Source organism: Rathayibacter sp. VKM Ac-2927 (genome assembly GCF_022815525.1).
GTDB classification, from domain to species: Bacteria; Actinomycetota; Actinomycetes; order Actinomycetales; family Microbacteriaceae; genus Rathayibacter; species Rathayibacter festucae.
In genome coordinates this window covers 1-56,101 of the sequence record NZ_JALGRT010000009.1, presented here as the reverse complement: position 1 = coordinate 56,101, position 56,101 = coordinate 1, and the positions used below count along the sequence as shown (strand labels likewise).

Below are 56,101 nucleotides of genomic sequence, written 5' to 3'. Positions count from 1 at the left end.
CTCGTGGCCGAAGGCGCCGAGCTGCTGCAGCGCGCGCTGGCGCATCCCGCACGGCTCGGAGTAGGCGACGAGCGGGATCGGCGCGTCCTCCGGCGGCTGCCAGCCGGGTGCCGAGTACCAGTCGAGCGGCAGCGTCGCGACCTGGCGGCCCGGCAGGTCGCCGCCCACGCCGAGGATGACGGCGAGATCGACGACGCCGCGGGCCACCGCCTCCGCCAGGTGGGTGGAGCGGTCGAGTGTGAAGGTGAGCGGGCGGTCGTCGAAGGCGCGGTGCAGCGTCTCGAGGAGGCGCGGCAGCAGCTGCTCCGCGGCCGGCTCGGTCAGGCCGAGGGCGAGCGGGTTCTCGCTCGCCGCGTCGAGCAGCTCCAGCGCGTCGTCGTGCACGGCCAGGATCCGGCGGGCCTGCACCAGGAGGCGCTCGCCGGCCGGCGTGAAGCGGGCCCGGCGCCCGACCTTCTCGATGAAGGTGCGCTCGAGCCGCCGCTCGAGCGTGCGGACGTGCTGCGAGACCGTCGGCTGGCTGATGTGCAGGGCGACGGCCGCCCGGCCGAACCCACCGCAGTCGGCGATCGCCACGAGCGTGCGCAGGTGGACGATGTCGAGCGTCTCGGGCATCCTTCGACGCTACGCACGCGCCCGACCCGGGGCGACCGACGGCGCAACACGCGGACATCTCCCCTGCGCAGGGGAACGGCCGAGGTCTCCGCTGCTGCGGAGCGCCCCGGCCGTCTCCGTGCGAACGCCTCTCGGATCAGGCGCCGGAGATGCCCACGTACCCGTTCGGCTGCCAGTCCCAGAGCGCCCGGCCGTCGGCGCTGCGGACCACGAGGTTGCCGTCGTTCTGCATCGTCAGCACCGATCCCGGATTGCCGCCGGTCCCGGAGGACCACAGCGCTCGGCCCGAGGCGCTGTAGACGACCGCGTTGCCGTCGTTCTGCATCACGAAGCGGTTGCCCGCGCCGGAGGTCCCCGTGCTCCACAGGGCGACGTCGCCGGAGGGACTGCCGTAGTACACGACGACGTTGCCGTCGCTCTGCAGCACCGTGCGGACGTCCCCGCCTCGCGAGCGGAGGAACTGGCCGACGGAGAGCTGCGCGCCGGGCACCAGCGAGTCGCGGTACGCCGGGCTTCCGCCGTCGCTCGACCAGAGAGCGCGGAACGAGCTCGAGTAGAGCACCAGGTTGCCGTCGTTCTGGAGCACCAGCTGGGCGCCGTTGAAGCCGGACGTGCCGGTGAACCACACCGCCGCTCCGCCCTGATAGCTGACGAGGTCGCCCGCCTCGAGGGCGAGCCGCGTGCCGCCGCTCGTCCCGGCACTCCAGCGGACCCCGCTCTGCCCGATGACGACGAGGTTGCCGTCGTTCTGGTAGACGGCGCGGTAGCGGCCGTCGGCGGAGGCGAGCGCCTGACCGCGGTCGAGCTGCCGACCCTCGACGAGGGTGGTCTCGCCGCGGCTCGCCCAGAGCGGTGCCGCCGTGGCGGAGTAGGAGACGAGGTTGCCGTCGGCCTGGATCGCGAGGAACGACGGCTCCCCGCGGCCGTTGCTGCCGCTGGCCCACAGCGCCGCGCCCTGCGCGGAGTAGATCACGATGTTGCCGTCGCGCTGGAGCGTGAGCGAGTTGCCGGCACCCGAGGTGCCACTGACCCAGAACGCCCCACCGTTCGGGTCGTAGACGACCGCGTTGCCGTCGGTCTGCATCACGAAGCGGAAGACGCCCTGGCTGCCGAGGTTCGACCGGAGCTCCTCACCGGCCTTCAGCGTCGCTCCGACGGCGAGCCGATCGCCGGTCGCGACGGCCGCGGCGGCGGTCTCGGCGTGCAGCGCCGGCGGAGCTGCGAGCGCGGGACCGGCGACGGCGCCGCAGGTCAGGGTGGTGGCGAGGACGACGGCCGCGAGGCGGCCTCGAGTGGACAGGATCATGTGGTTCCCCCGGTGAATCGATCGCCCGCGGCAGTGCGGGCCCGCTCATCCTGGCAGTCGCGCACGACGGCCCGCCGACGGCGTTCTCACGATCCGATCACGGCCGCACGACGAGGCGGCCCCTCCCCCGGCCCGCCCTGTCGGACGGTCGTGGAAGGGGCCGCGCGACTCGGCGGATCAGTGCGCGAGCACCGGCTCCGCGGACGCCCCGGACGAGACCGCCAGGCCCGCCGAGCGGCGGCGGAACAGCAGCACCGAGAGCACCGCGCCGAGGGCGAAGAAGCCCGCGCCCCAGCCGTAGGCGACCGCGTAGCTCTGCACCGCCGCCTCCGCCGCGGTGGTCGCCGTGGTCGGGGTGTGCGTGAGGAGGTAGTCGGTGACCGCCGTCGCCGCGAGCGTGTTCAGCAGCGCGGTGCCGATCGAGCCGCCGACCTGCTGGCTGGTGTTGACCATCGCCGAGGCGACGCCGGCGAAGCGCATGTCGACTCCGCGGGTGGCGGTCTGCATCGAGCCGGGCATGATCGAGCCCATCGCGAAGCCGAGCACCATCAGCGCCGGCAGCACGTCGGCTCCGTAGCCGCTGTCGAGGTCGAGGCGGGTGAGCAGCAGCATGCCGACCACGCCGAGCAGCATGCCGAAGGTCACCATGATCTTCGGTCCGAAGCGCGGCAGCAGCAGGTTGGTCGAGAGCTGCGCGGCGAGCACGAGCATCCCGATCATCGGCAGGAACGACAGCCCGGTCTGGATCGGCGAGTAGCCGAGCGAGACCTGCAGGTAGTAGGTGACGAAGAGGAAGATCCCGAACATCCCCGCGCCGGCGATCAGCACCGAGAGGTACGCGGCGCCGCGGTCGCGGTCCAGCACGATCTGCAGCGGCAGCAGCGGGTGCTCGGTGCTGCGCTGGCGGAGCACGAAGCCGACGAGGAGCACGACGGCCGCGGCGAGCGGCACCCAGGTCATCGGCGAGTCCCAGCCGTCGGTCTCCGCGTTGGCGAAGCCGAAGACCAGGCCGAAGAGGGCGGCCGAGACGAGGATCGTCCCGGGCACGTCGAGCCGCGGGCGCGGGCCGACCCGGTCGATGGTCGGCACGAAGACGATCGCGCCGATGACCGCGACGACCGCGATCACGACGTTGATGTAGAGGTTCCAGCGCCAGTCGAAGCTCTCGGTCAGCACGCCGCCGAGGAGGAGGCCGACCGCGCCGCCGGCGCCGGCGATCGCGCCGAAGACGCCGAACGCGCGGGCGCGCTCCTTCGGGACGGTGAAGGTGGTGGTGAGCACGGCGAGGGCGGTCGGCGCGAGGAGGGCGCCGAACACGCCCTGCAGGGCGCGGGCCGCGATGAGCAGCTCGAAGTTGGGGGCGGCTCCGCCGAGCGCGGAGGCGATCGCGAAGCCGATCAGGCCGATGACGAAGGTGCGCTTGCGGCCGATCAGGTCGGAGAGGCGCCCGCCGAGCAGCAGGAGGCTGCCGAAGGCGAGCGAGTAGGCGGTGACGACCCACTGGCGGTCGCCGTCCGAGAAGCCGAGGTCGGCCTGGGCGGCGGGGAGGGCGATGTTCACGACAGTGGAGTCGAGCACGACCATGAGCTGGGCGAGCCCGACGGCGACGAGCGTCCACCAGCGGCGGGAGGACGGGGCCGGAACCGCGGGGGCGGCGGAGTCCGGCAGTGATGTGGTCTGCGACATGGAGGAGACCATATACGAGACTCGCTAGTTTCGGAACTGCGGAGTTCTTCAATTAGCATGGTGTTCACACGGGCCGTCTCGCGCGGCCCTCCCGAACCGATTGGAGAAGCCGCGATGACGCCGCCCACTCCCTCCGCCGCCACGGCCTGCGATGCTCCCGCGCGCCCCGGCCGCCGCCGCGACCCCAACCGCGACGGCGAGATCCTCACCGCCGCCCTCGACGTGCTCGCCGAGACCGGCTACGACGGCATGACGATCGACATGGTCGCCGCCCGCGCGAAGGCCGGCAAGGCCACGCTCTACCGCCGCTGGGAGTCGAAGGCCGAGCTCGTGCTCGAGGCCGTCGCCTGCCTGAAGGGCGCCGACCTCGACCAGGACGCGCTCCCCGACACCGGCACCCTGCGCGGCGACCTGGTCGCCCTGATCCGCCCGCGCGCGATCGAGGACGCCGAGCGCAAGCTCCGGATCATGTCGGGCGTCGTCGCGATGATCTCCAAGGCCCCCGAGCTCGCCGACGCCGTCCGCCAGGCCATCGTCGAGCCGCGCGCCCGCGCCAACCGGACGCTGCTGCGCCGCGCCATCGACCGCGGCGAGATCCCGGCCGACGTCGACGTCGACATGCTCGCCGTCCTGACCCCGTCGATGGTCTCCTACCGCGTGCTCCTGATGCGCGAGCCCGTCGACCGCGACTACCTCATCTCCCTCGTCGACAACGTGCTCCTCCCCGCGGTCGGCCTGCGCGCCGGAGCCCCCGCCGCCTGACCGCCCACGCCAGGCCTCGATCATGCTGATCGAGCAGCCCGCCCAGCGGTCGTATCGAGATCCACCTCTGCCAGAAGCCGAGTCTGCAGACCCATCCGGCTGACGACGCCGGGTCTCGATACGCCCCTCCGGGGCTACTCGACCATCAAGTCTGGGCGCTCTCGCATCCGCTCCTCGTCGCCGAGCCGCGAAGCGGCCTCCCCGCTCGGTCCGCCCGCGAGCCACTCGCCCCAGTGGAGTCCGGGTCGAGTGGACTCGAGACGGGGTCCGGCAGAGATACAGGGCACGATGCGGGTCCACTCGGGAACGCCGACGGTTCCGAATGGACGCGAACCAGGGGCTACCCAGCGCTCGAAGCCCAGTGCGAGTCCGTTCGAGGATCAACCCCGATCGCGACACGACGAGCGAAGGCCCGCCTCCGATGGTCAGGAGACGGGCCTTCCAACTTCTTGACGAACTACTCGCAGGCGACGAGGTCTCCGTCGCGGTCGAGACCAGCGACGTCTCCGTAGTACGGGTAGTAGGTGTTGAACCACGCCTGTGCTGCTGCCTGCGACGAGAAGTCGTCGCAGTTGACGGCATTGCCCGGATTACCGGGCTGGCTCGGTCCGGGCGCGGGCGCCGGTCCCGGCTGCGGCGCCGGCGCCGGCGCCGGCTGGTTGCTCTGCCAGAGCGCGCGGCCGTCGGTCGAGTAGATGACCAGGTTGCCGTCGTTCTGCATGACCATGCGCGCACCACCGTTGCCCGAGGTGCCCGACTGCCAGACGGCACGGCTCCCCGAGTAGATGACGGCGTTGCCGTCGCCCTGCATGACGAGGCGGTTGCCCGCTCCGCTCGTGCCGGCGCTCCAGCGGGGTCCGCCGTTGCTGTAGACGACGAAGTTGCCGTCGCCCTGCATGATCGCCTCGCTGCTGCCGTTCGTGGAGCGGAGGAGACGACCCGAGCCGAGCTCGTTGCCCGAGTTCAGCGTGTCGCTGATGACGGGCGCGGGCGGCGCCGGCGGCGTGTAGCTCGACCACACGGCGCGGTTGCCCGAGTAGATCACCAGGTTGCCGTCGTTCTGCATCACCATGCGCGCGCCGGGGTTGCCCGAGGTGCCCGACTGCCACCGCACAGCGCCGCCGGCCGAGTAGACGACCGCGTTGCCGTCGGTCTGCATCGCGAGGCGGTTGCCGCTGCCGGACGTGCCGGTGGAGAAGCGGACCTCGCCACCGCGGTAGACGACGAAGTTGCCGTCGCCCTGCATCGCGGCGCGCGAGCCGCCGTCGCTCGAGACGAGCTGCTGGCCGGAGCGGATCTCGCCGCCGCCGTTCAGCACGTCGCGGATCACGGGGGCCGGCGGCGCGGGCGGGGTGTAGCTCGACCACAGGGCACGGCCCGAGGCTGCGTAGATGACGAGGTTGCCGTCGTTCTGGATGACCATGCGCGCACCCGGGTTGCCCCCGGTGCCCGACTGCCAGCGCACTCCGCCGCCGGCGGAGTAGACGACCGCGTTGCCGTCGCCCTGCATCGCGAGGCGGTTGCCCGCGCCCGAGGTGCCGGCGCTCCAGCGTGCTGAGCCGCCGCTGTAGACGACGAAGTTGCCGTCGCCCTGCATGACCGCGCGCGAGCGCGAGTCGGTCGAGGTGATCTGCTGGTCGGCACGCAGCTCGGCGCCACCGCGGAGGGTGTCACCGATGACGGCGGGCGGAGCGGCCTGGTAGGAGGTCGCCCAGGCGGGGGTGCCGTTGGTGCGGTAGACGACGAGGTTGCCGTCGTTCTGCATCACCAGGAACGCGCCGGGGTTGCCGCCGGTGGCCGACTGCCAGAGCGCGCGGTTCGCCGTCGTGTAGACGACGAGGTTGCCGTCGGCCTGCATCGTGATGCGGTTGCCGGTGCCGGACGTGCCGGTGCTGAAGGTCGAGCGGCCCGCGGCGTCGTAGACGACCGCGTTGCCGTCGGTCTGCATCACGAAGCGGAACTGGCCGTTGCGCGAGACGATCCGCTGACCGGCGGTGAGCGTCGAGTCGGAGGCGAGGCGGTCGGTCGCCGCGGCCGGGGGCTGCGTCGGAGTGGGGGTCGGCGTCGGCGTCCGCGTCGGGCGCGGGGTCGAGGTCGGAGTGGCGGTGGGCGTCACCGTGGGAGTGGCGGTGGGCGTGACGGTCGGAGTGGCCGTCGGAGTCGGCGTCGCGGTGGGCGTCGGCTCGGGCGTCGCGGTCGGCGTCGTCGTCGGCTCCGGAGTCGGCTCCTGCGTCGGCGTCGGCTCCTGCGTCGGAGTCGGCTCCTGCGTCGGGGTGGGCGTCGGAGTCGGAGTGTCCGTCGGGTCCGCCACCGAGGACGAGAGCGCGGACGCGGTCGGAGCGAGCGCGGCGGCACCTCCCGCCGCAAGGAGGCACGCGAGCGTGAGTGCTGCGAGGCGGCGGGCGGGGGGCTGTGGCATGAAGCGCCTTTCACAGTGCGGATGCAGAGGAGGCCCGCGCGTCATCGAGCGGGCCAGGCGGAGCTTCTCACGCGCCCTCCCCGCCCGTCCATCCTTTTGGGTAGAACTACCCAACAGATGTCGTGCGGCCGGGCGCGTCACGAGGACCCCCGCGAGTCTCCTAAAATCGGAGCCATGTCGAAGGTCTTGAACAGTCTGCCCGTGGGCGAGCGCGTCGGAATCGCATTCTCGGGAGGGCTCGACACATCGGTCGCAGTCGCCTGGATGCGCGAGAAGGGCGCGGTGCCCTGCACCTACACCGCCGACATCGGCCAGGCCGACGAGCCCGACATCGACAGCGTGCCCGCGCGCGCCGCGCAGTACGGCGCCGAGATCTCGCGTCTCGTCGACGCGAAGAGCGCCCTCGTCGAGGAGGGGCTCGTCGCGCTGCAGTGCGGCGCCTTCCACATCCGCTCCGGCGGCAAGACCTACTTCAACACCACCCCCCTGGGCCGCGCCGTCACCGGTACCCTGCTGGTCCGCGCGATGCGCGAGGACGGCGTCGACATCTGGGGCGACGGCTCCACCTACAAGGGCAACGACATCGAGCGGTTCTACCGCTACGGCCTGCTGGCCAACCCGCGCCTGCGCATCTACAAGCCCTGGCTCGACGTGCAGTTCGTCAACGAACTCGGCGGCCGCACCGAGATGTCGGAGTGGCTCGTCGCCCGAGGCTTCCCGTACCGCGACGCCACCGAGAAGGCGTACAGCACCGACGCGAACATCTGGGGCGCCACCCACGAGGCCAAGCGCCTCGAGGAGCTCTCCAGCGGCATGGAGCTGGTCGAGCCGATCATGGGCGTCGCCGCCTGGCGCGAGGACGTCGAGATCGCCGCCGAGACGGTCAGCGTCCGCTTCGAGGCCGGCCGCCCGGTCGCGCTCAACGGCGTCGAGTACTCCGACCCGGTCGCCCTCGTCCTCGAGGCCAACGCGATCGGCGGCCGCCACGGCCTGGGCAACTCCGACCAGATCGAGAACCGCATCATCGAGGCCAAGAGCCGCGGCATCTACGAGGCGCCCGGCATGGCGCTGCTGCACCTGACCTACGAGCGCCTGCTCAACGCGATCCACAACGAGGACACGATCGCGCAGTACCACTCCGAGGGCCGCCGCCTCGGCCGCCTGATGTACGAGGGCCGCTGGCTCGACCCGCAGTCGCTGATGCTGCGCGAGTCCATCCAGCGCTGGGTCGGCTCCGCCGTCTCCGGCGAGGTCACCGTGCGCCTGCGCCGCGGCGACGACTACACGATCCTCGACACCACCGGCCCCGCGCTGAGCTACCACCCCGACAAGCTCTCGATGGAGCGCGTCGGCGACGCCGCCTTCGGCCCCGAGGACCGCATCGGTCAGCTGACCATGCGCAACCTCGACATCGCGGACTCCCGCTCGCGCCTCGAGCAGTACGCCGCCGCGGGCCTGGTCGGCGGCTCGACCGCCGAGCTGGTCGGCCACCTCGAGATCGGCGAGTCCGAGGCGATCACCGAGGGCAACGGCTCCGCCGCCGCCGACGCCCTCGGCCGCGCCACCGACCTCGCCTCCGAGGGCGCCGCCTTCGACGCCGGCACCGACTGACGCACCACCCCTGAGGGCCGGCGGAGACTCCTCCGCCGGCCCTTCTCGGTACCCGCAGCCCATGCCCCACCTCCGGCACGCGAAACCAACCCGGGCACGCTGAAACCCCCGGATTCCGCGAGCCGGACACGCTTCCACGAGCCGAACCCACCGCCCCGCCACCTCCGGCACGCGAGCTCACCCCCGGCACGCCGAAACCCCCGGATTCCCCGAGCCGACCCCCGATCCACGAGCCGAAGGTCTCCGCCCGCCACCTCCGGCACGCAGAACACCCCTCGGCACGTCGAATCGGCCCGTCCCCGCGAGCCGAACGCGGCCCCACGAGCCGAACGTCCGCCCGCGCCGCCCCGGCCCTGACATCCGCTCTCCCCGAGCCCGCCGTGCCGCCACCTCCTCCGTCCGGAGGGGTGGTCGCGGTGCCTCGTCGCGGCTCCTGGCTCGGGTCTGGCGGGCGCGCCGCAGGCTCGCGGGAAGGAGCCGCGACGAGGCACCGCGTCCGCCCCGGCCGCGCCGAGCGCGACGTCGCGAAGCGACGAGCACGCCAGCAGTCAGCACCCGGGGCCGTCAGTCCCCCCGCACCAGCCCCAGCGCCGCCTCCGCCGTCGCCACCGACTGCCCCGGATCGACCCGCGCCAGCACCAGCGCCGTCACCAGCAGCGACACCAGCACCCCCGCCTGCCGCGCCCGCCACTCGGCGGGCTCCCCCGGCCACCGCGCCGCCGCCCCCGCGAGCATCGCCCGCTGCAGCTCCGCCCGGTACTCCGCGATCACCTCGCGCACCGCGTCGTCGCGCGCGATCGGCGCCCCCGCCGCATTGAGGAGGAGGCAGCCGCTCTGCGCCGACACGGTTCGCGGATCGGCGAGCGCGTCCCGCAGCCCCGAGAAGTAGTCCTCGAGGGCCGTCGGCGACACCTCGTCGCGCGTCAGCGGTTCCAGCCTCGGCCGCACGATCTCGTCGAGGTAGCTCTGCACCGCCGCGTCGAAGAGCCCGCGCTTGCTGCCGAACGCGTGGTACAGGCTGGAGCGGCCGAGTCCGGTCGCCGCTTCGAGCTCGGGCAGCGACGCCTCCTCGAAGCCGCGGTCCCAGAAGACGGCGCGCGCCGACCGGACGACCTGGTCGGTGTCGAAGCTCTGCGTGCGTCCCACGGCGACTCCCTCTGCTGACTGCCGGAAAGAACCGGACTGTTGTGAACCGGTCGTTCCAGTATAGAGTGAGGCCGTTCGGTAGTGAACCGAGCGATACACAATCAGGAGGTCCCGTCGTGATCGTCATCGGACTCGTTCTCGCCGCCCTCGCGGCGCTGCTGCACGTCTACATCTTCGTGCTCGAGTCGCTGCTCTGGACGACCCCGCGCGCCCGCTCCACCTTCGGCACCACCGCCGGAGAGGCCGAGTCGACGAAGGAGCTCGCCTTCAACCAGGGCTTCTACAACCTGTTCCTCGCGATCGTGACGATCCTTGGCGTGATCGTGCTCGCCTCGGGAGCCACGGCCGTCGGCGCCGCCTTCGTCTTCACCGGCACCGGATCGATGGTCGCCGCAGCCCTCGTGCTGCTGCTCTCCTCCCCCGGCAAGCGGCGCGCGGCGCTCACGCAGATGGCGCCCGGACTGCTCGCGGTCCTCGCGCTCGGCATCGGCCTCGCCGCCTCCTGATCCCCACCCCCACGACCCCTCGGAAGGCTCCATGACCACCGTCACCAGCACCCAGATCCAGCTCGTCCGCCGCCCCGTCGGCTGGCCCGTCGCCGAGGACTTCCGCACCGCGCAGGTCGAGTACGACGAGCCCGCGGCCGGCGAGATCCGCGTCGAGAACGCCTTCCTCTCCGTCGACCCCTACATGCGCGGCCGGATGAACGACGTCAAGAGCTACACCCCGCCGTACGCACTCGGCGAGACGATGACCGGCGGCGCGATCGGCCGCGTCACCGTGTCGAGCGACCCGGACTTCCCGGTCGGCGCCGTCGTGCTGCACCAGCTCGGCTGGCGCGACATCGTGCAGGCCGCGACCTCGGCCTTCCGCGTCGTCCCCGAGATCCCCGGCGCCCCGCTGTCGCTGCGACTCGGCGTCCTCGGCATGACCGGCCTCACCGCCTTCGTCGGCCTCACCACCATCGCGGGGCTGAAGGAGGGCGACACCGTCTTCGTCTCCGGCGCCGCGGGAGCCGTCGGCTCGGCCGCCGGCCAGATCGCGCGACTGCTCGGCGCGAAGCGCGTCATCGGCTCCGCCGGCTCGGCCGAGAAGGTCGCGCTGCTCACGGAGAAGTACGGCTACGACGCCGCGTTCGACTATCACGCCGGTCCCGTCCGCGAGCAGCTCGCCGCGGCGGCGCCCGAGGGCATCGACGTCTACTTCGACAACGTCGGCGGCGACCACCTCGAGGCGGCGCTCGACGCCTTCAACGACGGCGGACGCGCCGCACTCTGCGGTGCGATCGCCGGCTACAACAGCACCGAGAAGCCGGCCGGCCCCGACAACATGGCCAACGTCATCACCCGTGCGCTCACGCTGCGCGGCTTCACGCTCGCGGCGTACCTCGACCACGCCCCGGAGTTCAACCGCCTGATGGGCGGCTGGTTCCAGGAGGGGAGCATCGCCTACGACGAGACCGTCGTCGACGGCATCGACCACGCGGTCGACGCCTTCCTCTCGATGATGCGCGGCGGCAACACCGGCAAGATGATCGTCCGCCTCTAGGACCTTCCCTGCTGGTCGAGGAGGTGCGCAGCGCCCCCTTACATGCTGGTCGAGTAGCCGCGCAGAGGCGTATCGAGACCCGCCCACCGGACGACGACGGATCTCGATGCGCCCTCTGCGAGGGCTGCTCGATCACCATGAGATTGCACGCGTCGCAGACGCGCTCCTCTTTTCTGCTGGTCGAGTAGCCGCGCAGCGGCGTATCGAGACCCGCCCACCGGACGACGGCGGATCTCGATGCGCCCTCTGCGAGGGCTACTCGATCACCATGCAGTGCCCCCGTCCGCCGGTCAGCGCTTGACGGCGTCGATCTTCAGCATCTTGGCGATGACGGAGTCGAGCTCCGAGTCGTCGAAGATCTTCTTCCAGTCGTCCTTGATGAGCGCCTCGCGGCCGTAGCCCATGGCGATGTGGCACGCCTCGGAGAACGGGTTCGAGCCGCGCAGGCCATTGGTCAGCGCGATCCAGGTGTGGCCGTAGAGCATCGCGCGGGCCGCCTCGTAGGGAACGCCGACGCCGTTGACGGTCTCGTCCAGCGCCTCCTTGAGGAACTCGCCGACCATGCAGGCGATCGTCTCGACCAGGGTCGGCTCGAGCACGGCGAGCTGCTTGACGGTCACCCAGTGCACGGCGATGACGGGCGCGTAGATGGTCGAGATGACCTTCTCCGCGATGGCCCGCACGTCGTCGTCCGCGTCCTCGAGCGCCGCGACGACCTCCTGGGGCGCGGCGATGCCGCCGAACGTGTCGGCCCACTCCTCCGGAGTGGTGCGCTCGAGGAACACCGACGGGTGGCACGGGTGCGCCACGGCGTAGTGGATGTCCTCGCGCTTGGCGAGCAGCCCCGCGTACGCGGCGGCCGGGTCGAGGGTGAGGATGATCGCGCCGCTCTTCATCTGCGGGATCACGTCCTCCGAGACCGCGCCGAGCACGACGTCGGGGACGGCGAGGATGACGACGTCGGCGTCCTTCACGGCGTCCGGGGTCGCGGTGATCTCGCGGCCGGCCTCGCGGGTGCGCTCCTGACCGGCGGGCGAGGCCTCGCTGTAGAGGGCGTTGTACTCGGACTTCTGCAGGTTGTTCGAGACCCGCATGCCCATCTTGCCGCCGGCGCCGATGACGGCGACGGTGAGGGCGGAGGCGGCGGTGCCCGGGGCGGTGGTGGCGGTGGTGTCGGTCATGAGTTCCTTCTCCTGAGCTGGTCGAGGGTGGTGCGGGTCCACTCGGCTTCGAGCCGGGTGGTGACGAGCGCCTGCTCCGCGGCGGGGACGGTGTCCTGCCAGGGGAGCCAGAACTCGATGATCTGGGTGATGCCGCGCTCGGCCGGCCGGAGCAGCGCGAGCATGCCGTCGTAGTCGAGGCGGCCGTCGCCGAGCGCCGTGCCGGTGTAGACGAAGCCGACCCAGCCGGGGTTGCGGCTGAAGTCGAAGTCCTTCACGTGCCAGTTCGCGACGTACGGAGCGCAGCGGGCGGTGACGTCCTCCGGCAGCTCGAGGTTCGCGACGGTGTTCGCCGGGTCGAGGCAGATCCGGATCCGCGGGTGATCGAGCGTCGCGATCACGTCGACGAGGTCGGCGGTGCTCACCTGCTCGTACGTCTCCAGGGCCAGCGTGACGCCGGCCTCCTCCAGCTCGGGCGCGATCTCGCGCAGGCGCCGCAGCGTCTCGGCGCGGTCCGGCCGGTCCTCCCCCGCCGTCCACATGCTGCGCAGCAGCACGACGTCGAGCGCGCGGGCCAGGTGGAGCCAGCGGCGCAGGTGCGCGGGATCGGTGCCGCGGGTGCCGAGCTCGAGCGCGACCCCCTCGGCGTCCGCGACCGCGCGCAGCGACGCGAGCTGCTCGTCCGAGTACGCCTCGAGCGACGGCACGTCGCAGAGCTGCAGCAGGTCGACGCCGAGCGCGGCGGTCTCGCGGACCATGTCCTCGACGCCGAGCGGCTCGGGGACGCGGTCGGAGGAGCGCCAGAAGAAGGCGTAGCTGCTGAGGCCGAGGCGGCTCACGAGCGGGCCTCAGAGTCTGCGCGCGCGAGGACGAGCGCCTCGTCGAGGATCGCGCCGACCGCCTCCGGGTCGTGCGCGAAGCGGCCGAGGAACAGCCCGGGCACGCGGCCCTCGAGCGCGGTCAGCAGGCCCGGTCCGGCGCTGCCGCCGTAGATGACGCGGCTGCCGGCGCGGCCGGGCAGCTCCGCGAGGGCCGCCTCGAGCGCGGTGACGACGCCGGCGATGAAGGCCGGCTCGGCGGGCTCGGGTGCGCCGATCGCCCAGACGGGCTCGTAGGCGGCGAGGATCGGACCGACGGCGCCGGCCTCGTCCGCGTCCGCGAGGGCGGAGCCGATCTGCGCGAGCACGAGCTCGACCGCGTCCTCGACGGAGCCGCGCTCGGTCTCGCCGACGCAGAGCAGCGGGACGAGATCGTTGCGGAACGCCGCCGCGACCTTCGCACGGACGCGCTCGTCGTCGTCGCCGAAGAGCGCGCGCCGCTCGGCGTGGCCGATCTCGACCAGCCGGCAGCCGATCTCGCGCAGCTCCGCACCGCTGACCTCGCCGGTGAACGCGCCGGCGTCCTCCCAGAACAGGTCCTGGGCGCCGAGCGCGACGCCGGCCTCCGCCGCGAGGGCGCCGACCGGCACCAGCGCGGGGAAGGTCGGCACCACGAACAGCTCGACGGCTCCGGAGGCGGTCGCCTCGTGCGTCCGCGCGATCTCGGCGATGCGCCGCATCCACTCGAGCGTCCGCGCGTGGCCGAAGTACATCTTGAGGCTCACGCCGACGGTGAACGCCGGGGCGTCCCCGGCGGCGCGGCTCAGCACGAGCCGACCGTGGCGGCGTCGTCGGCGACCGGGTTGCCGGCCTCGTACGCCTCGATCACGCGCACCTTCTCCGCGGAGGCGGAGGACGTGTCGAACTCGTAGCCGAGCCACTCCTTCGCGAGGCGGCGGGCCAGCTCGATGCCGACGACGCGCTGGCCCATGCAGAGCACCTGCGCGTCGTTGGAGAGGATCGAGCGCTCGACCGAGAACGAGTCGTGCGCGGTGACGGCGCGGATGCCGGCCACCTTGTTGGCGGCGATCGCGACGCCGAGCCCGGTGCCGCAGATCAGGATGGCGCGGTCGGCCTCGCCGCGGGCGACCATCTCGGCGGCGGCGATGGCGACGCTCGGGTAGGGCGTGTGCGACGACGCGTCGACACCGACGTCGACGACGGACACGACGCGGGAGTCCTTCTCCAGGTCGGCCTTGACGATCTCCTTGTAGTCGAGACCGGCGTCGTCGGAGCCGACGACGAGGCGGAAGGGTGCGCTCATGGGTGTTCTCTCCTTGCTGGAAGCGGATTCGGGGACGGGGTCGACGCTACGCGCCGCTGCCGACAGAGCCGGGGGCGGCGGCGTCGGCACCCGAGCGCAGCACCGCGCCGATCGCGGTGACGATCAGCCCGAGCGAGTGCGCGCCCGCGTCGGGGGTGCCGAGGCTCTTCTCGGCGTGCGGCCGGGCGCGACCCATCCTCGGCAGCAGCTGCGCGGTCGCGGCGGCGGCGGCGGCGCAGGCCTCGGCGGCCCGGGTCCACGCCGCGGGCAGCTCTTCCCCCGCGGCGACGGCCTCACCGAGGACGTCGGCGAAGGGCACGAGGGAGTCGACCATCGTCTTGTCCCCCGGCGTCGCGCCGAAGCGGAGGATCGCGGCGCGCGCGCCGTCGACGCCCTCGACCACCGCGGCGGCCGTGGGCGCGGCGGTGTCGCCGAGCGCCGAGCCGACCGCGGCGAGCGCGGCGCCCCAGAGCGCTCCGGAGGTGCCGCCGGCCCGGTCGGACCACGCGTCGCCGGCGTGGGCGAGCACGGTCCCCGCCCCGGCGCCGGCCTCGAGCGCGGCCCGGGCGGCGGCGACCGCCGCGTGCACGCCGCGCTGCAAGCCGATGCCGTGGTCGCCGTCGCCGGCGACCGCGTCGATCCGGCCGAGCTCCTCGGCGTTCTCGTCGATCGTGGACTGCGTCGCCTCGAGGGCGGCGAGCACGGTGCGGGCGGCGTCGCGGGAATCGTCGCTCGCGTCGCCGATGACGACCGCGGCCGTCTCCTGCTCGGTCACCGCGGCCTGCTCGGCGGGGCGGACCGAGCCCTTGCGATACGCAGGCGCCTCGGCCGGCGCGGCCCACAGCCGCTCCAGCTCGTCGTCCACCCAGAAGAAGGTGAGCGAGACGCCGGCCATGTCGAAGCTGGTGACGAGCTCGCCGACCTCGGGCTCGAGCACCTCGAGGCCGCGCTCGCGCAGGCGTCGCTCGACGCCGGCGTAGACGACGAACAGCTCCTCGTACTTCACCGAGCCGAGCCCGTTCAGCACGACGACGAGGCGCGAGCCCTCGGCCGCGTCGACGCCGTCGGGCAGCTCGGCGAGCAGGGACGAGACCAGCAGCTCGGCGAGACCGTCGGCCGTCGGCACGTCGTCCTCGCGGATGCCGGGCTCGCCGTGGATGCCCATGCCGACCGCCATCCGCCCCTCCGGAACGGTGAACAGCGGCTCGGACGCCCCGGGCAGCGAGCAGCCGGAGAAGGCCACGCCGAAGGAGCGGGTGCGCTCGTTGGCGAGGCGGGCGATGCGCTCGACCTCGTCCAGCGACGCGCCCTCCTCCGCGGCGGCGCCCGCGACCTTGAAGACCGTCAGGTCGCCGGCGATCCCGCGGCGCTTGTGCTTCTCGGCGACGCTCGCGCTCGAGACGTCGTCCGTCACCGTCACGGTGCGGACGTCGATCCCCTCGTCGCGCAGGCGCCGCTCGGCCGCGTCGAAGTTCAGCACGTCGCCCGCGTAGTTGCCGTAGCTCAGCAGCACGCCGCCGCCGTGCTCGGCCGCCGCAGCGACCGAGTGCACCTGCTGCGCGGACGGCGAGGCGAAGAGATTGCCCATCGCCGCGCCGTGCGCGAGACCCTGCCCGACGAGTCCGCCGAACGCCGGGTAGTGACCGGAGCCGCCGCCCACCACGAGGGCGACCGAGCCGGGCGCGCTCACGGTCGAGCGCACCACGCCGCCCTGCACCCGCCGCACGAAGCGGCGGTTCGCGGCGACGAAGCCGTCGATCATCTCGTCGGCGAAGTCGGACGGATCGTTGTAGAGCCGGGTCATCAGGAGTCCTGTTCGAGGAGGGGCGTCGGGCGACGGGCGGTCAGCGGGTCGTGCGGGTGATCAGTGCGCGATCACGTCGACGCTGGGGGCGTCGAGCGGTGCGTCCTTGTAGCGGCGCGCCAGCAGGGACATCAGCACGGCCGAGAGCAGCAGGAAGAAGCCGACGATGAACATCGGGACCTCGTAGCCGCCGGTCGCGTCCTTCAGGGCGCCCGTGATGTACGGGGCCGAGAAGCCGGCCAGGTTTCCGACGGTGTTGATCAGCGCGATGCCCGCCGCGGCCGCCGCGCCGGTGAGGAACCGGGTCGGGAAGGTCCAGAAGTTGGGCAGCGCCGAGAAGATCGCCATCGCGGTGACGGTGATCACGGCGATCGTGGCCGCCGGGGAGCCGGCGAAGAGCGCGAGCGGGATGGACAGGCCACCGGCGATCGCGGGGATCACGATGTGCCAGGTGCGGACGCCGCGGCGGGTGGCGTCGCGCGACCAGAGGTAGAGGGCGATGGCCGCGGGCACGTAGGGGATCGCGGTGATCAGGCCCTTCTCGAAGATGCCGAAGGTGGTGCCGTACTGCTCCTGGAAGCCCTCGATGATCGTGGGCAGGAAGAAGGCGAGGGCGTAGAGGCCGTAGATGAAGCCGAAGTAGACGAAGCTCAGCATCCAGACGCGGCCGCTCTTGAAAGCGGACGACATCTTGGGGTGGGTGGTGACGCCCTTGGTCTTCACGTCCTCCTCGCGCTTCAGCGCGGTGGTGAGCCAGACCTGCTCCTCGCGGGTCAGCCACTTCGCGTCGGAGGGCTTGTCCTTGAGGTAGAACCAGGCGATGACGCCGATGACGATCGCCGGCAGCGAGACGCCGAGGAACATGAAGCGCCAGCCCTCGAGGCCGAGGATGCCGTCCTGCTCGATCAGCAGGCCGGCGAGCGGGGCGCCGACGACCGTCGTGAGCGGCTGCGCCAGGTAGAAGAGCGCGAGGATCTTCGAGCGGTGCTTGGCCGGCACCCAGAGGCTGAGGAAGAGGATCGCGCCTGGGAAGAAGCCCGCCTCGGCGACACCGAGCAGGAAGCGCAGGGCGACGAGCTGCTCGAAGTTCTGCACCCAGGTGAAGAGCAGCGCGACGATGCCCCAGCTGACCATGATGCGGGCGAGCCAGCGGCGGGCGCCGAAGCGGTGCAGCGCGAGGTTGCTCGGCACCTCCAGCAGGATGTAGCCGATGAAGAAGACGCCCGAGGCGAAGCCGAACTGGGCCGCCGAGAGGGCGAGGTCGGCCTCCATGCCGTTCGGCGCGGCGAAGCCGATGGCCGTGCGGTCGAGGTAGTTGATGAAGAACATCAGGGCGACGAACGGCACGAGCCGGATCGACACCTTCCTGATGGCGCTCTTCTCGACGGCGGCGTCCGCCGTCGCGGTTCCGCCTGTGCGGGAGGGAAGGTCCACGTCGATCTCCTGATCCGTGTCAACGACTGTGTTGGATGGTGCGGGGTGGACTCGGGCCGCCTTCGGGGGAATTGGCTGACCGGTTGACCAATTAGAGGATGCCGTGCCGGGGCGCCGGTTGTCAACCGGTTCTGCGGTCGCGTCGCTGCGGGTGGGGTGTCGGCGCGGTTGCTACGGTCGGAGCATGCCGGCGTACCCCGAAGACGACCCGTCCCTCGTGCGCCTGGAGCTGCAGGTCCTCCCCCGCGGCACCGCCGTCGCCGAGGTGGCCAAGCAGCTCACCTCGCTGCTCACCCGCGGCGATCTCGTGCCCGGCTCCCGCCTCCCTCCGGAGCGCCAGCTCGCCGAGAGCCTCGGCGTCGGCCGTTCGGCGGTGCGGGAGGCCCTCGCGGCGCTGGAGATCCTCGGCATCGTCACGGTGCGGCCCGGCTCCGGCACCTACCTGCGCGACAGCACCTCCGAGCTCCTGCCGACCACGCTGAGCTGGGGCCTGATGCTCTCCGCGGGGCGCACGGCCGAGCTGATCGAGGTGCGCGGCACCCTGGAGGTGCAGGCCGCGATGCTGGCGGCGCTCCGCATCGACGACGAGGGACTCGAGCGCCTGCGCGCGCACCTGGCGGCGATGGAGTCGCATCTCGACGACATCGCGGCGTTCGTCGAGGCCGACGTGCGCTTCCACCTGCAGATCGCGGTCAGCGCCGAGAACGTGGTGCTGCGCGATCTGCTGCAGACCATCCGGTCGCTGCTGCGACTCTGGGTCGAGCGCGCGCTCAGCAGCCCCGAGCAGGCCCTCGACGCCTTCACCGAGCACCGCGCCGTGCTCGAGGCGATCGAGGCGCGCGACCCGTCCGCCGCCGCGCGGGCGATGGAGGCGCACATGAGCACCGCGTCCCGGCGCCTGGCGGACACCGGGAGCTGATCGAGGGCCGTCGGTCCGGGGCCCTGAGTCCGGGGCTGCTGATCGCGCCCCGCGGTGGCAGACTCGGCCCATGAGCGACCTCCTGCGCCGCGGTGCCGCGGCGGCCCTGACCCTCGCCGCGGTCGGCCTCCTCGTCACCGGCTGCGCGGGGCGCGCCGACATCGCCTCCTCCACCTCGCCGCTGCCGCGGCCGAGCGCGACGGCCACGGCGACGCCCACCGCCTCGCCCACGGCGACGGCGTCGGCACCCGCCTCGATCGTCCCGACCGCGGAGCCGACCGCCGCGCCGACGGCGGCATCCGAGACTCCCGCCCCGCTGCCGACCTCGTCGCAGCCGCCGGCACCGGCTCCCGAGCCTGCGCCCGAGCCCTCGACCGTCCGCTGCGTCGGGAGCGACCTCTCGCTCGAGTACCGCGCCGACCCCGACGCGTCCGGCGCGGGCAGCAGCGCCTTCGACCTGATCTTCACGAACACGACCGACCGGACCTGCACGCTCGCCGGCATCCCCGGGGTCTACGCCGCCGGGGCCGACGGCAGCCGCCTCGGCGCGGTCGCCTCCGCCGACGGCCCGAACCCGGACGGCCTGCTCGCCCTCGCTCCGGCGGCGCAGGCCGATGTCCGCGTCGCCTGGCACTCCCCCGGCGCCTTCGGCTGCCCGACCGCGACGTCGACGTTCCTGGTGGCCGAGGTGATCGACGCGGCCGATGCCGCCGTCCGCGCGCCCGCCGCGATCGAGGTCTGCACCGACGGCACCGTGTACCTGGACGCCTCCACCTACACGCTGCTCGGCTAGGTCCTGCGCCGGTCCCCCGAGGACCGCGCCCAGGTGGTGGAATGGACGAGGACAAGGAGAACCCATGCTCATCCCCCCGAACGACACCGGCGCCCGCGCCCGGTCCACCCGCCTGCCCTCCGCGCCGGCCACCCGCTCCGGCGGTCACTCGCCGCTGTCCGAGACGGTCGCCGTCTGATGGCCGAGGAGCGCGCGATCCTCGCCGGCGGCTGCTTCTGGGGCCTGCAGGAGCTGATCCGGGACCTGCCGGGCGTCTTCGAGACCCGCGCCGGCTACTCCGGCGGGACCACCCCGAACGCGACCTACCGCCACCACGGCGACCACGCCGAGGCGGTGGAGATCGAGTTCGACCCCGAGCAGACCTCCTACCGCGACCTGCTCGAGTTCTTCTTCCAGGCGCATGATCCGACCACCCGGAACCGGCAGGGCAACGACATCGGCACGGGCTACCGCTCCGTGATCGTCGCCCTCTCGCCCGAGCAGGAGCGCGTCGCCCGCGAGACGATCGCCGAGATCGACGCCTCCGGCCGCTGGCCGGGCCCGGTCGTCACCGAGGTCCAGCCGGCCGGCGAGTTCTGGGACGCGGAGGAGGAGCACCAGGACTACCTCCGGAAGCACCCCGGCGGCTACACCTGCCACTGGGTGCGCCCGGGCTGGACGCTCGACGCCTGAGCGTCGGGCCGCTTCCGGCATCAGCCGGGCAGCGGATCGGGGCCGGCGCCCCGGTCGCGACCCGGGCGCCGGCGGCGGCGCTCACGTCCCGCGGAGGGCCGCGATCGGCTCGACGCGGGAGGCGCGCCGCGCCGGCACGCTGCCCGCGAGCAGTCCGATCAGCGCGCCGAGGAGCGCGCCGCCGAACGCCACCCCGGGGTCGAGCACCGGGGTCCACTGCTGCGCGAGCGAGACCGCGAGCACCGCGAGGACGCCGGTCGCCGCACCGAGCAGACCGCCGAGGAGGCCGATCACGGCCGACTCGACGACGAACTGCTGCGCGATCCTGCGTCGTGTGGCGCCGAGGGCACGGCGCAGGCCGATCTCGCCGACGCGCTCCATCACCGACAGCGTGGTGACGTTGGCGATGCCGACGCCGCCCGCGAGCAGCACCACCACCGAGAGGATCAGGAACACGAGGTCGACGTCGGCGCGGACGTCGCCGGCCAGCTCGGACGGACCGCCGGGCGCCGAGACGGAGACGGAGTCGGGTGCGTCCGGGGCGAGGGTCAGGGGTGCCTGCGCCGCGACCTGCGGGCCGGCGCCGATGTCGATGCGCGCCTGGAGGTCTCCCGGAGTCGCGAGCGCGAAGTCGGCCCGCGCGGTGCCGGTGGAGAGGACGACCGCGTCGAGCAGCTCGGCGCGGGCCTGGACGTCGGCGAAGATCCCGAGGACCGAGTAGGCGACCCCGTCGATCAGGATCGACGGCCGGGAGTCGACACGCTCGACACCGAGCCGCTCCGCCGCGCGGCTGCCGAGGACGACGACGCGGTCGGCGCGCGTGTCGTGCCCGGAGTCGAACATCCGCCCGGCGGTCACCTCGCCCTCGAGGGTGCCGAGGAGATCGGCGGAGGCCGCGAACACCCGCGGCGGGGCGGCGGCGGGCGCCGAGGGGTCGTTGACGGGGACGGCGGTGACGGTCGCGCCCTCGCGGAGGGACACCTCGCCGACGAGGGCCGCCTGCTCGACGCCGGCGAGCCGGAGCACCCGGTCGACGGCGTCCCAGGGCAGGCGCCCGGTGGCGACGCTGTCCCCGGTGGAGTCCTTCGCCTCGGCCGGCTGCACGACGACCTGGGTGGCGGCGAACGCGTCGAACCGGCGGGCGAGCTGATCGGCGGTCGTCTGCGCGAAGCCGATCGTGGCGACGAGGGCGCCGATGCCGAGCACCGTGCCGAGCAGGGTCATCACCAGCCGGGCCGGCCGCGTGCCGATGTCGGAGGTGGCCTCGGCGAGCAGGTCGGCGGCGGTGAAGCGGTCCGCTCGGCGGACGGGCCGCAGCAGCGGGGACGCGGCGGCCGAGCGCGGTCGCCGGCGCCCGAGCCGCCGGCGCAGCGCCGCGAGTGCCGGGCTCATGCGGTCACCTCCTGCATCCGTCCGTCGGCGATGCGGAGGCACCGGCGCGCCCGCCGGGCGACGGCGAGGTCGTGGGTGATGACGACCAGGGTGAGTCCGGTGTCCGTCAGCTCCTCGAAGAGCCGCATGACGTCCGCCGTCGTCGAGCCGTCCAGATTGCCGGTGGGCTCATCGGCGAGGAGGAGGCTCGGGCGGGCGACCACGGCGCGCGCCACGGCGACGCGCTGGCGCTCGCCTCCCGAGAGCGTGGTCGGCAGGAAGCCGAGCCGGTGCCCGAGGCCGACCCGGAGCAGGGCGTCGCGGGCGCGCGCCTCGCGGTCGGCCCGCGGTGTCCCGCTGTAGAGCATCGGCAGCATCACGTTCTCGAGCACCGTGCGCCGCGGCAGCAGGTGGAAGGACTGGAACACGAAGCCGATGCGCTGCGCCCGGACGGCCGCGCGAGTGTCCTCGTCGAGCGCCCCGGTGAGCGCGCCGTCGAGCCGGTACTCGCCGACGCTCGGCCGGTCGAGCAGACCGAGGATGTTCAGCATCGTCGACTTGCCCGAGCCGCTGGGACCGACGATCGAGACGTAGTCGCCCTCGTCGATCCGGAGGCTGACGCCTTTCAGCGCCTGCACCTCGGGCGGGCCGGGGAACGAGCGGGTGACGTCCCGCAGCTCGACCAGCGGAGCGGTCACCGGCCGACCACGACCAGGTCGCCCTCGTCGAGCGTCCCGTCCACCGGCGACACCTCGACCGCGCCCTTCGCGGCGAGACCGGTGGTCACGACGACGAGCCGGGTGGCGGCGCTCGGATCGCGCGGATCGCCGTCGACGACCTCGACCCGGCTCTCGCCGCCGGAGCCGGCGGACAGCGCGGCGACCGGGACCGAGAGCACGGCGCCCTCGGTCGCTCCGACCGCGACCGTGACCTTGACGTTGGTGTCGCGCAGCTGCTCGATCTGCTCGGGCGGGAGCGGGTCGGGGGTGAGCGTCACCGTCCAGCGTCCCTTGCCGTCCTTCGCGGGATCGACACCCGACACGGTGGCGCCGTGCGACGACCGGTCAGGGAGCTCGAACGAGGCCTTCTGCCCGACCGAGAGCAGCCGCGCGTCGGCCTCGGCGGCGGAGCCGGAGAGCTCGACCTGCGCGCCGGAGACCGTCATCGCCGCCCCGGACAGGACGCCGCCGCGCTTGGCGGTGACGGCGTCCACCCGCCGCGGGAGCGAGGTGAGGAACAGCACCTCGCCTGCGGGGAGCGCCGGCAGGACGGACTGGCGGGCCCGGGTGAGATCCTCCTGCGCCTGCGTCACCTGGGACTGCGCCGACTCGACGGCGCCGCGCTGGGCGCCGGTGTCGGTGCTCGCACCCAGCTGGGCCCGCCGGAGCTCGGCGAGGCCGAGCGCGTCATCGAGGTCCGCGATGCGGAGGCCGTCCGGCGGCTCGGCCGCGCGGGCGGCCTCCAGCTCACGTCGCGCACTCGCGACCGCGTTGTCCGCCTCGCGCACCTCGACCGGCGAGGAGCCCGCCCGAGCGGCGTCGAGCTCCTTCTGCGCGGCGACGAGCCCCTGCTCGGCCGCGCGCAGCGTCTCCTGGGCGGCGCGGACGACGTCCTCGCCGTCCTCCTGCGTCGCGGGCGCCGCGTAGCCGGCCTGCGCGTAGAGCTCGGTGACCGCGTTCGCGGCCGTCTCGTCGAAGACGTCGTCGGCCGGGTCGCCTGCATCGATCCCGAGGCCGCGCAGCGCCGTCTTGAACTGCACCACGTCCGGCCCGGACACCCCGAACCGCAGGGTCCGGTAGGCCGGCAGATCGCCGGGGAGGACGATGACGGGGCGGCCGGCGATCTCCAGCGCGATCGACAGCGGCGACAGCTCGGTGCCGGCCGCCGGGACCTGACCGGTCACCACCGCCGCGCCCTGGATCCCGGTCGTGTCGATGGTCACCTCGACGGCGTCCGCGTAGCGCACCTCGCCGCGGAGGGTCACGTCGTTGCTCAGCTCGCCGAAGTCGACCGGCGCGGTGATCAGGCCGGGGGCGGGCGGCTCCGCGTTGGCGGCCGCCTCGGCGGGCGACACCACGAACCTCCCGACGAGCAGGCCCGCGACGAGGCTCAGCAGCGCGGCGGCGGCCACGATCCAGAGGACGCGGTTGCGCGAGACGACGGCGGCGAGTGCGGCGAAGCGGCTGCGACGTCGCGGAGCGTCGGACCCGCCGTCGGGACCGTCGGCGGGCTCGATGACCGCGAGGAGGTCGAGCGGATCGGTCGGTGTCGGATCGGAGGTCGGCCGACCGGTCGGCTCCGAGTCGGACGGCGTCGGATCGCCGGAGCCCGAGCGGCGGGGAACGCGCATCTACTCGCCCTGCTCGGCGTCGGCCTTCAGCGCGTCGAGCTCGGCGCGGTGGTCGTCGATGAACTGCTGCTCCAGCGCGTCCTGGACCTTCTTGTGGACCGCTGAGTAGTCGGTCTTCTCCCGGCAGTCCAGATCGGCGAGGGCGAGCTCGATCTCCTCGTCCTTCATCGCGACGAGCTTCGGGTCGGTGGGCTCGACCACCTGGTCGCCGGCCGCGTCGTAGACCGCCGTCAACTTGTCGCTGATCGAGTTCACGGCGTCGTAGGGGGCGGTGAAGCCGGGGTAGCCCGCGTCGCTCAGGCAGGAGGACCACGCTGCATCCAGATCCGCCAGCTCGGGGACCGACTGCAGATCGGTGTAGAACTCGTTCAGCGCGTCCATCACCGGCTTGTGCTTCTCCGCCGACGCCGGATCCTCCCCCTCGAGCTCGTGCTGGGCGGCGCCGAAGCAGCCCGCCGTCGTCCAGTCGTACTCGTACGACCCGTCCTCGGAGGCAGCGGCGTCCTCCGGCTCCGCCGGGCCGTGGAGCGCCTCGGAGTAGGCCGCCTTCTCGGACTCCGAGAGGCTGTCGTAGTACTCGGAGTTGGCGTCGACGTACTCGTCCTCCGGCTCGGCCGAGTCGTAGCGACCGGGAGAGTCGACGACGCCGTAGCCGTACTGCGCGACCCATTCGCGATCGTCCGGCTTGTAGGCGTCGGCGTCGGATGACGAGAACGACGCCGACTGCACGCTCGGGGTGTAGTCGAAGCCCGACTCCTGCATGCAGGTCGCGACGAGCTCCTCGCGCTTGCGGTCCTGCTCCCTGTACTTCTCCTCCTGCTCCTCGGGCGAGAGGTACCCGCCGTAGAGCGCACCGAGGTAGTCGATCAGCGGAGAGGTCGGCTCGACGGTCTTCGCGTCCTCGGCGGGGGCGGAGCAGCCGGAGAGCGCCAGCACGCCGGACAGCGCCAGAGCGGACAGTGCCAGTGCGGAGCGTGCAGTGGTCAGGTGGGCGCGGCGTCGATGCTTCACGGAGGTCCCTCTCGTTCAGGGGCGCGCGGCGCGGGCGGGGGTCCCGCGCTCGCGCGCCGCCGACGACGATACCGACGGATCCTCATCACCGTGTGGTCGGGGCGGGCTCTGGCGTCGCACGTCGGTCGACGCGCCGCGGGACGCCCACGTCGAGCGGTTCCTGCGGCGCGGGACGTCGATCCGCGGACGCGGCTACGGCGTCAGCAGCACCCGCGCGGCTCCGCCCGGTTCGAGCACGAACGACTCGCCGTCCGCTCCCCCGGCCGCCTCCCAGCGCTCGATCCCCGTCGGATCGACCGTCACCGCGGTGCCGCCCGGGTTGCCGAGCAACACCACCCGGCCGTCCGCGGCGACAGCTCCGAGCGCGACGAGTCCCGCTGCATGAGCGTCCAGACGCGGCGACGCGGTGAGGGCCGCCGCCCACTGCAGCACCGCGCCGGCGGACGTGATGCCGGCCGCCGCGGCGACGCCGCGCGGTCCCCACTGCTCGAAGTAGGTGAGCGAGGCGACGCCCGGGACCGCGAGCGCGTCGAGGCTGCCGACGACCCAGGCCGCGAGCTCGGGCGCGTGCTGGCGCTCGTCGGTCGCTCCCGGGACGATCTCCGGGCCGTAGCCGGACCCGTCGATGTCGGCGGTGCCGGGGTCGAACGCCGAGGTCGACACGGCGTTCATCCGCGCGCCGAGGGTGATCGGCCCGACGTGCAGAGGACGGCCGTCCGCGATCGCCGCCGCGTCGCGGACCACCGTGCGCTGCACGGCGAGGGACTCGACGAGCTGGTGCCCCGAGCGGTCGTGCATGAAGGGGGTGATGCTGAAGGCGAGCGACGCCTCCCCGTGCGCGAGGGCGTCCGCGCCCCGGTTGAGCTCGGTGAAGTGCGAGCGGACGCCGCCGACGACCTCGGCGCCGCGCTCGGCCGCCGCCCGTCGCGCCGCCTCGAGCAGCTCGGGTGTGCTGCGGTGACCCTGGGCGGCGAAGACGCCGAGGCGGGCGAGCGGCGCGTCGCCGAGCTCGTCGAGGACCGCGCGGACGTCCTCCGGCCCGGACGCGACGAGGCGCAGATCGACAGGGCGTCCGTCGGCGTCCTCGAGCGCGCGCCGCAACGCGCGACGCCAGCCCGCCCAGCGCACGTCGCACTCGACCAGCAGATCGAGCGCCGGTCGCACGTCCGGCCGGAGGCCCGTCGACGCGCTCGCGGCGGAGGTGCGGATCTCGGGGAGCGGGTGCCCGGCGCTCCCGGTCCGCAGGACGGAGGGGGACGCGATCGATTCCCGTGTGACGGTCGGCGGCGCGCCGCCGCAGTCGATCCGCAGGCTCTGCCGGACGACCTCCCCGGCCGCGACCGGCACCGGGAACGGCAGACTCAGCGGTGTCGAGTACGTCTTGAACGACGCGTCGGTCCAGTTGCGCTGATCCTCCGTCTCGAACACGTCGCCCTCCAGGGTCAGCTCGACCGGGACGCCCTCGGCGGTCCAGGCGAGACCGGCGAGGTCCTGCGCGGGCTGATGGGGCGCGATCCGCTCGGGGAAGGCCAAGCGGTCGGTGGTGCCGCCCGGGTGCCGCGCCTCGACGGCCGCTCCGGCGCTCTCCGTGCCGTGCAGCACGATCAGCCCCAGGCGGTTGCGGAGGAAGGGCGTGCTCGCGCGAACCTCGAGCGCGATCGTGAGCGAGTTTCCGGAGAAGTCGGCGCGCAGGGTCCAGGTGACGCGGGCCTCGCCCTGAGCGCTCTCGCCCTCGACCACGAGAGTGCCGCCCTCGAGTTCGAGCGCTGCGCGGACGGTCGCGAAGGTCCCCCAGTCCTCGTCGCGGACGACGAACCGGACCCCGCGGAGGATCCGCGCCGTGCCGAACCGGAGGTCGTCGAGCCGGCCGTCCGAGATCCGCAGCGACCACGGGCCGCAGCGGACCGCCCGCTCGTCGCGCTCGGCGTCCTGGAGGAGCCCGGCCGGGACCGTCGGCGCGGCGGGCCGGATCTCGATCGCGGGCACGATCAGAGGGTGGTCATGCCGCCGTCGACGCGGAAGAGCGCGCCGGTGGCGTAGCTCGACTCGTCGCTGGCGAGGTAGACCATGATGCCCTCGACGTCCGCCGCGGAGCCGGGGCGACCGAGCGGAATGCGCGAGGTGATCGCGGCGCGGGCCTCGGCGTCGCCCGAGATCGCGGTCACCAGCGGGGTCTCCGTGTAGCCGGGGACGACCGTGTTCACGCGGATCCCCTCGCCCGCGTAGGCGGCGGCGACGGTGCGGGCGAGGCCGTGCATGCCGGCCTTCGAGCTGCTGTAGGCGGTGAAGTCCTGGCCCTCGCCGTTGAGCCCGGTCGGGCTGCCGGTGAGGACGATCGAGCCGCCGCGGCCTCGCAGTGCACGGACGGCGTGCTTGACGGTGAGGAAGGTGCCGGTGAGGTTGATGTCGATCGTGCGGCGCCAGACGTCGAGGTCGAGGTCGGCGATCTTCGCGTCCTGGCCGAAGAGCTGCACGCCGGCGTTCGCGACGACCACGTCGACCGCGAAGCCGTCGGCCGCGAGGCGGGCGAAGGCCTGCTCGACGCTGCTCTCCTCGGAGACGTCGAGCCGGACGGCGACGGAGTCCGGGAAGGCGGCCGCTGCGTCCTCCGCGGCGGCGAGGTCGCGGTCGGTGAAGGCGACCCGGGCGCCCTCGCGCGCGAAGCGCTCCGCGACGGCCCGGCCGATGCCGGAGCCGGCTCCGGTGACGAGGGCGGTCTTGCCAGTGAGGCGTCCGGTCATGCGTGCTCTCCTTCGAGTCGATCTGCTCCGATCATAGGAGGCGAACCGGTTGACCGCCTAGGCCGTGGCTGCTCGATTCCAGCGGTCGGCGCGACCCCTTGACCCGGCCCGGTCCAGCCGCGACGCTCGCTCTACACGTCCCGCACCACCCCACCCCTCCCGGAGGTCACCATGAAGGTCGGCTCGCTCGTTCTCCGTCTCACCGTCGGCGGTCTGTTCATCGGACACGGACTGCAGAAGCTCCGCGGCTCGTTCGACGGCCCGGGCCTCGACGGCACCGAGCAGATGATGAAGAGCCTGGAGCTGCACCCGGCGCGCCGGAACGCGGTCGCCGCCGCCGTCACCGAGACCGCGGGCGGCGCCGCGCTCGCCCTGGGCCTGGCGACGCCGGTCGCCGCGGCCGGGCTGATCGCGACGATGGTCACGGCCGTCCGCAAGGTGCACTGGGCGAACGGCCTCTGGAACAGCGGCGGGGGATGGGAGTACAACGGCCTGCTCGCGGCCGCCGCGACCGCGATCGTGGCCGACGGCCCCGGCGCGCTCTCCTTCGACGGCCTCGTCGGGAAGCGGAAGTGGGGCGCCGGCTGGGCGCTCTTCGCCCTGGTCGCCGGCGCCGCCGCCTCCACCGCCGTGATCGAGGCCGGACGCCGCGCCAAGGCCGCCGACGTCGAGGGCACCGGCAGCGAGACCCTCACCGCGCCCGACTCCCCCACTGCGTCGGGCGACACCGCGTCCTGAGCGGACCCATGCTGATCGAGGCTTCCGCATGAGCTCGGCCATGCTGATCGAGTAGCCCGCGGAGCGGGCGTATCGAGATCCACCGCCCTCCGAAGGGTGGTCTGCAGACCCGCCCCTCTGGAGGCGCCGGGTCTCGATTCGCCCTGCGGACTACTCGACCAGCATGTGCGCGCCGACCCGCAGCATGGCCCCGGGTCTCGATACGCCACTGCAGGGCCGCTCGACCACCATGAGCGGGCCGATACGCGGCGTGAACGGCGTCCGATCGGCGGGGCTCGGCCAGGGATCCCCTGCTGGTCGAGCAGCCGTCCGCAGGACGGCGTAACGAGACCCGCTAGCGTCGGCACATGACCGCCTCCACTCCCCCCGCCGTCCGCCAGCTGCGCCTCGTCGTCCAGGTGGACGACCTCGACGCGGCGCTCCGCTTCTACCGCGACACCCTCGGTCTGACCGAGCGCGCCGCCTTCGAGGGCGACGGCGACGCGCGCGTCGCGATCCTCGAGGCCGGCATCGCCACCCTCGAGCTGGCGAACCCCGCGCAGGTCCGGATGATCGACGGCCTCGAGACGGACGGCGACACGAGCGACCTCCTCCGCGTCGCCTTCGAGGTCGACGACGCCGCCGCCGCGACCGCGGCCCTCGCCGCCGCGGGCGCCGCGCTCGTCGCCTCCCCGCGGGAGACGCCGTGGCGCTCGCTGAACTCCCGCCTGCGCTCCCCCGACGGCCTGCAGCTGACGCTGTTCGAGGAGCTCGAAGCGGCGTCCGAGGACGGCGCGGACGACGAGCTCCTCGTCTGGCAGCGCGCCGTCGACCGGCTCGACGGCCTCGAGGATCCGGACGGTGTCGTCGAGCGGATGCGAGTGCTCGCCGCGCGCTACCCGGGCAGCGACGGAGTCGCGCACTTCGAGCTCGGCGGTGCCCTGGACAGCGCAGGCCACGAGGCGGAGGCGGCCGCGGAGTACGAGCGCGCCGTCGCCGCAGGCCTCGACGACGAGCGGCTCGCCCGGCTGAGCATCCAGTACGCCTCGACCCTCCGGAACCTCGGCCGGACCGACGAGGCGATCGCCCTCCTCTCCTCCGCCCAGCAGCACCCGTCGATCGGTGCGGCGCGCGAGGTCTTCCTCGCGCTCGCTCTGCACAGCGCCGGTCGCACCGACGAGGCGCTGCGCACCGCCCTCGAGGCGCTCGCCCCGACGTTGCCGCGCTATCGCCGATCGGTCGCCGCGTACGCCGCCGACCTCACCGACTCGGCGCCGCAGACCTGAGACGGCCGGTCGCCGGACGGCGCGCCCACCGCCGCGGGCCCTCGGCCCTGCCTACTCCGCGAGCAGCGCGTCGATCTGACCCATCGCCTGGTTCATCCCCTCCTCCATGCCCATCTGCACCATCTGCTCGAGCTGCTCGAGGGTCTCGAAGGAGGAGCGGACGGTCATCCGGGTGCGTCCGTCCACCTCGGCGAGGGTGACCACCGCGTGGGTGACCCCCATCGAGTCGTCCGGGTGCCCCTCCTCGTCGGCGAAGCCGTCGTCGAACTCGAGCCGCGTCGGCTCCTCGACCTTCGTCACCACCCAGTAGCCGCGGGCCTTCTCCCCGTCCGGCCCCGTCATGAAGTACCGGCTCCGCGAGCCCTCCACCGCCTCGTGCGTCTCGAAGGTCGCCGGCCAGGTCGGCGGTCCCCACCAGCGCTCGAGCCGCCGCGGATCCACCCAGATCCGCCACACCCGCTCGACGGGCGCCTCGAACTCGGCGGTGATGGTCATGGTCAGGTTCTCGATGTCCTTGACGGACTCCACGACGGTCATCCTGCACGTCCCTTCCTTCGTTCCTCCGGTGGTCGCACCTCGTCCTCGGCGAGGACGTCGGCGATGCGGTCGACGCGATCGCGCCAGAGCAGCTCGTAGGCCTCGAGCAGTCGCGCCGCCCTCCTGAGCGAGGCGACCTCTCCGCTCACGAGCTGCTCCCTCCCGCTGCGGCGCTTGCGGACGAGCTCCGCCCGCTCCAGCACCGCGACGTGCTTCTGCACCGCGGCGAAGGACATCTCGTAGCGTGCCGCGAGCACTGTCACGGACTGCTCCGCTTCCAGCACCCGTGCGACGATGTCGCGCCGCGTTCTGTCGGCCAGCGCCTGGAACAGCCGGTCGACGTCGCTCTCGTCCTCGATTCTTACAACCATATGGTTGCACGTTACTCTCGCTCGTCCGAGGAGGCAAGAGCAGCCCTCGGCACCTCGTCACCCCGTGCTCTCCGCGCCGGTCACACGTGCGCCGCCGCCCGGTCCAGGGAACGCGTCGCGGAGTCGAGCACCCAGTCGGGCACGGCGCGGATCTCGAGCACCGACCGGTGGAGCCTCGCCAGCGAGTAGTGCGGGTCGATCCGGAGCGCCTCCTCGAGATGCCGGGTGGCGATCGAGGAGACGCCGAGCGCCCACCAGCACCAGGCGAGGACGGTCAGCACCGGCGGCCGCGCCTCGGCGGGCGCGAGCGCTGCCGCCCGAGCGAGCCGACCTGTCGCTCGCTCGGTCCGCTCGAGGTCCGGGCCGGGCCCCGTCCCCATCATCAGCGACGCGGAGAGCAGGTCGTGCGCGTCCTCGAGTCCCGCGTCGGCGTCGCCCTCGACGAGCTCGTCCATCGGGCGGCCGGTGCGCGCCTGCTCCCCCTCGAGCCGCTTCTGACGCCGCCGCTCCTCGATCGCCGTCTCGCAGCCGAGCGCGATCTGCAGGGTCGCCTGATCGCGCAGCGCCGGGGACTGCAGCACCCGGATGAGCGTGGCCTCCTGCCTCGGTGCCGGCGGACCGTGCAGCCAGCGCTCGACCAGGCCGATCACGTCGTGCGCCCCCGAGGCAGGATGACGCACGATCGCCTCGACCGTCGCACGATCGGAGTCCGAGACCGTCGGCAGTGCGGCGAGCGCCGTCACGTCGAGCGGCTCGGGAGCCGCCGCGCGCGCGAGGACGCCGGTCGGGCTCTCCTCGATCTCGGCGAGCGGGCGCGGCTCGCGCGTCTCCTCGATCGAGGTGTAGCGCCCCCAGCCGTCGGCGGCGACGCAGGCCACGCCGACGATCCCGAGGTCGGTCCGTTCGAGCCGCCGGAGGACGGTGCGGCCGAGGTCGAGCAGCGGGATACCGCGCGAGGTCTCGTAGCTCTGCCGCGTGTAGACGATGGCCAGCACCGCGGTCGCCCGCGAGATCGACGCCGTGAAGCGCTCGCACCGGCCCGCCAGCTGGTCGATCTCCGCTCGGCGCAGTCGGTGAGGGATCGGGAAGCGGAAACCGCCTCCCGCCCGGTTCCCGAGGAACGGGACGACGACGAGGGCGTCCTCCGGATGGAGGCCGATCATCGAGGGGACGGCGGCGAGCAGGTCGGGCAGCCCGCTCACGCGGAGGAGCTCCGGCTCCCGGGAGGGGCTGTGACGGGCGGTGGCGAGGCGATCGGTAGAAGTCATGCGGCAACGGTCGTCGTCGCCCCGCCCGCCGTGGGAGCCCGTCGGCCGATCCGTGGAGAGCCGTCGCGACTCCCGTCCTGTGGAGGGACGGCCTCACCTCGACGCAGCGGCGTGCATCCGATCGAGAGCCGCGCGCACCGCCGCGAGCGTGTCCGGATCCCCGTCCACCCGATTCTCCACACCCACCGGGATCCAGACCAGTGCCGAGAGCAGACCGGCCACCGTCTCCGCCTCCACCGGCCAGCGCGTCCGCCGAGCGTCGAGCGCGACGGATCCCGCCGACCACCGGCCGAAGACCCGCACCACCTCGTCGATCGGCATCGCCAGATCGACCACCAGCTCGTACCGCGCCGTCCGCCCGGACGACGCCACGAACGCCGCGGCGTCGTCCTCGGGGAGCCGCCGCGGCTCGAAGTGCACGCGGGTCTCGAGGAGCCGGCTCACCCGGTCGAGCCGGAACGTCCGCCAGTCCTCGCGCTGCCGGTCCCAGCCGACCAGCACCCAGGAGCGATGCGTGGACACCACCGCGTGCGGCTCGACGACGCGGTCGCTCTCGGCCCCGTCCGCCGCGACGTAGTGGAAGCGGAGCCGTTCGTGGTCGCGGCAGGCCAGTGCCATCCGGCCGAGGATCTCCGGCGGGATCGACGCGGCGCGCGGCCTGGCGGACCGGAGCACCCCGCCGACCGCGCTGACGCGCTCCCGCAGAGCACTCGGCAGCACCTGCTCGAACTTCGCGAGGGCGCTCAGCGTCGTCCGCTCGCCGTCGGCGAGCCCCTCGTCGGCCGCGAGCCGGAGCCCGACCGCCACGGCCACGGCCTCGTCGTCGCTGAGGAGCAGCGGGGGGACGCGGCTGCCCGGCTCGAGCCGGTAGCCGCCGAGTGCGCCGCGGGTCGCCGCCACGGCGTAGCCCAGCTCGCGCAGCTGCTCGATGTCACGGCGCAGGGTCCGCTCCGTCACACCGAGGCGCGCCGCGAGAACCGGCCCCGACCACTGCCGATGGGTCTGCAGCAGGGCGAGCAGAGCGAGTGCGCGGGAGGTGGTCGCGGCCATGCCGACATCCTGCTCCTCCATCAGGACGTGAACCGACCTGATGCCGCTCTAGCGTCGACCCCGAGAGCTCAGCCGGGCGATCGAAGGACACGGAGCAGGAGAGACACCATGGACATGAAGCTCGAGCTCGTCGCCGTTCCGGTGACCGACGTCGATCGCGCCAAGCGGTTCTACGTCGAGCGGATCGGCTTCGTCGCCGACCACGACCACACGGTGCACGAGGGGCTGCGCTTCGTGCAGCTGACGCCTCCCGGGTCTGCCTGCTCCATCGTTCTCGGCATCGGCATCACCGAGATGGTGCCCGGCTCGCAGAAGGGCCTGCAGATGGTCGTGGCCGATGCGGCGAAGGCCCGGGAGGAGCTGCTGGCCCGCGGTGCGGAGGTGTCCGAGGTCGACTCGCAGCCCTGGGGCGAGTTCGTGTACTTCGCCGATCCCGACGGCAACACCTGGGCACTGCAGCAGATCGTGATCCCGGATCTGTCGTAGCGGCGGCGCTCTCCTCGGCGGCCGGATCGGATTCTGAGACGATCCGCGCCCGCCCGACACTGTCAGAGTGAGAGGGAGAGGAGGTCCGCGAATGACGCCCACTCAGGAGAGCACGTCTGTCGGGGGAACGACGGCCGCGCAGAAGTCGGCGAGGCCGTCCGAGCCGCCGCGAGAGCCGCCGTCGGACCTCTCGCCGGAGGAGACCGACGCGGAACTCGTCCGCCGCGCGGCGGCCGGCAGCGAGCTCGCCTTCCGCTCGCTCTACCGCGCCTACGTCCGCCCCGTCTACTGGCTCGCGCACGGGATCCTCCGCGACCCCCGGGACGCCGAGGACGTCGCGCAGGAGACCTTCGTCCTCGCCTGGAGTCGACTCGGCGGGCTCGAGCTGGTGAGCGATTCCCTCCTCCCCTGGCTCGCGACGATCTGCCGCTTCCAGGCGGCCAACCGCCTCCGCTCCCGCCTCCGCGACCGGGAGCGGACCGTCGAGGCCGACGACCAGACGCCCTCGCCGCACGACCTCGAGCAGCAGATCGTCACCGCCGCACTCGCCGAGGCGATCCTCCGCGAGACGGCCGGGCTCGCCGAGCTCGACCGCGCGATCTTCCGCCTCTGCGCCACCGAGGGGCGCGGGTACGAGGAGGCCGCCGTCACCCTGGGCGTCTCGCACGCCACCGTCCGCAACCGCCTGTCGCGTGTCCGTCGACGCCTCCGACTCGTGGTCGACGACTTCCGAGGAGCCGAGACGTCATGACCGAACCCACCGAAGTGCGCAGCGACGAGCTCCCGGCCCCCGAGCGCCGACCCTCCGATCCGCCGGCGCCCGAGCTCGACGATCTCGACGACGACCGCGTGTCGGCACTCGAGGCGCGCGTCTTCCGCGCCGTCGCAGCCGCCCGCCGCGAGCGGGGAACCCGTCGCCGACGCGTCGCCGCGATCGGAAGTGTCGCCGCGGGCCTCCTCGTGATCGCCGTCGTCGTCGGCCCCCTGGTCGGAGGCGGTGCCGGAGTGGGGTCCGCTTCGAGCGCGGCAGGGTCCTCGAGCGAGGCAGGCGGTCTCGACTTCGGGCAGTCGGGAGCGGAGTCCGCACCGCAGTTCGTCGACGGCTCGGCACCGGGCGCGGCGGAAGCGCCCGGCGACGCGTCCGCGGAGGGGACCGGCCGGGAGGTCGTGTCCACGGCGAACGCGACGCTCGAGGCAGACTCCGTCGCCGATGCGATCGCGGCGCTCAGCGCGACCGCCGCCGAGCTCGGCGGCTACGTCGAGAGCTCCAGCATCAGCTCCAGCACCCTCGAATCGGCGGCCGGAACCGATCCCGCGCTCGACCCGTCGCAGTACGCGCCCCTGCCGGAGGGCGCGGGGAGCGTCTCGATCCGGGTCCCCGCCGACCGGCTCGCCGACGCTCGAGAGTCGCTGGCGGCCCTCGGCACGGTGACCGGCTCGTCGATCGACCGGCGCGACGTGACCACCCAGGCGATTGACCTCCGCGCGCGGGTCGACGCCGCCCAGGCCTCCGTCGACCGGCTTACCGAGCTGATCGCCCAGGCCGGCAGCCTCGCGGACCTCCTCGCCGCGGAGTCCGCCCTCGCCGATCGCCAGGCCTCGCTCGAGTCCTCCCAGCAGCAGCTCGCCGCCCTCGAGGGCCAGGTGTCGCTGGCGACCCTCGCGGTCACCGTCCTTCCGGGGTCGTCGCCCGTCACCGCCGAGCCCACCGGCTTCCTCGACGGCCTCCTCGCGGGCTGGAACGGTCTGGTCGTCGCCGCGAACGGCGCCCTCATCGGCCTCGGCTTCCTTCTCCCCTGGCTCGCCGTCGTCGCCGTGGTCGCGCTCCTGGTGGTGGCCGTCCGCCGTCGTCGCGGGCCGCCCACCGGCGCGCCGACGTCGGGTCGGCCGGGCCCCGATCGGAGCGAGGGCGCCGACGGAAGCACGGTCGAGAGTGCGGGCAGTGGCAGGAGCCGGGCCGCCGGAGAGTGACCGCGCCGCGAGCAGCGGCGACGTCAGCCGCGCAGCACCTTCGTCATCGCCTTGCCCTTCGCCAGCTCGGCGACCAGCTTGTCCAGCCAGCGGATCCGCTGCATCAGCGGATCCTCGACGCTCTCGACGCGCACGCCGCAGACGACCCCTGTGATCAGAACCGCGCTCGGATTCATGGGCGCCGCGGCGAAGAAGTCCTCGAAGGTCGTCCCGGCCTCGAGGTGGCGGTGCAGCTCCTCGTCCGAGAAGCCGGTCAGCCACACGATCACCTCGTCGACCTCGGCCCTCGTCCGCCCCTTCCGCTCGGCCTTCGCCACGTAGTGCGGGTACACGGAGGCGACGCTCGTCGTGAAGATCCGGCGCATGCGTCGAAGGGTAGCCCTCGCGGCGGCCGTCCCTCCAGGTCCGCGGCCTCAGCGATCGGCACGCCGCGCCGCCGATGTCCGCCGCGCCGCTATCCTCCCGGAGTGCCGTCGCGTCGCGAATCGCTGCACACCGCGTCACCTCACCAGAGAGAACCACCGTGAGCCTCCTCCGCACCAAGTCCGTCGAGCAGTCCATCGCCGACACCGACGAGCCCGAGACCCGCCTCAAGAAGTCGCTGAGCGCCCTCGACCTCACCGTCTTCGGCGTCGGCGTCGTGATCGGCGCCGGCATCTTCACGCTCACCGGCCGCGCCGCGCACGACATCGCCGGCCCCGCGATCGTGCTGAGCTTCGTCGTCGCCGCCTTCGCCTGCGCGCTCGCGGCCATGTGCTACGCGGAGTTCGCCTCCACGGTGCCGGTCTCCGGCTCCGCCTACACGTTCTCCTACGCCTCGCTCGGCGAGCTCTTCGCCTGGATCATCGGCTGGGACCTCATCCTCGAGCTGTTCCTCGGCGCGAGCGTGGTCGCCCAGGGCTGGAGCGCCTATCTCGGCTCCTTCCTCGGGCAGCTCGGCACGTCCTGCCGGAGGCGATCTCCTACGGCGGCGTCGTCGACGTCCCCGCGATCCTGCTCGTGCTCGTGCTGGGCGCCCTGATGACCTTCGGCATCAAGGAGTCGCTGCGCGTCAATCTGGTGCTGGTCGCCGTGAAGCTCTTCATCGTGCTGTTCGTCATCATCGCCGGGCTGCAGTTCATCAACGTCGGCAACTACTCGCCGTTCATCCCGCCCGCGGAGGCGTCGCAGGCCGCGTCCGGCCTCGCCCAGCCGCTGCTGCAGTTCCTCTCCGGCATCGAGCCGGCGACCTTCGGAGTCGGCGGCATCATCGCCGGCGCCTCGCTGGTCTTCTTCGCCTACATCGGCTTCGACGTCGTAGCGACCACCGCCGAGGAGACCCGCAACCCGCAGCGCGACATGCCCATCGGCATCATCGCCTCGCTGATCATCTGCACGGTGCTCTACTGCGCCGTCGCCCTCGTCGTCACCGGCATGGTCCCCTACCGCGAGCTCGACCCGTCCGCCGCCCTGGCGAACGCCTTCGCGTACCACGGCCAGACCTGGATGGCGACGGTCATCTCCGCCGGCGCCGTCGCCGGGCTCACCACCGTCGTGCTGACCCTGCTCATCGGAGCCACCCGCATCATCTTCGCGATGTCGCGCGACGGCCTGCTCCCCCAGCGCCTCGCGAAGGTGCACCCGCGCCTGCGCACCCCGTGGGTCACCTCCGTCGTCGTCACGATCATCGTCGCCCTGCTGGCCGGCCTCACCCCGATCGGTGTCCTCGAGGAGATGGTCAACATCGGCACCCTCTCCGCCTTCGTCCTGGTCTCCGTCGGCGTCATCGTCCTCCGCCGCAAGCGCCCCGAGCTCAAGCGCGGCTTCCGCGTCCCGCTCAACCCCTGGCTCCCCGGCCTCTCCGCCCTGATCTGCACCTACCTGATGCTCAACCTCTCCATCGAGACCTGGCTGCGCTTCCTGATCTGGCTGGCCATCGGCTTCGCGATCTACTTCGCCTACTCCCGCTCCCACGCGAAGCTCGGACAAACCGCGAAGTAGACCATGGCGCGAGGCCAGCAGTCGGTCAGATCGTGTGCAATGCGCCACTTCGAGGATTCCTCTTGTCTGAGAGTGGGCGCGAACCTACGCTCCTCGATGACGTCGAGGAGGTGGAGCGTGAAACGCGCAGCAGAGTTCCGCAGGGTGATGACCATCGCCGGACAGGTGGCCCATCAGCAGAGTGAGCCTGTGTCGGCGCTGCACGTCGCATTCGCCTACGCCGCATGCCTCGCGCCGGGTGACAGCACCGCCCGCGTGATCCAGGCATTCGGCGACGAGCGCGGCTGGGATGCGAGCACCGCCACACGACCCGTCCTTCAACGGCTCCTTCGTCATCGACGAGCGGTGCAGTACGACCCCGCAGTCCGTCGGGCAGTCGAGAGGGCCGCCGCGGGCGGATCTCCCGATATCCGGAAGATGCTCGCAGCGCTCCTGAACGAGGGCCGCCTCGATCCGTCGCGGGAGGCGATCGAGCGGGCCGGCGGCGATCTCTCCCGCTGGCTGACCACCGATGCCTGACAACGACACTCCTCGCCTGCTCCTCGACGTCCGAAGCCTCGGGAAGCGCATGGGCTCAGTCGATGTTCTCGACGACATCTCCTTTACGATCGACGCCGGCGAGGTGGTCGGACTCGTCGGACCCAACGGCGCCGGGAAGACCACCCTCATGCGCACCCTCGCCGGACTGTACGAGCCCTCGCGGGGCAGTGCGCTCGTCCTCGGTCACGCGATCGGCACGACGGGGGCTCGACGAGCCCTCAGCCTCATGCCGGAGGAGCCGGACCTGTACCCGGGTCTGAGCGTTGTGGAGCACGTCCGGCTGATCGAGCGGCTGAGCGGCTCACCCCGGAACGAGTCGCTCGGACCGTCGCTCCTGGAGCGCTACGGACTGAGCGACAAGCAGGACCTCCTCCCCCATCAGCTCTCGCAGGGGATGCGCCGCAAGCTCGCTCTCGTTCTTGCGCTGCTGAAGGGCGCCGGGCTCCTCCTGCTGGACGAGCCGTTCAACGGCCTCGATGCCGTCTCGGTGCGCGAGCTCCGGAACGAGGTCCGGCGGCTGGCCGAGGAAGGCTGCGGCGTGCTGCTCTCCATGCACGGGTTGACCGAGCTGGAGCGCATCGCCGATCGAGCGGTGATCCTGCACGCCGGGAGGATCGCGCACATTGCGCGTCTCGGGCGCGACGATCTCGAGGGGCAGCCGCCTCTGGAGGACGTCTATCTCCGTGTCGTGGGAGCTCTTCGCGATGACGACGACTGAACGAACGCGGCGTCTTCCCCTTGCAGGAGCGCTCGCTCTCTCCCGGGCCTACCTGCGCATCCGCATCCGCAGCACCACGGCCCTCGTGACGAATCCCCTCGCGATCGTCGTCCTCGTGATCGCTGCGTCGAGCGGCGTCTGGCTCCTGGTTCAGGGTGGGGCCGGCGGCTCTCCGACGGAGTCGCCCCCCACGCGGATCGCGGGATTCGTCCTCGGTCTCTCTCTGATCCTGGTGTCACTGACAGCGCAGCGGGGTTCGCCGCTGCGGTTGCAGCCCGCGGACGTGTCCTGGGTGCTGCAGAGCCCGAGTGGTCCGCGCATCGTCGTGGTGGTGCATGCGGTCGCGACCGCGGCGATCGCGTTCGCCAGTACCTCCGCGGCGTCGGCGACGGCGCTGCTTCTCCGTGGCGAGCCGGTCGCGTGGGGCGTGCTCTCGGGGTGCGCGATGACGGCCGTCCTCCTCCTGGTTCGGGCGACGTCCCTGACCAGCCACCTCCTCGGAAGAATCATCCGGCCTGATCGGCGCGGTTGCGCGCTGACCTGCGTCCTCGCCGCGGGCGCGGTCTGGATCGCCCTCGGGGTGCAGTCGCTGCTCGTGGGCGAGGACTCCATCGGGTCGGCCGCGATGAGCGCCGCCGGGCTCTTCTTCGAGGTGATCCTCGCGCCCGAGGCGAGCGGACTCGCGCACGCCTCCGCCACCATCGGCGTCCTCCTACTGTCGAGCATCGCCGTCGTTCTGCTCGTCCGGCGAGCCGGAATCTTCGTCGAACCCGCGGTCGAGGAGAGCATCCTCGCGAACCAGCTCACCCGAGTCCTCTCCGGCGAGTCGAACCGGACTCTTTCCGGCCGGGGCTACGCCGTCGGCCGTCCCTCATGGACGCGATGGCCCGACTCCGCGGTCGGCGCGGTCCTCGTGTGCCACCTGGCACAGACTCGGCGCCGGCGCTGGCAGGAGCCCCGCACTGCGCTCGCCCTCCTCGCCGTGGCGGTGCTCTCCAGCCTGCTGCGGGACAGCGTGCCGATGGCGCTGGGCGGACTTCTCCTCGTGCTGATCCTCGCGCTTCCGGGTCCGTCTCAGGCGACCGCGCAGGACCTCGACCACCAGCACCTTCCGCTCTCCGACGTCTCGATCGCTCGAGCCGGATTCGCCGGTGTCGGGCTTCACGCCCTCCTCTCGTCGGCCGTGTCGCTGCCCGCCGTCGTTCTCTGGGCCTCGGTGTACTTGCACGGGATCGGCTGGGGTCTGCTCGCAGTCCTTCCTCTCGCGCTCTGCTGCACGAGCGCTGCGCTCGCGGGGATCGGATCACGCGCCTTCTCGGATCTGCTTCTCGGTCGGGTGGTCGCGGCGGTCGCGCTCACCATGCTGCCGGTGGCCGGCGCCGCCTCCAGCCTTGCGCTCCACGGCCAGGAGAACGACGCACTCCGTGTCCTGCTGACCCTCTCCGCCGCACTGCTGATCTCCTGCCTGCTCTCCTCCGGTCTCGCCTGGGCCGTCCTCCAGTCCGCCCGGCCGGCCCGATCGTCACGCGCACCCGGGGTCTAGGGTGCAGTCATGCCCCGTGCCATGGCCGACCTCGACTTCCGCCGGCAGCAGTGGGAGCAGCGCTACGCGCCCCACGTCGCCCCGATCAACCGCTGGATCGACGAGCTGCGGAATCCGTACGACCGCGGCTGGCTCCCCTACGTCGCTCCCCTGCACGGCGGCACCGAGGCGCGGGTGCTCAGCATCCTGCGCGACCCCGGCCCCGGCACTCGGGACGGCGCGGGCAGCGGCTTCCTCTGCACGGAGAACGACGACGGCTCCGCCGAGCTGATGTCGCGCCTCCTCACGGACGTCGGACTGTCGCCGTTCGATCTCCTGCCCTGGAACGCCTACCCCTGGTACATCGGCAAGGCGCCGACCGCGGAGCAGCTCGACGCGGGGATCCCGACCGTCCTGCACCTGCTCGACCTCGCACCGAGCATCGAGGTCGTCCTGCTGCAAGGCGCCGACGCCGACCACGGCTGGCGCCGCCTGCTCCGGCTGCACCCGGGCATCGAGCGCGAGCGCGGCCTGGCCGTTGTGCGCACGTTCCACCCCTCGCAGCAGGCCCTCTTCACGAAGGACCCGATCGAGCGGGCGGCGCGGGTGGCTCGCCGCGAGGCGGCCTTCGCGGAGGTCGCGGAGCTGCTGCGCTGAGCGGCTCGGCACGCGCGCACAGCGGCGCCAGAAACGACGAAGCCCTGACGAGTGCTGTCCGCGATCGGACATCTCATCAGGGCTTTCTGTCGGGCTGACAGGATTTGAACCTGCGACCCCTTGACCCCCAGTCAAGTGCGCTACCAAGCTGCGCCACAGCCCGTGGCAGTCCGGACCGAGGCCCGGGCAACTCGACTACCTTAGCGGATCGCGGGGCCGAGAGTGAAAACGACCGACGCTCGGCGCCCGTAGAATCGCTGAGGCGGTGCGCGCCGGGCGGACCGGAGCGCGCGCCCTACAGGAGGCAGCAGCAGTGGACGCGCGGCAGAAGCGATCGCAGGTGGCCCTGCACCGAGCCATCATCGATCTGGCGACTGCCAGGGACGTCTCCAGCCTCACGGTCTCCGAGATCACCGATCGTGCCGGCGTCAATCGCTCCACCTTCTACGCGCACGCGACCTCGGCCGCCGAGCTGCTCTGTGCGGCACTCGCCGACGAGCTCGACGCGATCCGCGACGAGTATCTCGACACCCTCCGCACCGGCGCGGCGACCGACGCGACCATCCGCCAGGGCACGGCGCGGATCCTCGCTCACCTCGAGGCGCGCCGCGACCTCTACCTGCGGGCGTTCGATGCTCCCGGCGGCGACTCGGGTGTCCGGGCGATGCTCGCGCTGCACTTCCGCGCGGCCGTCCTCGCGACGCTCGAGACCGGGACGCTGCAGCTGCCCGACGGCGACGACATCACCGCGTTCCTCGCGGACGGCACCGCCTCCTTCCTCGCCGCCGGTTCGACCGGCCTGATGGAGGCGTGGCTGCGGCTCCCCGAGCCGCGCACTCCCGAGACCTACCTCGCGGCGTACCGGCGGCTGCTGCCGTCCTGGTGGCCGTTCGCCACGCAGGACTGACGCCCGCGGGCATCGATCCGTCACGAGTGGTCGGGTCGGCGCGCGGAGCACGACCGTTCCTGACCGATCGATCGCCGGATGCGCGGGCGGGGGTGGATCTCGATACGCCCGCTCCGCGGACTACTCGATCAGCATGCTCCGGCACGCAGAACGACGAGCCGGAGCCGGCGCGACAGAACGTGTCAGCGCGCGCGCTTCTCCCGCACGCGCATGTTGACGTTCACCGGCGAGCCCTGGAAGCCGTAGATCTCGCGCAGGCGGCGCGCGATGTAGCGGCGGTAGCCCGGGTCGAGGAAGCCGGTGGTGAACAGCACGAATGTCGGCGGGCGCGAGGACGCCTGGGTGCCGAACAGCACGCGCGGCTGCTTGCCGCCGCGCAGGGGGTGCGGGTGCGCCGCGGTGAGCTCGGCGAGGAACGCGTTGAACTTGCCGGTCGGGATGCGGGTGTCCCAGGACTCGAGGGCGAGCTCGAGCGCGGGCACGAGCTTCTCGAGGTGACGCCCGGTCTTCGCCGAGATGTTCACGCGCGGTGCCCAGGCGACGTGCGCGAGGTCCTTCTCGATCTCGCGCTCGAGGTAGCGGCGGCGCTCGTCGTCGAGGAGGTCCCACTTGTTGAACGCGAGCACGAGCGCGCGGCCCGACTCGAGCACCAGGTCGATGATGCGGACGTCCTGCTCCGAGATCGGCTCGGAGACGTCGATCACGACGACCGCGACCTCCGCCTTCTCGAGCGCGGTCGAGGTGCGCAGCGACGCGTAGAAGTCGGCGCCCTGCTGCAGGTGCACGCGGCGGCGGATGCCCGCCGTGTCGACGAAGCGCCAGATCTTGCCGGCGATCTCGACCTGCTCGTCGACCGGGTCGCGGGTGGTGCCGGCCAGCTCGTTGACGACGACCCGCTCCTCCCCCGCGGCCTTGTTCAGCAGGCTGGACTTGCCGACGTTCGGGCGGCCGAGGATCGCGACGCGGCGCGGGCCGCCGACCTCGCGCTTGGCGACGAGCGACTCGAGCGGCAGCTTCTCCAGCACCGTCTCGAGCAGGTCGGCGACGCCGCGGCCGTGCACGGCCGAGACGGGGTGGGGCTCACCGAGGCCGAGCGACCACAGTGAGGCGGCGTTCGGCTCCTGGCGCACGTCGTCGACCTTGTTGGCCGCGAGGAACACGGGCTTCCTGGTCTTGCGGAGCAGCTTCACGACGTGCTCGTCGGTCGCGGTCGCCCCGACGTTCGCGTCGACGACGAAGATCACGGCGTCGGCGAGGTCGATCGCGATCTCGGCCTGCATCGCGACGGAGGCGTCGATGCCGCGGGCGTCGGGCTCCCAGCCGCCGGTGTCGACGACGGTGAACTGGCGGTCGAGCCAGTCGGCCTTGTACGAGACGCGGTCGCGGGTGACGCCGGGGGTGTCCTCGACGACGGCCTCGCGGCGGCCGAGGATGCGGTTGACCAGCGCCGACTTGCCCACGTTGGGCCGGCCGACGATCGCCACGACCGGCAGCGCCGGGAGGTAGCGGATCTCGTCGGGGTCCTCGCTGGCGTACTCGAGGAGGTCGCGGTCCTCCTCGTCGAGGTCGTAGTCCTCGAGTCCGCTGCGCAGCGCCTGGGCGCGCGAGGAGGCGAGCTGCTCGTCGAGGTCGCCGAGGCGCTCGACGAGGTCGTCGTCTCCGAAGTTCAGCTCGTCGTCACCGACGTGCGTGTCCTGTGCCATGATCGGCCCTTGCTCTCGAAGTTCGGACCTCGGCGACGACCGCATCGACGGTCTGCTCGAAGTCGAGGTGAGTGGAGTCGAGAAGAGTGACTCCGTCTGCGGCGTTCATGAAGTCCACCACCTGGGAGTCGGCGCGGTCCCTGGACCGCAGTGCCTGACCCGTCGCTTCAGCGGATTGCGTGGTGACTTCGCGCGAACGCCTCGCCATCCTAGCCTCTTCGCTCGCCGTCAGGAGGATCCGGACCCCGGCGGTCGGCGCCACGACCGTTGTGATGTCGCGCCCCTCGACGATGATGCCGGCCTTCCGGGTCTCGCCGATGATGCGGCGGAACAGCAGCGTGATCCGCCGGCGCACCTCCGGGACCTTGGCCACGGCCGAGACCTGACCGGTCACCCGGGGCTCGCGGATCGCAGCGGTCACCTCGGTCCGGCCGACCCAGACCGAGTACGACTCGGGGTCGGTGCCGATGGAGTAGTCGAAGCCGTCGAGCGCGTCGACGATCGCGTTCTCGTCGGCGAAGTCGAGCCCGGTGTCGAGGCCGTGCCAGGCGAGCGCGCGGTACGCGGCGCCGGTGTCGAGGAACTCGAAGTCGAGCCGTCGGGCCGCCTCGCGCGAGACGCTCGACTTGCCGCTGCCGGCCGGTCCGTCGATCGCGACGACGACCGCATCGCCGAAGTCGGGCACGTCATCGGTGTGCGAGCCGCTCGCGCGCTCGGGCGCCGCTCCCCCGTCCTCCGGGATGCTCTGCTGGGCGCGGCGGGCGGGCGTCATCCGGTTCAGGCCGCCCTCCTGCCTGTTCTGCTCCGTGCTCATCCGGCGATCCTCCAGCCGCGTGCGGTCAGTTCCTCGGTCAGCGGGCCGACGGCCTCCGGCACCACCGAGATCTCGGCGAGGCCCACGCGGCGCCCCTCCGCATGCTCGAGGCGCACGTCCTCCAGGTTGACCCCGGCCTCGCCGATCTCGACGAACAGCCGGGCGAGAGTGCCCGGAGTGTCGTCGACGAGGACGATCAGGGTGGAGAAGCGCTGGTCCTGGCCGTGCTTGCCGGGCAGGCGGGCGACGCCGGCGTTGCCCGCGGCGAGGTGCTCGGCGAGCAGGCGGCGGGCACCCGGGGCGTCGAGGTCGCGCAGGGCGTCGGCGACCGCGGCGACGTCGTCGCGGAAGGCGTCGAGCACGGCGACCACGTGCTCGCGGTTCGCGCCGAGGATCTGCACCCACAGCTCCGGGGCGGAGGCGGCGAGCCGCGAGACGTCACGGACTCCCTGGCCCGCGAGCCGCAGGGCGTCGTTCGGCGCGTCGACGAGCCGCTGCCCGAGCAGGGAGGAGATCACCTGGGGCGCGTGCGAGACGAGGCCGACCGAGCGGTCGTGCTCCTCCGGGCCCATCTCGATGATCGAGCCGCCGAGGTCCAGCGCGAGCGCCTCGACGCGGGCGAGTGCGTCCGCGTGCGTCTCGCCGTCGCGGCAGATCACCCAGGGCCGTCCGACGAAGAGGTCGCCGCGGGCCGCGACCGGGCCGCCGCGCTCGCGACCGGCCATCGGGTGCGAGCCGATGTAGCGGCTGAGGTCGAGGCCGCGGGCGCGCAGCTCGCGCAGCGGCTGCATCTTGACGCTCGCCACGTCGGTGACGACCGCCTCGGGGAACGCGGCGAGCTCGCGCTCGACGACGCCGGCGACGACGTCCGGCGGCACGCAGACCACGATCAGCACGGGCCGGTCGCCCGCGGAGGCGGCGCGGCCGGCCCCGTAGTCGATGGCGAGCGAGAGGCTGGCGGGCGAGGCGTCGTCGAGGACGACGTCGACCCCGCGCGAGGCGAGGCCCAGGCCGATCGACGCGCCGAGCAGGCCGGAGCCGACCACCCGCACCGTCCCCGTCGTCCGCATCGCGGGCGGGGCGGGGTGCAGGAGCTCGTTCACCCCGACAGCCTACCGATCAGGCCGACGCCGCTTGTCCTGACCGCTGCGCCGCACACCGGAGTCGGGCCGCTCGGCACCGTTCGCGGAGGGGCGTCGCCGGTCCTGCGGCGGCGTCGCGCGGTCGTCGGCGCGCAGCGCATCGGAGGGACGCTCGCGCGGCCGCTCGTCACGACGGCGCTCGTCCGAGCGACGCTCGCCGCGGTCGTCGGCGCGCCGCTCGGGCCGCTCCTCGGAGCGACGCACCGGGCGATCGTCCGAACGGCGCTCGGGCCGGTCGTCCGACCGGCGCACGGGGCGGTCCTCCGACCGGCGCTCAGGCCGCTCCTCGGAACGCCGCACGGGCCGCTCCTCCGAGCGCCGCACCGAGCGCTCCTCGGTCCGCCGCTCTCCGCGCCCCTCGGTCCCCCGGTCGTCCGCGGTCTGCGGCCGCGGCCGCCGCGCGCCCGCGCTCGCCTGGCGTGTCGGCTCCGGCTTCTCCACCGGCGCCTCGCCGCCCTGGCGCGAGATGGTCAGCAGCGCACCCAGCTCGTCGCGGGTCAGGTCGCGAAGGTCGCCGGACCGCAGCGAGCCCAGGTGCAGCGGACCGAACTGCCGGCGCACCAGCTCGAGCACCGGGTGCCCGACCGCGGCCATCATCCGCCGGACGACGCGGTTGCGCCCGGAGTGCAGCGTGATCTCGACGAGCGACGCGTTCGAGCGCCCCTCCGGTCGGCCGAGCAGCCGCGCCTTATCGGCCGCGACCGTGCCGTCCTCCAGCTCGACGCCGGCGGTCAGCGCCGCGATCGTCTGCGGCAGCACCTGCCCGTGCACCTTCGCGATGTAGGTCTTCGTCACCCCGAACGACGGGTGCGCGAGCACGTGCGCCAGCTCGCCGTCGTTGGTCAGCACCAGGAGTCCCGAGGTCTCGGAGTCGAGGCGGCCGACGTTGAACAGCCGCTCCTCGAAGTTCTGCGTGTAGGTCCGGAGGTCGGGTCGGCCGTTCTCGTCCGAGAGCGAGCTGACCACGCCGACCGGCTTGTTCAGCATCACGTAGCGCCGCGAGGTGTCCAGCTGCACGGCGACGCCGTCCACCTCGATCCGGTCGTTCTCCGGGTCGATGCGGCGGCCGAGCTCGCTCGCGACCTCGCCGTTCACGCGGATCCGCCGCGCGACGATCATCTCCTCGACGACGCGGCGGGAGGCGACCCCCGCGGCCGCGAGGACCTTCTGCAGTCGTTCGCCCTCGGGCAAGTCAGCCGCGCTCATCGAATCCGTTCCGTCCGTCGCTCAGTAGGGGGGAGATCTTCGGCAGCTCGTCGAGCGAGGCGAGGCCGAGATGGACGAGCAGCTGCTCGGTGGTGCCGTAGAGGACCGCGCCGGTCTCGGGGTCGCTGCCGACCTCCGCGATCAGGCCGCGGCCGAGGAGGGTGCGCGCGACGGAGTCGACGTTGACCGCGCGGATCTGCGCGACCTGGCCGCGGGAGATCGGCTGCTTGTAGGCGATGACCGCGAGCGTCTCGAGGGCCGCCTGCGACAGCTTGGTCGGGTTCTGGGTCAGCACGAAGTCGGAGACGACGGAGTCGTACTCGCGGCGCACGTAGACCCGCCAGCCCCCGCCGACCTCGCGCAGCTCGAAGCCGCGGCGGATGCCGCCGTCCGCGCCGTCGAAGTCCGCGGCGAGCCGCTCGACCGACTGCCGGACGACCGGGATCGGCCGCGAGAGCGCCGTGGCGAGCGCGGCGAGCGACTGCGGCTCGTCCGCGATCATCAGGATCGCCTCCACGGCGCGGTCGATCTCGAACGCGACGGTCCCGGGACCGGCGACGGCCGCGGAGTCGGTGCTCGTGGGCTCACTGGTCATAGTCGGCCCCCAGGTGCGCGAGGCTCGCGTCCGACCAGTTCTCGGCCACCCACTGCAGGGTCAGCTCGCCGAGCGGCTCCGGCTGCTCGAACGCGATCGCGGCGTGCCGGTAGAGCTCGAGCACGGCGATGAAGCGCGCCACGATCACGCCCTTCTCGTCCGCATCGGCGACGAGCTCGCGGAAGGTCGCCGTCGTCCGCTCGCGCAGCACGGCCACGATGTACGCGGCCTGCTCGCGGATGCTGATCAGCGGCGCGTGCAGGTGGTCGAGCCCGACGGTCGGGATCTCGCGCGGCGCGAGCGCGACGGCGGCGAGCGCCGCGAAGTCCTCGGGCGAGAGCGTCCAGACCAGCTCCGGCTTCTTCGCGCGGAACTCCTCCTCGAGCGGCACCTGGCGCACGTGCCGGCCGGTCTCGGCGTCGATCCGCTCGGCGAACCACGCCGACACCTGCTTGAAGGCGCGGTACTGCAGGAGCCGGGCGAAGAGCAGGTCGCGCGCCTCGAGCATCGCCGCGTCCTCCGCGTCGACCAGCTCGCCCTGCGGCAGGAGCCCGGCGATCTTGAGATCGAGCAGGGTCGCCGCGACGACCAGGAACTCGGAGGCGCGGTCGAGCCCCTCGGCCGTGTCGATGCCGTGCAGGTAGGAGAGGAACTCGTCCGTCACCGCGCTCAGCGCGATCTCGGTGATGTCGACCTGCTGCTTCGCGATCAGGCTCAGCAGGAGGTCGAAGGGCCCCTCGAAGTTCGACAGCGCGACGGTGAAGCGGCGGGAGACGGGGGCGGTGTCCGCCTCCTGGTCGAGCAGGAGCGCCTCAGGCGACCGCGCCACGCGAGATCAGCTCCCTGGCGAGCTTGCGGTACGCCTTCGCCGCGTTGTGCTCCGGCGCGAACGTGGTGATCGGCACCCCCGACACGCTCGCGTCGGGGAACTTCACCGTGCGTCCGATCACCGTCTCGAGCACACTGTCGCCGAAGGCGTCGACCACCCGGTCGAGCACCTCGCGCGAGTGCAGCGTGCGCGAGTCGTACATGGTCGGCAGGATGCCGTCCAGCTCGATGACCGGGTTCAGCCGGTCGCGGACCTTGTCGATCGTCTCGATCAGCAGCGCGACGCCGCGCAGGGCGAAGAACTCGCACTCGAGCGGGATGAGCACGCCGTGGCTCGCGGTGAGCGCGTTCACGGTGAGCAGGCCCAGCGACGGCTGGCAGTCGATCAGGATCACGTCGTAGTCGGCACTGACCTTGCGCAGCACGCGGGCGAGGATCGTCTCGCGGGCGACCTCGTTGACGAGGTGCACCTCCGCGGCAGAGAGGTCGATGTTCGCGGGGATGATGTCGAGGCCGGGGACGCGGGTCGGGCGGATGGCCTCGCTCGGGTCCTTGACGGTGCCGAGCAGCAGGTCGTAGATCGTGATCGCGTCGTAGGTGGCGACGCCGAGCCCGGCGGACAGCGCGCCCTGCGGGTCGAAGTCGATGGCCAGCACGCGGCGGCCGTACTCGGCGAGCGTCGCGCCCAGGTTGATGGTCGTCGTCGTCTTGCCGACGCCGCCCTTCTGGTTGCAGAGCGAGATGATGCGCGCGGGCCCGTGCCCGGTCAGCTCCACCGGGAGCGGGAAGTCGCGCAGGGGCCGGCCGGTCGGGCCGAGCGTCGGGGCTTCGAGACCGGTGAGCTCGGCCTTGTCGTCCGTCTTGCGTGTCACCTGCGTCGCCTCGCTTCCCGTGTCGGCGTGCGCTCCCGCGCGGCCTCCGTCGAGTGTACCGGCGACCCCGTCGTCGTCCCCGCCGCCGCCCCGGCGTCCGCCGATCTCGAGGAGACCGCTCCCGACCCATGCCAGTCGAGTAGCCGCGAAGCGGCGTATCGAGACCCGCCGTCGTGAACACGCCGGCCCCTCGGCCCCACCGTTTCGGAGCAGCCGGATCTCGATACGCCCGCTCCGCGGGCTACTCGATCAGCATGAAGCGCCCCGCCCCGCCCCGTCAGCGCCGCGCCCGCGGGTGCGCCGTCGTGTACACGTCGCGCAGCGTGTCCGCCGTCACCAGCGTGTAGATCTGCGTCGTCGCCACCGAGGCGTGACCGAGCAGCTCCTGCACCACCCGCACGTCCGCCCCGCCTGCGAGCAGGTGCGTCGCGAAGGAGTGCCGGAACGTGTGCGGCGAGATCTCCCGATCCAGCCCCGCCTTCTCGGCGACCGCGCGGATCACCAGCCACGCGCTCTGCCGCGACAGCCGGCTCCCGCGCACGCCGAGGAACAGCGCCGGCGTCGCCCGCCCGCGCCGCGACAGCTCGGGCCGCGCCCGCACCAGGTAGTCCTGCACCGCCTCGCGCGCGAAGCTCCCGAGCGGCACCATCCGCTGCTTCGAGCCCTTGCCGGTCAGCCGCACGACCTCCGAGTCGAAGACGTCGTCGACGCTCAGGTCCACCGCCTCCGAGATGCGCGCGCCGGTGGCGTAGAGCAGCTCCAGCAGCGCCCGGTCGCGCAGCTCCGACAGCTCCTCACCCCGGGCCGCCTCGAGCAGCGACGCCATCTGCCCGACCGTGATCGCCTTGGGCAGCGTCATCGGCAGCTTCGGCGGCAGCACATCGTGGGCGACGTCGTCGGCGACGTGCCCCTCCTCCAGCGCGAAGCGGTGCAGCCCGCGCACGCTCGAGAGGATGCGCGCCCGCGAGCTCGCCGCAAGCGGCCGCTCGGCCCGCGCCGCGAGCCAGGAGGCGAAGTCCCCCACGTCCGAGCGCCGGAGCGTTGCGAGATCGGTGACGCCGCGCTCCTCGAGCCAGCCGAGGTACAGCCCCAGATCGCGCCGGTACGCCGCGATCGTGTGCGCCGAGAGTCCGCGCTCGACGCTCGCCTGCCGGAGGAAGGCGTCGGCGATCGCGGGCGGAGTCACCCCCGGCGGACCCGCGGGTGCCGCGTCCACGGCGAGGAGGCGTCGCCCAGCCCGGCCCAGCCGCGCGCGCGGAAGGCGTGCGCCGCGAGCACCGCGAGGCACAGCGACGGGTTCTGCACCCGCCGTGCGAGCACGGCGTCGACCGCCTCGTCGAGCGCGACCCAGCGCAGCTCCATGTCGGCCTCCTCCGCCTCGCGCTCGAAGGCGGCGTCGGTGGCGGAGAGATCGCGCGCCAGGTAGATGCGGATCACCTCGTCGCTGCCGCCGGGCGAGGTGGCGAACTCCGAGAGCAGGTCCCAGCGGCCGGCCCGCAGGTCGGTCTCCTCCCCCAGCTCGCGCTGCGCGGCGAGGAGGGCGTCCTCCCCCTCGATGTCGAGGAGGCCGGCCGGGATCTCCCACTCGCGGGTGCGCACGGGGTGGCGGTACTGCTTGATCAGCGCGACGCGGTCCTCGTCGTCCAGGGCGAGCACCGCGACGGCGCCCGTGTGGTCGAGGAACTCGCGGCGCAGCTCGCCGTCGCCGTAGCGGAAGGTCTCGGCGCGGACGCCCCAGACCATGCCGTCGAAGACGCGCTCGCTGGTGAGGATCTCGGGCTCGACGAGCTCGTCCGAGAGCAGGAAGTCGGAGGCCGGCGCGTCCGAGGGCACGGAGTCGGTCGCGTCAGTCATCGGAGCCGGCCTCCGACGCCGGGAACAGCCGCGACGCCTCCTGGCGCTCGAGCGCCGCGGTCACGAGCCCCTTGAACAGCGGGTGCGCGTTGTTCGGCCGCGAGCGCAGCTCAGGGTGAGCCTGCGTGCCGACGTAGAACGGGTGCTTCTCCCGCGGCAGCTCGACGTACTCGACGAGGCTGCCGTCCGGCGACGTCCCCGAGAACCACAGGCCGGCCTCGGCGATCCGGTCGCGGTAGCCGTTGTTCACCTCGTAGCGGTGGCGGTGGCGCTCGGCGGCCTGGGGCGCTCCGTAGACCTCTGCGACGATCGAGCCCTCGGCGAGATCGGCCGTGTAGAGACCGAGGCGCATCGTGCCGCCCATGTCGCCGGCGGCGAGGATCTCGACCTGCTCGGCCATCGTCGCGATGACGGGGAACTCGGTCTCCGGGTCGAACTCGGAGGACGACGCGCCCTCGAGCCCGGCCTCGTTGCGCGCGTACTCGATCACCATGCACTGCAGCCCGAGGCACAGGCCCAGGGTGGGGATGCCGTTCTCGCGAGCGAAGCGCAGCGCGCCGAGCTTGCCCTCGATGCCGCGGATGCCGAAGCCGCCGGGGACGCAGATGCCGTCGAGCTCGGAGAGCGCCTTCGCTGCCGCCTCCGGGTCCTCGAGTCCGTCGGACGCGATCCAGCGCAGGACGACCTTGGTCTGCTGCGCGAAGCCGCCGGCCCGCAGCGCCTCGGTGACCGAGAGGTACGCGTCGGGCAGGTCGATGTACTTGCCGACCAGGCCGATGGTCACCTCGTGCTTGGGCTCGTGCACGGCCTCGAGCAGCTGCGACCAGCCGTCCCAGACGACCTCGCCGGCCGACAGGTCGAGCTGGTCGATGATGTACGAGTCGAGCCCCTGCTCGTTGAGCATCGAGGGGATCTCGTAGATCGAGGCGACGTCCTTCGCGTTGACGACGGCCTGCTCGTCGACGTCGCACATCAGCGCGATCTTGCGCTTGTTCGACTCCGACACCGGCCGGTCGCTGCGCAGCACGAGCGCGTCCGGCTGGATGCCGATCGAGCGCAGCGCGGCGACGGAGTGCTGGGTCGGCTTGGTCTTCTGCTCGCCGGAGGCGCCCATGAACGGCACGAGCGAGACGTGCACGAAGAAGACGTTGCGGCGGCCGAGCTCGTGGCGCACCTGGCGGGCCGACTCGATGAAGGGCTGCGACTCGATGTCGCCGACGGTGCCACCGATCTCGGTGATGATCACGTCGGGCTGCGGGTCGTCCTCGGCCTGCAGGCGCATGCGGCGCTTGATCTCGTCGGTGATGTGCGGGATGACCTGGACCGTGTCGCCGAGGTACTCTCCGGCCCGCTCGCGGGCGATCACCCGGGAGTAGATCTGACCGGTGGTGACGTTCGCCGCCTGATTGAGGTTGATGTCGAGGAAGCGCTCGTAGTGCCCGATGTCGAGGTCGGTCTCGGCGCCGTCGTCGGTCACGAAGACCTCGCCGTGCTGGAACGGGTTCATCGTCCCGGGATCCACGTTGAGGTACGGGTCGAGCTTCTGCATCACGACGCGCAGTCCGCGCGCGGTGAGCAGGTTGCCGAGGCTGGCGGCCGTCAGGCCCTTGCCGAGCGAGGAGACGACCCCGCCCGTGACGAAGATGTGCTTCGTAACCTTCACGGGGGCGGTGTCGCGCCCGGCCGCAGAAGTGTCGGAAGAGGAAGAGGAAAGGCCCGAGTTCGAATTGTCCACCACGGGGTTCCACCGTAACAGCAGAACGGGGTCCGGGCGCCGCCCCCGCCGATTTCGCACCGGTCGGGGGGCGGCGCACCGGCCCGTGTCAGCGCCGGCGGCTCGACTCGAGCAGCTCGCGCGCGTGCGCCAGGGCGTTCTCGGAGTCGGTCAGCCCGGAGAGCAGGCGCGCCATCTCGGACACCCGCTCCTCCGCATCCAGCTGGGTGACCGCGCTCGAGGTGACCGAGCCGTCCGAGCCCTTCTCGACCCGGAGGTGGTTGGTCGCGAAGGCCGCGACCTGGGCCAGGTGCGTCACCACGATGACCTGCGAGGTCTCTGCCAGGCGCGCCAGCCGGCGCCCGATCTCGATCGCCGCCGCACCGCCGACGCCCGCATCGACCTCGTCGAAGACGAACGTCGGCACCGGATCGTTCGCCGCCACGACCACCTCGATCGCGAGCATCACCCGCGAGAGCTCTCCCCCGGAGGCGCCCTTCGCGAGCGCGCGCGGAGTGGCGCCGGTGTGCGGCTGCAGCAGCATCTCGACCGTGTCGCGCCCGTGCACCGTCGGCTCGCTCGCGCTGCCGACCTGCACGTGCAGGCGCGCGTCGGCCATGGCCAGCGCGGTCAGCTCGTCGCTCACCCGCGCGCCCAGCTCGGCGGCGGCCGCGGTGCGCAGCTCGGTCAGCCGGTCGGCGAGCCGCTCGACCAGATCGGCGTCGGCGGCGGTGTCGGCCTCGAGGGCTGCGATCCGCTCGTCGTCGCCGTCGAGCTCGAGCAGCCGCAGCCCGGAGGAGTCGACGAGGTCGAGCACGTCGTCGAGAGTCGGTCCGTAGGTGCGCGCGAGCGCGGAGAGCTCCGCCCGGCGGTTCTCGATCAGCTCGAGGTCGTGCGCGCCGTCGAGGTCGAGCTCGGCGAGGTAGGAGGAGAGGCCGGCCGCGACGTCGCCGAGCAGCACCGACGCCTCGCCGAGGGTCTGGGTCAGCGGCTCGAGCGCCGCGTCGTGCTCCGCGGCGCGCTCGAGCACCCGGCGGGCGATCTCGACGAGACCGAGGGCGTCGCGGCCGTCGAGCTCCTCCGAGGACACGGCCTCGCGGGCCTCCCCCGCGGCGATGCGCAGCTGCTCGATGCTGCCGAGCCGCTCGGACTGCGTCGAGAGCTCGACGTCCTCGCCGCGCTGCGGCGCGACCACCTCGATCTCGGCGAGCGCACTGCGGAGTCGCTCCGCCTCGCGCGCCCGCGACTCCCGCGCCGTGGTCAGCTCGTCGAGCTCCTCGCGGTTGGCCCGCCAGCGCTCGAAGGCGCTCGCGTAGTCGCGCAGGGCCTCCCCCAGCTCGGGTCCGCCGAAGCGGTCGAGCGCGTCGCGCTGCGCGGCCGCCGAGCGGAGCCGGATCTGGTCCGACTGCCCGTGCACCACGACGAGCTGATCGGCCAGCTCGCTGAGCACGCTGACCGGAGCACTGCGGCCGCCGACGACGGCGCGCCCGCGCCCCTCGGCCGACACCGAGCGGGCGAGCAGCAGCTCCGGGCCGTCGAGGTCGCCGCCGGCGTCGTGGACGCGGTCCGCGACCGCGCCCTCCTCGGGTACGAGCCAGCGGCCCGACACCCAGGCCTGCTTGCTGCCGGAGCGGACGGCGGACGCGTCGGAGCGCGCGCCGAGCACGAGGCCCAGTGCGGTCACGACCATGGTCTTGCCGGCACCGGTCTCGCCGGTGACGGCGGTGAATCCCGGTCCGAGCGGGAGGGTCGCCTCGGCGATGACGCCGAGGTCGCGGATCTGCAGCTCCTCGAGCATGCGGTTACTCCGTCTCCGCCGACCCCCGCCATCCGCGGATGGGGAGACCGAACTTCTGCACCAGGCGATCGGTGAACGGGGCGTCGTGCAGGCGGGCGAAGCGCACCGGCACGGGCGAGCGGCGGTAGAGCACCCGCGCCCCGGGTGGCAGCTCGTAGGTGCGCCGGCCGTCGGCCCACAGCACGCCGACGCCGTCGGTGCGCTCCTTCACCTCGACGGCGAGGCTGGAGTCCGGCCCCACGACGAGCGGGCGGGCGAACAGGGCGTGCGCGCTGAGCGGCACGAGCAGCATCGCCTCGAGCGTGGGCCAGACGACGGGACCGCCGCCGGAGAAGGCGTAGGCGGTCGAGCCGGTGGGCGTCGAGACGACAATGCCGTCGCAGCCGAAGCTGGAGAGCGGGCGGCCGTCGACGCCGACCATCACCTCGAGCATCCGCTCGCGGCTGCCCTTCTCGACGGTCGCCTCGTTGAGCGCCCAGGTCTCGTAGACGACGGCGTCGTCGATCTTGACGCGCACCTGCAACGTCATCCGCTCCTCCACGGCGTAGTCGCCGTCGAGTGCGCGCGCGACCGCGTCATCGAGGTCGTCGCGCTCGCTCTCGGCGAGGAAGCCGACATGGCCGAGGTTCACTCCGAGCAGCGGAGCCGTACCGGTCCGGACGATCTCGGCCGCGCGCAGGATGGTGCCGTCCCCGCCGAGGACGAAGACCAGCTCGATCTCCTCCAGCGGAACGTCGGTACCGAGGACGGCCACGTCGCTGAGCTCGGGCGCGGTGCGGACGATGTCGCCCTTGTCGTCGGCGCAGAGCACGGGCCGGGCTCCGGACCCGCGGAGGCGTCCGACCACGAGGATCGCCGCTTCGAGGGAGTCCGCCCGTCCGGTGTGGGCGATGACGAGGATGTTGCGCTCGCCAGGAGGGGACTGCATCGAGTGGGTGTCCTTCGGGTCGATCGACGGCGGCGGACACGATCGCGTCACCCGAGGGTGAGCGCGGTGACCGCGTCCCTCCATTCTGTCGGAATCGTTCCGCGGTCGCGGTCGAGGTGCACCAGATACTCCTGATTCCCAGCGCCACCCGGGAGCGGCGACGCGATCAGACCGGCCACTCCGAGTCCCGCGTCCCAGGCGGACCAGAGCACGTCGGAGAGTGCCTCACGCCGGAGCTCCGGATCGCGGACGATCCCCTCCTTGATGCCCAGGCGGCCCACCTCGAACTGCGGCTTGACCAGCACGACGAAGTCGGCCGCCGGCGCGACCGAGGCGGCGACCGCCGGCAGCACCATCGACAGGGAGATGAAGGAGACGTCCGCGACGACGAGGTCCGGCACGACATCCGTTCCGGAGACCGCTGAGAGCGAGCTCGCCGTCATCTCCCGCGCGTTGAAGCCCTCCACCACGTGAACTCGCTCGTCGGAGCGGATCCGCGGCGCCAGCTGCCCGTGACCGACATCGAGCGCGATCACCGACGCGACTCCGCGTTCCAGGAGCACCTGGGAGAACCCGCCCGTGGAGGCTCCGACATCGAGGGCGTTCGCACCGTCGACTTGCACGGTGGGGAACGCGTCCAGGGCTGCGATCAGTTTGTGGGCCGCCCGGCTGACGTAGTGGTCCAGCGAGGCGACGGCGACCTCCTGCTCGGGCCGCACTCGGATCGACGGTTTGAGCGCCGGCGCACCGTCCACAGTGACGACGCCGTCGGCGATCATGCGCGCAGCATGCACACGGGAGCGGGCGATGCCTCGCGTGGCGAGTGCGGTATCGAGCCGCTGGTCCTCGGAGTCGGTCATCGAGCGGAGTCACCACCCTCGAGCCGGATCCGAAGCTGCTCCTGCAGTTCCGCGTAGGCAGCCGCTCGCGATGCCAGGGGCGACTGCTCGATGTCGTCGAGACGATCGCCGAGCTCGACGCTCTCGCTTCCGGACGTGCGGTCCTCGGACATCGTCACTCCTCACGGCGCCGCGTCGAGCGGCTAGCGGCTCTCCTGGAGAACCTCTCGTTAAACAGCGATGGCCACCCATTTCTGGGTGGCCATCGTGAATTGGTGTCCGGCGGTGTCCTACTCTCCCACAGGGTC

At 72.7% G+C, this 56,101-nt stretch carries 52 protein-coding genes, 1 tRNA gene and 2 pseudogenes (1 of these 55 cut by a window edge); 18 read left to right on the top strand and 37 right to left on the bottom strand.

Annotated features, from left to right (window positions below; all coding sequences use genetic code 11):
• The 3 genes from MT353_RS20645 to MT353_RS20635 form a co-directional block, all read right to left on the bottom strand.
• Positions 1-615 carry the 5' portion of a LysR family transcriptional regulator gene (locus tag MT353_RS20645; RefSeq protein WP_132436434.1) on the bottom strand. The gene continues 279 nt to the left of window position 1, outside the view, so only the first 615 of its 894 coding nucleotides appear in the window; it begins with the start codon at positions 613-615; its stop codon lies beyond the left edge, outside the window.
• Between the two features lie 136 nt (positions 616-751).
• Positions 752-1,921 carry a hypothetical protein gene (locus MT353_RS20640; RefSeq protein WP_123735938.1) on the bottom strand — a complete coding sequence of 390 codons (1,170 nt, stop codon included), beginning with the start codon at positions 1,919-1,921 and terminating at the stop codon, positions 752-754.
• A gap of 177 nt (positions 1,922-2,098) precedes the next feature.
• On the bottom strand, positions 2,099-3,607 hold the full coding sequence (locus MT353_RS20635; protein WP_243625794.1) for an MFS transporter: 1,509 nt from the start codon (positions 3,605-3,607) through the stop codon (positions 2,099-2,101).
• Positions 3,608-3,721: 114 nt separating this feature from the next.
• Here MT353_RS20635 and MT353_RS20630 point away from each other — a divergent pair, with 114 nt between their 5' ends.
• A complete protein-coding gene (locus MT353_RS20630) occupies positions 3,722-4,369 on the top strand; it encodes a TetR/AcrR family transcriptional regulator (RefSeq protein WP_243625793.1) in 648 nt (215 codons plus the stop codon).
• A 457-nt stretch (positions 4,370-4,826) separates the two neighbouring features.
• Here MT353_RS20630 and MT353_RS20625 read toward each other — a convergent pair whose 3' ends face one another.
• Positions 4,827-6,788: an excalibur calcium-binding domain-containing protein gene (locus MT353_RS20625; protein ID WP_243625792.1), complete on the bottom strand. Its 1,962-nt coding sequence runs from the start codon at positions 6,786-6,788 to the stop codon at positions 4,827-4,829.
• Between the two features lie 174 nt (positions 6,789-6,962).
• On the opposite strand from MT353_RS20625, the gene argG reads away from it, so the two are divergent.
• Positions 6,963-8,399 carry an argininosuccinate synthase gene (gene argG, locus MT353_RS20620; protein WP_123446074.1) on the top strand — a complete coding sequence of 479 codons (1,437 nt, stop codon included), beginning with the start codon at positions 6,963-6,965 and terminating at the stop codon, positions 8,397-8,399.
• A 564-nt stretch (positions 8,400-8,963) separates the two neighbouring features.
• Here argG and MT353_RS20615 read toward each other — a convergent pair.
• A complete protein-coding gene (locus MT353_RS20615; protein ID WP_243625791.1) occupies positions 8,964-9,545 on the bottom strand; it encodes a TetR/AcrR family transcriptional regulator in 582 nt (193 codons plus the stop codon).
• 116 nt (positions 9,546-9,661) lie between these two features.
• Between MT353_RS20615 and MT353_RS20610 the strand changes: the two genes are divergently transcribed.
• Together MT353_RS20610 and MT353_RS20605 are read left to right on the top strand one after the other, a co-directional pair.
• Positions 9,662-10,051, top strand: a complete 390-nt coding sequence (locus MT353_RS20610) for a DUF1304 domain-containing protein (RefSeq protein WP_243625790.1) — start codon at positions 9,662-9,664, stop codon at positions 10,049-10,051.
• A 31-nt stretch (positions 10,052-10,082) separates the two neighbouring features.
• Positions 10,083-11,093 (top strand): NADP-dependent oxidoreductase, encoded by a 1,011-nt coding sequence (locus MT353_RS20605; RefSeq protein ID WP_243625789.1) that lies wholly within the window; start codon positions 10,083-10,085, stop codon positions 11,091-11,093.
• A gap of 290 nt (positions 11,094-11,383) precedes the next feature.
• On the opposite strand, the gene MT353_RS20600 is transcribed toward MT353_RS20605, so the two are convergent.
• Genes MT353_RS20600 through MT353_RS20575 form a run of 6 tightly spaced genes read right to left on the bottom strand, consistent with a single transcriptional unit; the run spans position 11,384 to position 17,528 of the window.
• The gene (locus MT353_RS20600) at positions 11,384-12,274 is read right to left on the bottom strand and encodes a phosphogluconate dehydrogenase C-terminal domain-containing protein (protein WP_123732941.1); all 891 of its coding nucleotides are present in this window, start codon (positions 12,272-12,274) and stop codon (positions 11,384-11,386) included.
• Entirely contained in the window at positions 12,271-13,092 is an 822-nt protein-coding gene (locus tag MT353_RS20595; protein WP_243625788.1) for a sugar phosphate isomerase/epimerase, read from the bottom strand. The genes MT353_RS20600 and MT353_RS20595 overlap by 4 nt, the downstream gene beginning before the upstream one ends.
• Positions 13,089-13,901 carry a triose-phosphate isomerase family protein gene (locus MT353_RS20590; protein ID WP_243625787.1) on the bottom strand — a complete coding sequence of 271 codons (813 nt, stop codon included), beginning with the start codon at positions 13,899-13,901 and terminating at the stop codon, positions 13,089-13,091. Before MT353_RS20590 ends, MT353_RS20595 begins: the two co-directional genes overlap by 4 nt.
• Positions 13,895-14,395 (bottom strand): ribose-5-phosphate isomerase, encoded by a 501-nt coding sequence (locus MT353_RS20585; protein WP_243625786.1) that lies wholly within the window; start codon positions 14,393-14,395, stop codon positions 13,895-13,897. Before MT353_RS20585 ends, MT353_RS20590 begins: the two co-directional genes overlap by 7 nt.
• Before the next feature lie 46 nt (positions 14,396-14,441).
• Positions 14,442-16,199 carry a dihydroxyacetone kinase family protein gene (locus MT353_RS20580; protein WP_243625785.1) on the bottom strand — a complete coding sequence of 586 codons (1,758 nt, stop codon included), beginning with the start codon at positions 16,197-16,199 and terminating at the stop codon, positions 14,442-14,444.
• 60 nt (positions 16,200-16,259) lie between these two features.
• Positions 16,260-17,528, bottom strand: a complete 1,269-nt coding sequence (locus MT353_RS20575; protein ID WP_243625858.1) for an MFS transporter — start codon at positions 17,526-17,528, stop codon at positions 16,260-16,262.
• A 289-nt stretch (positions 17,529-17,817) separates the two neighbouring features.
• On the opposite strand from MT353_RS20575, the gene MT353_RS20570 reads away from it, so the two are divergent.
• The 3 genes from MT353_RS20570 to msrA all read left to right on the top strand — a co-directional run bounded on the left by MT353_RS20570 (position 17,818) and on the right by msrA (position 20,017).
• The gene (locus MT353_RS20570) at positions 17,818-18,552 is read left to right on the top strand and encodes a FadR/GntR family transcriptional regulator (RefSeq protein ID WP_123735949.1); all 735 of its coding nucleotides are present in this window, start codon (positions 17,818-17,820) and stop codon (positions 18,550-18,552) included.
• A 70-nt stretch (positions 18,553-18,622) separates the two neighbouring features.
• Entirely contained in the window at positions 18,623-19,345 is a 723-nt protein-coding gene (locus tag MT353_RS20565) for a DUF4232 domain-containing protein (RefSeq protein ID WP_243625784.1), read from the top strand.
• Positions 19,346-19,522: 177 nt separating this feature from the next.
• Positions 19,523-20,017, top strand: coding sequence for a peptide-methionine (S)-S-oxide reductase MsrA (gene msrA / locus MT353_RS20560; protein ID WP_123446063.1), 495 nt, complete (start codon positions 19,523-19,525; stop codon positions 20,015-20,017).
• Positions 20,018-20,098: 81 nt separating this feature from the next.
• On the opposite strand, the gene MT353_RS20555 is transcribed toward msrA, so the two are convergent.
• The 6 genes from MT353_RS20555 to MT353_RS20530 all read right to left on the bottom strand — a co-directional run bounded on the left by MT353_RS20555 (position 20,099) and on the right by MT353_RS20530 (position 27,490).
• Entirely contained in the window at positions 20,099-21,409 is a 1,311-nt protein-coding gene (locus MT353_RS20555) for an ABC transporter permease (protein WP_243625783.1), read from the bottom strand.
• On the bottom strand, positions 21,406-22,086 hold the full coding sequence (locus tag MT353_RS20550; RefSeq protein WP_123732934.1) for an ABC transporter ATP-binding protein: 681 nt from the start codon (positions 22,084-22,086) through the stop codon (positions 21,406-21,408). Before MT353_RS20550 ends, MT353_RS20555 begins: the two co-directional genes overlap by 4 nt.
• Positions 22,083-23,738, bottom strand: coding sequence for a hypothetical protein (locus tag MT353_RS20545; protein WP_243625782.1), 1,656 nt, complete (start codon positions 23,736-23,738; stop codon positions 22,083-22,085). The genes MT353_RS20550 and MT353_RS20545 overlap by 4 nt, the downstream gene beginning before the upstream one ends.
• Complete coding sequence (locus MT353_RS20540; RefSeq protein ID WP_243625781.1) at positions 23,739-24,749, bottom strand: hypothetical protein; 1,011 nt, start codon at positions 24,747-24,749, stop codon at positions 23,739-23,741. It abuts the gene before it with no gap.
• Between the two features lie 192 nt (positions 24,750-24,941).
• Positions 24,942-26,735, bottom strand: a complete 1,794-nt coding sequence (locus MT353_RS20535; RefSeq protein WP_243625780.1) for a hypothetical protein — start codon at positions 26,733-26,735, stop codon at positions 24,942-24,944.
• A gap of 2 nt (positions 26,736-26,737) precedes the next feature.
• Positions 26,738-27,490 (bottom strand): SDR family NAD(P)-dependent oxidoreductase, encoded by a 753-nt coding sequence (locus MT353_RS20530; RefSeq protein ID WP_243599830.1) that lies wholly within the window; start codon positions 27,488-27,490, stop codon positions 26,738-26,740.
• 171 nt (positions 27,491-27,661) lie between these two features.
• On the opposite strand from MT353_RS20530, the gene MT353_RS20525 reads away from it, so the two are divergent.
• Complete coding sequence (locus MT353_RS20525) at positions 27,662-28,228, top strand: DoxX family protein (protein WP_243599829.1); 567 nt, start codon at positions 27,662-27,664, stop codon at positions 28,226-28,228.
• Positions 28,229-28,575: 347 nt separating this feature from the next.
• Positions 28,576-29,493: a tetratricopeptide repeat protein gene (locus MT353_RS20520; RefSeq protein ID WP_243625779.1), complete on the top strand. Its 918-nt coding sequence runs from the start codon at positions 28,576-28,578 to the stop codon at positions 29,491-29,493.
• A 51-nt stretch (positions 29,494-29,544) separates the two neighbouring features.
• Here the strand turns inward: MT353_RS20520 and MT353_RS20515 are convergent, their stop codons facing one another.
• The 4 genes from MT353_RS20515 to MT353_RS20500 all read right to left on the bottom strand — a co-directional run bounded on the left by MT353_RS20515 (position 29,545) and on the right by MT353_RS20500 (position 32,719).
• Positions 29,545-30,030, bottom strand: coding sequence for an SRPBCC domain-containing protein (locus MT353_RS20515; RefSeq protein ID WP_243599827.1), 486 nt, complete (start codon positions 30,028-30,030; stop codon positions 29,545-29,547).
• Positions 30,027-30,401 carry a helix-turn-helix domain-containing protein gene (locus MT353_RS20510; protein WP_123446055.1) on the bottom strand — a complete coding sequence of 125 codons (375 nt, stop codon included), beginning with the start codon at positions 30,399-30,401 and terminating at the stop codon, positions 30,027-30,029. Before MT353_RS20510 ends, MT353_RS20515 begins: the two co-directional genes overlap by 4 nt.
• 80 nt (positions 30,402-30,481) lie before the next feature.
• Positions 30,482-31,669 carry a DUF4192 family protein gene (locus tag MT353_RS20505; protein ID WP_243625778.1) on the bottom strand — a complete coding sequence of 396 codons (1,188 nt, stop codon included), beginning with the start codon at positions 31,667-31,669 and terminating at the stop codon, positions 30,482-30,484.
• A 93-nt stretch (positions 31,670-31,762) separates the two neighbouring features.
• Positions 31,763-32,719, bottom strand: a complete 957-nt coding sequence (locus MT353_RS20500) for a YafY family protein (RefSeq protein ID WP_243625777.1) — start codon at positions 32,717-32,719, stop codon at positions 31,763-31,765.
• A 108-nt stretch (positions 32,720-32,827) separates the two neighbouring features.
• Here MT353_RS20500 and MT353_RS20495 point away from each other — a divergent pair, with 108 nt between their 5' ends.
• From MT353_RS20495 to MT353_RS20485, 3 genes are all read left to right on the top strand, one after another.
• Positions 32,828-33,205, top strand: a complete 378-nt coding sequence (locus MT353_RS20495; RefSeq protein ID WP_123735961.1) for a VOC family protein — start codon at positions 32,828-32,830, stop codon at positions 33,203-33,205.
• Positions 33,206-33,296: 91 nt separating this feature from the next.
• On the top strand, positions 33,297-33,956 hold the full coding sequence (locus tag MT353_RS20490; RefSeq protein WP_243625776.1) for an RNA polymerase sigma factor: 660 nt from the start codon (positions 33,297-33,299) through the stop codon (positions 33,954-33,956).
• Positions 33,953-35,176, top strand: a complete 1,224-nt coding sequence (locus MT353_RS20485) for a DUF4349 domain-containing protein (protein ID WP_243625775.1) — start codon at positions 33,953-33,955, stop codon at positions 35,174-35,176. The genes MT353_RS20490 and MT353_RS20485 overlap by 4 nt, the downstream gene beginning before the upstream one ends.
• Positions 35,177-35,199: 23 nt before the next feature.
• Here MT353_RS20485 and MT353_RS20480 read toward each other — a convergent pair whose 3' ends face one another.
• Positions 35,200-35,541, bottom strand: a complete 342-nt coding sequence (locus MT353_RS20480; protein ID WP_243625774.1) for a DUF2200 domain-containing protein — start codon at positions 35,539-35,541, stop codon at positions 35,200-35,202.
• Positions 35,542-35,699: 158 nt separating this feature from the next.
• Between MT353_RS20480 and MT353_RS20475 the strand changes: the two are divergent.
• The 5 genes and pseudogenes from MT353_RS20475 (at position 35,700) to MT353_RS20455 (ending at position 40,593) form a co-directional block, all read left to right on the top strand.
• Positions 35,700-37,156: pseudogene (locus MT353_RS20475) on the top strand (amino acid permease).
• 117 nt (positions 37,157-37,273) lie between these two features.
• Entirely contained in the window at positions 37,274-37,675 is a 402-nt protein-coding gene (locus MT353_RS20470) for a hypothetical protein (RefSeq protein WP_243625773.1), read from the top strand.
• 49 nt (positions 37,676-37,724) lie between these two features.
• A complete protein-coding gene (locus MT353_RS20465; RefSeq protein WP_243625772.1) occupies positions 37,725-38,414 on the top strand; it encodes an ABC transporter ATP-binding protein in 690 nt (229 codons plus the stop codon).
• A complete protein-coding gene (locus MT353_RS20460; RefSeq protein ID WP_243625771.1) occupies positions 38,380-39,957 on the top strand; it encodes a hypothetical protein in 1,578 nt (525 codons plus the stop codon). The genes MT353_RS20465 and MT353_RS20460 overlap by 35 nt, the downstream gene beginning before the upstream one ends.
• 9 nt (positions 39,958-39,966) lie before the next feature.
• Positions 39,967-40,593: a uracil-DNA glycosylase gene (locus MT353_RS20455; RefSeq protein WP_243625770.1), complete on the top strand. Its 627-nt coding sequence runs from the start codon at positions 39,967-39,969 to the stop codon at positions 40,591-40,593.
• An 89-nt stretch (positions 40,594-40,682) separates the two neighbouring features.
• On the opposite strand, the gene MT353_RS20450 is transcribed toward MT353_RS20455, so the two are convergent.
• Positions 40,683-40,756: transfer RNA gene (locus MT353_RS20450), tRNA-Pro, on the bottom strand.
• A gap of 177 nt (positions 40,757-40,933) precedes the next feature.
• On the opposite strand from MT353_RS20450, the gene MT353_RS20445 reads away from it, so the two are divergent.
• Positions 40,934-41,500 carry a TetR family transcriptional regulator gene (locus MT353_RS20445; RefSeq protein WP_243582656.1) on the top strand — a complete coding sequence of 189 codons (567 nt, stop codon included), beginning with the start codon at positions 40,934-40,936 and terminating at the stop codon, positions 41,498-41,500.
• Positions 41,501-41,682: 182 nt separating this feature from the next.
• Here the strand turns inward: MT353_RS20445 and der are convergent, their stop codons facing one another.
• From der to MT353_RS20375, 14 genes and pseudogenes are all read right to left on the bottom strand, one after another.
• Positions 41,683-43,203, bottom strand: coding sequence for a ribosome biogenesis GTPase Der (der, locus tag MT353_RS20440; RefSeq protein ID WP_123735983.1), 1,521 nt, complete (start codon positions 43,201-43,203; stop codon positions 41,683-41,685).
• Positions 43,178-44,017 (bottom strand): (d)CMP kinase, encoded by an 840-nt coding sequence (cmk, locus tag MT353_RS20435; protein WP_243625769.1) that lies wholly within the window; start codon positions 44,015-44,017, stop codon positions 43,178-43,180. The genes der and cmk overlap by 26 nt, the downstream gene beginning before the upstream one ends.
• A complete protein-coding gene (locus MT353_RS20430; protein WP_243625857.1) occupies positions 44,014-45,087 on the bottom strand; it encodes a prephenate dehydrogenase in 1,074 nt (357 codons plus the stop codon). Before MT353_RS20430 ends, cmk begins: the two co-directional genes overlap by 4 nt.
• A 513-nt stretch (positions 45,088-45,600) precedes the next feature.
• Positions 45,601-46,365: pseudogene (locus MT353_RS20425) on the bottom strand (pseudouridine synthase); the annotation flags it as partial.
• The gene (scpB, locus tag MT353_RS20420; protein ID WP_123735984.1) at positions 46,352-46,960 is read right to left on the bottom strand and encodes an SMC-Scp complex subunit ScpB; all 609 of its coding nucleotides are present in this window, start codon (positions 46,958-46,960) and stop codon (positions 46,352-46,354) included. The pseudogene MT353_RS20425 and the gene scpB, both read right to left, overlap by 14 nt.
• Positions 46,950-47,789 (bottom strand): ScpA family protein, encoded by an 840-nt coding sequence (locus tag MT353_RS20415; protein ID WP_374204728.1) that lies wholly within the window; start codon positions 47,787-47,789, stop codon positions 46,950-46,952. Before MT353_RS20415 ends, scpB begins: the two co-directional genes overlap by 11 nt.
• Entirely contained in the window at positions 47,773-48,660 is an 888-nt protein-coding gene (locus MT353_RS20410; RefSeq protein ID WP_123446039.1) for a ParA family protein, read from the bottom strand. Before MT353_RS20410 ends, MT353_RS20415 begins: the two co-directional genes overlap by 17 nt.
• Positions 48,661-48,937: 277 nt before the next feature.
• Complete coding sequence (xerD, locus tag MT353_RS20405) at positions 48,938-49,846, bottom strand: site-specific tyrosine recombinase XerD (RefSeq protein ID WP_243625768.1); 909 nt, start codon at positions 49,844-49,846, stop codon at positions 48,938-48,940.
• Positions 49,843-50,514 (bottom strand): NUDIX hydrolase, encoded by a 672-nt coding sequence (locus MT353_RS20400; RefSeq protein WP_243599804.1) that lies wholly within the window; start codon positions 50,512-50,514, stop codon positions 49,843-49,845. Before MT353_RS20400 ends, xerD begins: the two co-directional genes overlap by 4 nt.
• Positions 50,507-52,270 (bottom strand): CTP synthase, encoded by a 1,764-nt coding sequence (locus MT353_RS20395; RefSeq protein WP_279400944.1) that lies wholly within the window; start codon positions 52,268-52,270, stop codon positions 50,507-50,509. The genes MT353_RS20400 and MT353_RS20395 overlap by 8 nt, the downstream gene beginning before the upstream one ends.
• 67 nt (positions 52,271-52,337) lie before the next feature.
• On the bottom strand, positions 52,338-54,026 hold the full coding sequence (recN, locus tag MT353_RS20390; protein ID WP_123446036.1) for a DNA repair protein RecN: 1,689 nt from the start codon (positions 54,024-54,026) through the stop codon (positions 52,338-52,340).
• Positions 54,027-54,030: 4 nt separating this feature from the next.
• Positions 54,031-54,954: an NAD kinase gene (locus MT353_RS20385; protein ID WP_243625766.1), complete on the bottom strand. Its 924-nt coding sequence runs from the start codon at positions 54,952-54,954 to the stop codon at positions 54,031-54,033.
• 47 nt (positions 54,955-55,001) lie between these two features.
• On the bottom strand, positions 55,002-55,814 hold the full coding sequence (locus MT353_RS20380; protein ID WP_243625765.1) for a TlyA family RNA methyltransferase: 813 nt from the start codon (positions 55,812-55,814) through the stop codon (positions 55,002-55,004).
• Positions 55,811-55,966: a hypothetical protein gene (locus MT353_RS20375; protein WP_165909240.1), complete on the bottom strand. Its 156-nt coding sequence runs from the start codon at positions 55,964-55,966 to the stop codon at positions 55,811-55,813. Before MT353_RS20375 ends, MT353_RS20380 begins: the two co-directional genes overlap by 4 nt.
• Positions 55,967-56,101: the final 135 nt, after the last annotated feature.

Coding starts and splice junctions, on each gene's coding strand:
- MT353_RS20640 (WP_123735938.1), bottom strand. CDS start 1,921: ATGATCCTGTCCACTCGAGGCCGCCTCGCGGCCGTCGTCCTCGCCACC.
- MT353_RS20635 (WP_243625794.1), bottom strand. CDS start 3,607: ATGTCGCAGACCACATCACTGCCGGACTCCGCCGCCCCCGCGGTTCCG.
- MT353_RS20630 (WP_243625793.1), top strand. CDS start 3,722: ATGACGCCGCCCACTCCCTCCGCCGCCACGGCCTGCGATGCTCCCGCG.
- MT353_RS20625 (WP_243625792.1), bottom strand. CDS start 6,788: ATGCCACAGCCCCCCGCCCGCCGCCTCGCAGCACTCACGCTCGCGTGC.
- argG (WP_123446074.1), top strand. CDS start 6,963: ATGTCGAAGGTCTTGAACAGTCTGCCCGTGGGCGAGCGCGTCGGAATC.
- MT353_RS20605 (WP_243625789.1), top strand. CDS start 10,083: ATGACCACCGTCACCAGCACCCAGATCCAGCTCGTCCGCCGCCCCGTC.
- MT353_RS20600 (WP_123732941.1), bottom strand. CDS start 12,274: ATGACCGACACCACCGCCACCACCGCCCCGGGCACCGCCGCCTCCGCC.
- MT353_RS20585 (WP_243625786.1), bottom strand. CDS start 14,395: ATGAGCGCACCCTTCCGCCTCGTCGTCGGCTCCGACGACGCCGGTCTC.
- MT353_RS20580 (WP_243625785.1), bottom strand. CDS start 16,199: ATGACCCGGCTCTACAACGATCCGTCCGACTTCGCCGACGAGATGATC.
- MT353_RS20575 (WP_243625858.1), bottom strand. CDS start 17,528: ATGTTCTTCATCAACTACCTCGACCGCACGGCCATCGGCTTCGCCGCG.
- MT353_RS20570 (WP_123735949.1), top strand. CDS start 17,818: ATGCCGGCGTACCCCGAAGACGACCCGTCCCTCGTGCGCCTGGAGCTG.
- MT353_RS20565 (WP_243625784.1), top strand. CDS start 18,623: ATGAGCGACCTCCTGCGCCGCGGTGCCGCGGCGGCCCTGACCCTCGCC.
- msrA (WP_123446063.1), top strand. CDS start 19,523: ATGGCCGAGGAGCGCGCGATCCTCGCCGGCGGCTGCTTCTGGGGCCTG.
- MT353_RS20555 (WP_243625783.1), bottom strand. CDS start 21,409: ATGAGCCCGGCACTCGCGGCGCTGCGCCGGCGGCTCGGGCGCCGGCGA.
- MT353_RS20545 (WP_243625782.1), bottom strand. CDS start 23,738: ATGCGCGTTCCCCGCCGCTCGGGCTCCGGCGATCCGACGCCGTCCGAC.
- MT353_RS20530 (WP_243599830.1), bottom strand. CDS start 27,490: ATGACCGGACGCCTCACTGGCAAGACCGCCCTCGTCACCGGAGCCGGC.
- MT353_RS20525 (WP_243599829.1), top strand. CDS start 27,662: ATGAAGGTCGGCTCGCTCGTTCTCCGTCTCACCGTCGGCGGTCTGTTC.
- MT353_RS20520 (WP_243625779.1), top strand. CDS start 28,576: ATGACCGCCTCCACTCCCCCCGCCGTCCGCCAGCTGCGCCTCGTCGTC.
- MT353_RS20515 (WP_243599827.1), bottom strand. CDS start 30,030: ATGACCGTCGTGGAGTCCGTCAAGGACATCGAGAACCTGACCATGACC.
- MT353_RS20510 (WP_123446055.1), bottom strand. CDS start 30,401: ATGGTTGTAAGAATCGAGGACGAGAGCGACGTCGACCGGCTGTTCCAG.
- MT353_RS20505 (WP_243625778.1), bottom strand. CDS start 31,669: ATGACTTCTACCGATCGCCTCGCCACCGCCCGTCACAGCCCCTCCCGG.
- MT353_RS20500 (WP_243625777.1), bottom strand. CDS start 32,719: ATGGCCGCGACCACCTCCCGCGCACTCGCTCTGCTCGCCCTGCTGCAG.
- MT353_RS20495 (WP_123735961.1), top strand. CDS start 32,828: ATGGACATGAAGCTCGAGCTCGTCGCCGTTCCGGTGACCGACGTCGAT.
- MT353_RS20490 (WP_243625776.1), top strand. CDS start 33,297: ATGACGCCCACTCAGGAGAGCACGTCTGTCGGGGGAACGACGGCCGCG.
- MT353_RS20485 (WP_243625775.1), top strand. CDS start 33,953: ATGACCGAACCCACCGAAGTGCGCAGCGACGAGCTCCCGGCCCCCGAG.
- MT353_RS20480 (WP_243625774.1), bottom strand. CDS start 35,541: ATGCGCCGGATCTTCACGACGAGCGTCGCCTCCGTGTACCCGCACTAC.
- MT353_RS20465 (WP_243625772.1), top strand. CDS start 37,725: ATGGGCTCAGTCGATGTTCTCGACGACATCTCCTTTACGATCGACGCC.
- MT353_RS20455 (WP_243625770.1), top strand. CDS start 39,967: ATGCCCCGTGCCATGGCCGACCTCGACTTCCGCCGGCAGCAGTGGGAG.
- der (WP_123735983.1), bottom strand. CDS start 43,203: ATGGCACAGGACACGCACGTCGGTGACGACGAGCTGAACTTCGGAGAC.
- cmk (WP_243625769.1), bottom strand. CDS start 44,017: ATGAGCACGGAGCAGAACAGGCAGGAGGGCGGCCTGAACCGGATGACG.
- MT353_RS20430 (WP_243625857.1), bottom strand. CDS start 45,087: ATGCGGACGACGGGGACGGTGCGGGTGGTCGGCTCCGGCCTGCTCGGC.
- scpB (WP_123735984.1), bottom strand. CDS start 46,960: ATGACCAGTGAGCCCACGAGCACCGACTCCGCGGCCGTCGCCGGTCCC.
- MT353_RS20400 (WP_243599804.1), bottom strand. CDS start 50,514: ATGACTGACGCGACCGACTCCGTGCCCTCGGACGCGCCGGCCTCCGAC.
- recN (WP_123446036.1), bottom strand. CDS start 54,026: ATGCTCGAGGAGCTGCAGATCCGCGACCTCGGCGTCATCGCCGAGGCG.
- MT353_RS20385 (WP_243625766.1), bottom strand. CDS start 54,954: ATGCAGTCCCCTCCTGGCGAGCGCAACATCCTCGTCATCGCCCACACC.
- MT353_RS20380 (WP_243625765.1), bottom strand. CDS start 55,814: ATGACCGACTCCGAGGACCAGCGGCTCGATACCGCACTCGCCACGCGA.
- MT353_RS20375 (WP_165909240.1), bottom strand. CDS start 55,966: ATGTCCGAGGACCGCACGTCCGGAAGCGAGAGCGTCGAGCTCGGCGAT.